The organism is Aurantibacter sp., from assembly GCF_042094015.1.
Classification (GTDB): domain Bacteria; phylum Bacteroidota; class Bacteroidia; order Flavobacteriales; family Flavobacteriaceae; genus Aurantibacter.
Window position 1 is genome coordinate 1 of sequence record NZ_JBELDZ010000006.1, and the last position, 54,560, is coordinate 54,560.

Genomic DNA, 54,560 nt, shown 5'->3' on the forward strand with positions numbered 1-54,560 from the left:
TACCACCAACACGAGATACAGAAATACCTACGTTAATTGCTGGACGTACACCAGAATTAAATAAATCTCCATCTAAGAAAATTTGTCCATCTGTAATAGAAATTACGTTTGTTGGAATATATGCCGAAACATCTCCTGCTTGTGTTTCAATAATTGGTAATGCTGTTAAAGAACCACCACCTTTTACAATTCCTTTAATAGAATCTGGAAGGTCATTCATTTCTTTAGCAATAGCATCATTATTAATGATTTTTGCAGAACGTTCTAATAACCTTGAGTGTAAATAAAATACATCTCCAGGGTAAGCTTCACGTCCTGGTGGACGTCTTAATAATAAAGAAACTTCACGGTAAGCAACTGCTTGTTTAGATAAATCATCAAAAACAATCATAGCTGGTCTACCAGTATCTCTAAAATATTCTCCAATAGATGCTCCTGTAAAAGGTGCATAAACTTGCATTGCTGCTGGATCTGATGCGTTTGCTGCAACAATAGTAGTATAAGCTAAAGCGCCTTTTTCTTCTAATGTTTTAGCAATTAAAGCTACTGTTGAAGCCTTTTGACCTACAGCAACATATATACAATATACTGGCTCACCAGCATCGTAAAATTCTTTTTGATTTAAGATAGCATCAATACAAACCGCAGTTTTACCTGTTTGTCTGTCTCCAATTACTAACTCACGTTGTCCTCTACCAACAGGAATCATAGCATCAATTGCTTTAATCCCTGTTTGCATTGGCTCTGTTACTGGCTCTCTATAAATAACACCTGGCGCTTTACGCTCTAATGGCATTTGGTAAGTTTCTCCTGTAATTGGTCCTTTACCATCAATTGGGTTACCTAAAGTATCTACAACACGACCAACAATTCCTTCACCTACATTAATAGATGCAATACGATTTGTTCTTTTTACTGTAGAACCTTCTTTAACTCCTGAAGCTGTACCTAATAATACAATACCTACGTTATCTTCTTCTAAGTTAAGAACGATACCTTCTAAGCCACCTTCAAATTCTACTAATTCACCATACTGTGCATTAGATAATCCGTAAGCACGTACAATACCATCACCAACAGTTAATACTGTTCCTACTTCATTTAATGAAGCACTAGCTTCAAAACCTGAAAGTTGTTGTTTTAAGATCGCTGATACTTCAGCTGGTTTTACTTCTGCCATTTTATTTAATATTAATTCGCTAAAAGTTAGACGTTAGATACATCTAATTTCTAAGCCTTTAGTTTAATGTAAATTCTCTTTTTAATTTGTTTAATTGGTTAGCAATACTTGCATCGTATTGTAAATCTCCAACTCTTAAAATAAAACCACCTAAAATAGTTTCATCTATAATATTAGTTACTGTAACTGATTTTCCCGTTAATTCTTTAACCTTAGCTAAAACTTTAGTTTCTAAATCTCCAGACAAAGCTATTGCTGTAGTAACTGTTGCAGTTTGATTTCCAATAGCATCATTATATAAACTAACATATTTAGAAGCAACTGCTCCAAACATATTTAATCTATTGTTTGCAATTAATGTATTGATTAAATCTACTGTATTTTTTTTTGTGTTAGGAAACACTGCTAATAAGGCCGATTTTTTTACCTCAGCACTAATTACAGGACTTTGTAAAATATCTTGTAATTCTTTACTTCCATTAACCGTATTAGCAATTAAACTCATATCTGTATTTACAGTTTCTGCTGTATTTTGATCTTGAGCTAAAGCTAAAACTGCTTTGGCATAACGTATGGCTGCTCTTGTTCCTGACATACTTATATTTAATTTAAAGTTGCTTCACCTAACATAGACTCAACTAATTCTAATTGCTTGTCTTTATTAGATAATTCTTGACGTACTACTTTTTCTGCAATCTCTACAGATAAACCAGCAACATGAGATTTTAATTCTGCCATAGCAGCTTTTTTCTCACCTTCAATTGCAGATTGTGCTTGAGCAATCATAGCATTAGCTTGTGTTTGTGCTTCTTCTTTAGCTTCTGAGATCATTTTATCTTTCATCTCACGAGCCTCTTTAAGCATCGTTTCACGTTCTGCTCTTGCATCTTTTAACAACTTATCGTTTGAAGCTGTTAAGTTTTGCATTTCAACTTTAGCATCTTCAGCTGCATCTAATGCATTTTGTATTCCTTCTTCACGCTCAGTTAATGCATCCATAATTGGTTTCCATGCAAACTTTGCTAATAAAAATAATAAAAGAAGTAGGATTACTAATTGCATAGCAAACAACCCTATTGAAAAATCGTTAAATATATCCATAATACTTAAATACTTTTTTTGTTTAATTTGTTAAAAACAATTTCTGTAACCAACCGTTACAGAAATTGTTTTAGGTTTTTCTCGGAATTATTTTCCTAAAAGTAAAGCACCAAATGCTAAACCTTCTAATAATGCTCCGATAATGATCATCGCTGTTTGGATTTTACCAGCAGCCTCAGGTTGTCTAGCAATTCCTTCCATTGCTTTTCCACCGATTTGACCTAGTCCGATTCCTCCTCCGATTACGATTAATCCTGCTCCAATTAAATTGTACATACTAATTTGATTTTTATAATTATTAATTAAACAAATTCTAATTTATTAATGACTATGCGAATCTGCATGGTCATGATCATGTTCTTCTACAGCCATTCCAATAAATAGCGCAGTTAACATTGTGAAAATAAACGCTTGTAAAAACGCTACTAATAATTCTATTATAGTTAAAAACATAGTTAACAAGAATGAAATTCCTGTTGCCCCAACTGTTCCAAATTCAGATTTCAATAACAACATTAGTGCTGCAATTCCCATTACAACTGAATGTCCTGCAGTAATATTTGCAAATAAACGTACTAATAAAGAAAATGGTTTAATTAGTAAAAATCCAGCTAATTCTAAAACTGCTAAAATTGGACGTAATATTTTAGGAACTCCTGGCATCCATAATGTATGTGCCCAAAAATCTTTACTTCCGTTTGTAATATACACAACTAAAGTAACTAAGGCCAAACAAACCGTAACTGCTATCTGTCCAGTTACATTAAATCCTAATGGCGTTAAACCTAATAAGTTTAATATCCAAATAAAGAAAAATACCGTTAATAAATAAGGCATAAACTTTTTATATTTTTTCTCACCAATGTTTGGTCTTGCAATCTCATCACGAACATAAAGCACTAACGGCTCTAAAACTCTTCCAACTCCTTTTGGTATTCCATTACTTTTTTTATAACCTCTTGCTAAAGCTGTGAAACCCAATAACATTAATAACCCGGCCAATAACATTCCAAAAACTGATTTAGTAATAGAAAAATCTAATACTTTATGTGCATTTGTAGCGTGATGATCTTTATCAAAACTAACTGAAGTTGCACCAGCATCTAATTCATATATTTTGCTATGAAGTTTAACCAGTTTAGTGTTTCCTCTTGTAACTATTTCTGTTCCGTCATCATTATGATGAAAAGCTGAAGACATAAATGATTTTAAACCATCTTTAGTCCAAACAATAACAGGTAAAGGAAAACCAACGTGTTTTCTCTCACCATTATCTGCTGTGTAAGAAAACAAAGAGAAATCGTGAGAATCTGCTAAATGATGTTTTATGTAATCCTGAATCTCTTCTTTAGTATCAACATTACCACCATCTTTTTCTCCACCATTAGCAAATGCCACGAATGAAGTAAGTGTTAAAACCAATACCGCTATAAACTTGATAGATTTTGTTGCTACCATCATAATTTTCTAAACTTATAAAATTTATTCTTCGTAAATTTTGTGCAAATGTACGGAATAATTTAAAAAACCAAACGCTTTTTTGTGTTACTTTTATCTGTTGAAAAAAAATAAGGGATTTAAAATAAATATAGCTGTTAACTATTTGCTATTTAACAACTTTGCTACAGCAATTGCCTCTGCTATTAAAAAAATAAATAATGGTGCAACTAACGCTACGCGTTGTGTTTGAGACAGAACTTCTATAGAGAACACAGAAGCTTGAAAAATTAATACAAATGCACCAATTTTAAAACACATTAACATTAAATAAGCATAACCGGCTTGGTTTGGCAACTTATCTGCTACTATTTCTATACACGTATAAATTAAGATTGCACAAATAGCATGAAACACATAAATATTAAATAATGAAAAAACTAATTCTTGATTAAGTAAAGAATAGTGTAACGTATAACTAATAATAAAAAGTAATACAATTGCTATAAGTACTAAGACAATGCGTTTAATCATTTAGAGTTTTTATTATCGTTATTGGTTATTTTAAGGACTTGAAAAATTACTGAACCTATTGCAATAAATACAGCTAACATAGATGCTATTTTATAATATAACTGATCTTGATTGTTAAATTTTACATCTAACCATTCGCCTAGTTTACTACCTAGGTATATGGTTAATCCCATTTGTAGACCTATAGACGTAAATCTTATAAATTTATTAAGCTGTTTTTTGGGTTTTTCCGCCACTTTGCAAGTCTTTTACAGATGATGTCATTTTACAAGACACGTTAAATGTTGCTCCAGGTTCTACTGCTAATTTTTCAGTAATTACATCTCCTTCAATTTTAGCGGCGCTTTTTAAAGTTAATAATCCTGCAATTTTCATATCACCTTGAAAAGAACCTTCAAAATAAGCACAACTACTTTCCAAGGTTCCAATTATTTTTCCTTCTGCTCCTACAACAACTTTTCCTGTTGTTTTTACATTTCCTTCAATAATTCCATCTATCCTAATATCGCCTTCACTTATAAAATCGCCAGTAATTTGTGTTTTTTTAGCAATTATATTTTGAATAGCAGAAGTGTCTTGTTGTCCTCGTTTCATTACAATACTTATTTTAATTCTAAATAGTTATTTAGAATTTTATGGGTTTGAATTATGGTATAGTTTTCTGATGATATTCCAAATGCTGGTCTATCTAACTTTAATGTTGTTTTATTTTTTTTAGTCTTTTTGTTATTTTCGATCGCTTCATTTTCTTTTAACAATAAAGCAAAGCCTTTTGCACCTTGTACACTTGAAATTCCATGTACTACTACAAATTTTGTTTCTGGGTTATATACATCTTCAGAAACTGTCAAATCATAATAACTTATAGTTTTAACAGATTCTGTTAATTGTTTTTTAAAGTCTTCTATTTTATCAAACTCATCTGTTTTAAACGTGTAAATAGCTTTAAAATGCTTTGATTCTTTAGAATCTACAAATGTAGTGTCTTTAACTTTTTCTAAGCTCTTAACTAATTCTTTGGCAAGTTGCCCTTCTGGCGTATTCGCATAATCTAAAGCAATTGCATTTAAACTTGTTGTGTATGTTTTATAACCAAACAAGCGTCCTTGTGCTGTTGCTTTTAGTAGCTCGAATTTTGGCTGAATAGGTTCATCTGAAAAATACGAAGCGTAATTGTTAGATTCTGAAATAACCATTGCATAATTTTGTTCTTCCAACAATTTGTAGGTTTGTGCATATAAATATTCTGGACTTTCAGTGTCTAAAGTTTTTGCAAATTCTGGATTGCTTAAAATTTTAGCATATCTAGATTCTGGATAATTAGATATAATATCTTCTTTATAAAATGTAGCTTGAGAAGTTTCTTTTAACAACTCATTTATCTTAAATAAATTATATTTAGAAGGTAATACTAACTTTTCTTCCGGATTACTTTTTAATAGATTCTGGAACTTATCTTTAGATAATCCGTATTCCTTAAATTTTTCTTTATAAATTAAACCTAATTGGTAATAAGCGTAATTACGATCTGTTTTTAAGCTATCTATAATTTTTTCTTCTGTAGGAATTTGATCTATATAAAATTGAGGATCGAAAGTTTTTAAAGAGTCTTGAGAAATTGTAGTACCTATAGCTGCAATTGCATCATTGTTAAACGAAACATTTCTATTGCTTGACCATCGCCAATTATCTTTGTTTTTACGTTCTCCCCAAACTTTAGAAAACTCATTTTTTCCATATGCAACTGTTGTTGGATTGTAAAAATAGAAAGCAGAACTTAAACCTGAAGGGTTAGATTTATTTTTTACAAAGTTACCAGCATCAAAATCGTTTGTTGCTAATCCTTTTTTCCTAGCTTCAATCTCTAAGCGTTCTTTTTCAGCTTCAGCTTCAGCTTGTAATTTATCTGTGTATGCAGTAAAATAATCTAAACGTTCTGTTTCAGACATTCTAGTTAGCATTAAAATACTATCGTTTACTTCGGCAATACCTTCATAAGTAATTACATCTTCTAGGTTTTCTCTTTTTCGTTTTATAACTCTGTACGGTTTGCTATTTAGTTTTAGATTAACCATTGTACTATCAAAATACGCACCAGCAGTTTGATAATTTGCATTATCAAAATAATAATCTCCTAAAATAAGGTAGTTTTTTGCGTTTAATTTTTTGTCTGATGTTGTTGCTCTTAAAGATTTATTATAATAAGATATTGCAGTAGAGTCTTTATTGGTTTTTAAATTATAATCCGCAATTTGATGATAAATTCTATCTAAATATGGTCTGTTTTCATAATACTCTTCTAATCGCGTTAAGTGTTCTTCAAACTCTAATTTATTTCCGTTTTCATAATCAAAATTCTTAGTTTTTTCTACATAAGCAGACACTAAGTATTTTCTAGGAATTTTTCGATTAAGTTTTATAACCTCATCAAAAGCCATATTGGCGCTGTCAGTTTCTTTTAAGTTATTATAAAGCTGACCTTTTATAAAATTGAAACGTGCTTTTTCAAATGGCTTTTTAGTTTCTAAAGCTGCAATTTTAATTTGTGTTAATGCGCTATCTATAGATTTTATGTTAATATAAGCTTGAGCTAAAACTGATGTTGCATCTGATAATTCTTGTCCTTCTAACTCTTCTTGCTCTAATAATCTTTTTAAGTTTTTTATGGCAATTTCATTGTTTTCTAAACGAATATTTGTTTTTTCTCGCCATACTTTAGCTTGGTTAATCTTATCGCTTAAAGGATACTTATAAAGAATGTAATTAAACGACTCTAAAGCTGGAATAAAACGCTGATCGAAATATCTGGCTTGCCCTAATAATAAATAAGCTTCGTCTATTTGCGGGTTTTTTTCTTTTCCGCCAATATTCATTCCGTGTTTTTGTATGGCTGCAACTGCTTTTTCTTCAGCTTTAGTAAAATCTGCGTTTTTAGATTGCCCAGGAAGTATTATTTCCTCTGTAACCTGCATGCGTTCTACTGGCAAAATTTCCCAATAATCGTCTGTGTAAGCTTTATTTAAAGCGTCTCTACCTTGGTTTAAGGCATTATAACCATTAAATAAAACGTTATATTTTGTGGTTAAAGCATGGTAATTCCGACTTATAAACTTGTCTTTTTTACGAGAACAACTTTGCAAACTTAATGCTATAAATAAAGCAAAAACAGCTATTTTAAATCCTATTTTCAATGTGATAATATATTTATAATAATATAACTTAAAACTAATACAATTAGTATGTGTAGTTCTGAAAGCACGTAAAAATAAGCATCTTTTTTTTAATAGCTTAATAAATTGCTAATTCTAAATTTTAAATGATAAATCAACAGCTTTTAAAATAAAAACTCAACCTATAGAAATTTCTATAAGTTGAGTTTTTTAGGGCTATTTTTTATAAATCTAAACTAAGGTTTCACCAGAAAAATGAGCCTCTAATTCTTTAAGTGTTGCTGCATTAGTTTCTAAATCTTTTACAATTTCTCCTTTTTCTAAAACAACAATACGCTCACAAACATCTGTTACGTGTTGTAAATCGTGACTTGAAACTAAAACCATTACTTCGTTCTTATTAGCTAAATCTTTAATAATCTCTTTTAATCTAATTTGTGTTGTTGGATCCAAATTAGCAAAAGGTTCGTCTAAAATAATAATTTCAGGATTTCCAATTAATGCGGCTATAATACCTGCTTTTTTCTGATTTCCTTTACTTAAATCGCGTAAATATTTTTTCTGATTTAAAATTTCACCGTGAAAAAAATCTTCAAATTGAGCTAAAAGCTTATCAACTTCTTTTTTAGACTGACCTCTTAAATCTCCAATAAAATAAAAATATTCTTCGGCAGTTAAGTAACCAATCAGAAAGGTTTCGTCTATAAAGGCAGATGTAAAAGGCTTCCAGTCTTCACTTTCATTAACTTGAACATTATTACTTATTATATGTCCAGTTGTTGGTTGAATTAAATCTAAAAGCAGACTGAAGTAGGTTGTTTTTCCTGCACCATTATTTCCTACTAAACCAAAGCTCTGACCTTTAGGAATATCTAAAGAATCTATATTTAAAACCGTATTACTGTTATATGTTTTAGATAAATTTGTTGTTATAATCATATCTTTAATTTGTTTGTTTGTAGGCAGCTAAAGTTTTATATTTTTCCGATTTGTAAACACGTTCTATAATTGCAAATACTTTATTTTTTAATAAGAATCCTAGTAATCCAAAAAACACAACTAATATAAAACCAAAAGCTTCACCATATAAAAAATGTCCAGCAGCGTAAATTACCATTGGTAATAATAATTTAGGAATGGTTAATAATAAGGTTTTTACATTAAATGCTTTTTTGTCTCCAAATGCTTTTTTATTAGATGTTAAGTCTATTGGTGTTTTAATATAAGCTCCACCCCAAAGTACAATATGAGAATTTACTCCAATATTATAGATTGCTCCTGCTAAAACAGCTGCATAAGCTTGCCAACCAAAATACAAATAAAATGAAGCTAAAACGGTAGAAGCTATTGTGGCAATCACCATTAAATACCATTTAGACTCTAAATACAGTCTGTATTTAATATTCTGACTCATTAATAACGGATAATAAGCACTATCCCAACTTGGCACAAATTGTCCAAAACTGAATAAAAACCCACCAGAAATAAATATACCTGCAAAAATGCGCCAAAAAGGTCCATCATACATTTCTACTGCTCCAGTAAAAAAGAGTAAGCCATAAAATATAAAAACAACACTCATTATTACTGTAGTTTTTGAACGCTTGTTTCGTTTTATTAATTTTATATCATTTTTTAAAAAGGTTGAAACGCTTCCGAAACGATCTAGCCAAGTCATATTATCTGTCTCGCCAATCTTTACTTTTGTTGCTAATCCAGCATCTAAATAAAAATGCTTTTTAAAATAGTTAAATGCCAATCTGTATAGAAACACAGCAAATACAATTGGAATTAATGCTAGGTATGGTTGATTATAGAAGGCTTCGAATATTTGAGATGTGTAAATAGTAATATCAAAAACATTAAAATACATTAGCGCACCTAAACTAGCGATTACAGATAATACACTGATAAAAACAACATCTTTACTGTTTACAAATATGTTAATAAAGTTGTTGCAATAAATAAGTGCCATTGCGCCTAAGTGCCAACCTATAACATTTAAACCATTGTGTCCTTCTATAATTAATACTACAGAAAACGGAATAAAGAAAAAAGCATGTAGTATGTTGAAAAAAGACACTATTGTTTTTCCTATTCCAAAGTGAATAATAGTATCTTTTTTAAGCGGTAAATATAGAAATGGTTTAATATTTACTACAGGCATTTTTTGCATAAAATAGCGAATTGCTATATCTACAACCACATAAAATATTAGAAATTGATTAACAACAACTAATGGGTCTTTTTTTAGTACTTTCTCTATTAAATAATATGCGCCAACGCCAATTCCTAAAAAACAGAGAATCATAAAAAACGCACCAATAGCCATTAAAATCTTTAGGGCTAGGTTTGTTTTAAAAGATGCAGATCTAATAAAAGATTTCCATTCTAAACTTATAAATTGCTTTATCATTTAAGTTGAAGTTTTTTAGTCTTAAAACATTTGTCTTACAAAGTTACATTTTGTTACATAGAATATTCTGAATAAATCTTTTTTAACAATTTTTATGAGTTTTCATATAAACGATCAACTCTTAAGTCTGTATTTTATGACAAAAATCAGTATGCAATACAATTAGCTTCACTATTTTTGTAAAAAAATTAAAAATGGCACAATTTAATACGCTAAACATAAAATCTATAAATAAGGAAACAAACAAAGCAGTAACTTTAAGTTTTGTTGTTCCTAGTCATTTAGCTTCTCAATATACTTTTATTGCTGGACAATATATTACGCTTAAAACAACTGTTAATGGTGAAGAAATTAGAAGAGATTACTCCTTATGTTCATCTCCAAAAAGTGGCGAATTAAAAGTAGGAATTAAAGCTATAGAAAATGGTTTGTTTTCAAATTATGCCAATTCTAACCTTGAAGCTGGTGATACATTAGAAGTCTCTACTCCACAAGGACGCTTTAAATTTGAACCAAACACTACAAAAACCAGAAGTATTGCTGCTTTTGCCGCAGGTAGCGGAATAACACCAGTTTTAAGTATTGCAAAATCTATATTAGAAGAAGAACCAAATAGTAAATTTGTTTTAGTTTATGGAAATAAAAACATAGCAGAAACTATGTTTTTACAAGAGCTTTTAGATTTACACCATAAATATAAAGAACGTTTTCATATTCAATTTTTATACAGTCAAAGTGAAGAGTCTAATGCTATTTTTGGGAGAATTGAAGAAAGTACTGTAAACCTAATTGTTAAAAATAAGTTTAAACACGTTGCTTTTGATTCCTTTTATCTTTGCGGACCAGAAGGAATGATTTATACTGTAACCGATGTTTTAAAGTCTTATGATATAGCTGAAGATAAAATCTATTTTGAATTATTTAAAGCTGCAAAAAACACAGCTAAAAACGATGTTAGCGCAACTGGAGAAACACAAATAACAGTTATTGTAGACGACGAAGAAGAAACCTTTTCTATGTCTCAAAAAAATACCATTTTAGAAGCTGCTATAGAAAAAGATCTAGACGCACCATATTCTTGCCAAGGCGGAATTTGCAGCAGTTGTATTGCTCGTGTTAAAGAAGGAACTGCTGAAATGCGACAAAATTCTATTTTAACTGATGCCGAAGTTGCAGAAGGTTTAATTATTACCTGCCAAGCACATCCTACTAGTACAACAATAATAGTTGATTATGATGATGTTTAGAGTGTAATAAACTGAATAAAAAAAGCGGTTTTATAGCACTTTTTCTTTTTTATATTGAGATGGCGTTAATCCTGTATACTTTTTAAAAAATGTGTTAAAACCAGATTTAGAATTAAATCCTGATAGTCCTCCAATAGCTTCAATAGTATATTGGTTATAGTCTTTATCTACCAATATTTTTTTTGCAAACTCTATTCGGTGTTCGTTTATAAAGTTAGAGAAGTTTTTATCGTACTTTTTATTAATTAAATACGACATGTATTTTTCATTAGAATCTATCTGTGTGGCTAATAATTTAACCGTAAGCTTGGGGTTTAAAAATACTTTATCTTCCAAAATAGCCTTTTCTAATTTATTGTTTAATTCTTCTAAATCAAACTGAAAATCACTATTTTCATCTATGTTCAATAAATTACTTTTTTTAAACACTTTATAGAGTATCCAATAGGAAAAAACAAAGTAAAAAAGATAGTAACCTTTTAAAAATGATTTAAATAGTGAGTCTGGTAAAATATAATTTTGAAAAACCCATATAACAATATACAAATCGTATAAAAGCACAAAAACAAGTAAAAAATCTTCTGTACTTTTAGGTTTTATAAAGCGGCTAAATTTTATAGGTTTTAATTTTTTAAATGATAAGTAACTAAAATAAACAGTTGTTATGGGAAATATAAATAATATGGTAATATAATTAACATAAGTCATTACATTTTCCACCACTTCATAAGTGAAATTCTCTTCATCTTTTTGAACTCCAAAATAAATAACACAAAATGTATTTACAATAAATAAAGTAGCTGGCAAATAATAACTTCTTTTATCAAAAGGCTTTACTTCTAAAGAACTAAATACAATATGATACAAGACTGGAGGTAATAATGTCAAGATTACAAAAAACATTAAAGAAACCGTATATATTATAGGTTCTATTAAAATTTCATTATAATCTGCAGAAACAATTAAACAAGCAAAAAGCAAAAACCATAAAAAGTAGAAAGCTAATTCCACTCTTGATTTTAACTTTTTTATGCAGTGATATAAAGAAATTAAAAAAACTATAAATGATATACAAATAATTGCGTTTTTCACTCAAAACCACATTTTAGAAGTTCAAATTTAAGGAAAATAGTATTAATTCTGTAATCTTGAACCTACTATATTAAAGATGTGCTAACAATACATTTAAATTTGAGTTTAAAGAATTAATCTTTAAAATTATGAAGACAATTTATTATTACACACTTTTAGTTTTTTTAACAATTACCATGTCAAATGCACAAGTTGGAATAGGAACAACAAATCCTGATGCTACACTGCACATTGTTGGAACAACAGTTCCGGGAAGCGTTGGTGGGCTAGTAGAGTTACTAAACGAAGATTTTACAGGCTACACTGTTGTAGAAAATAATTCTAGTACTGGCTGTACTGTAGATGGTTGGGAGAATACTACTACTGGAGATGCTAACGTAAATTGTACTTCTTGTTCAGGTAATTGGCTATATATAGACTCAGACGAAAGTGGATGTACTCAAAACGCTACAGCTATAATAAATCTTACAACTTCTCCAACCAACACAACAATAGATATAAGTTTTGACTATAGATATAATAACTTTGGAGCATCGGGAGATTCTTTTAGGGTTTATTTATACAACAACACTTTAAGCTCACAGCAAGGTGCAAATTTAATTAATACCACAGCAGATGCTAATACAAGCTATTCTAGCTCTATTACGGTAATTGCAAGTAACTCTTACTCTTTAAGATTTGAGTATAATGGTACTTTTGATTATGGTGCAAGTTTAGATAATGTCTTAGTGACAGAAACTTCAGTAGCTTCTGCAGGAGCCTATACTTTTAGATTAGAAGATGGGCAACAACAAGATGGTTATGTTATGACAAGTGATGCAAATGGTAACGCAACTTGGATGGCTCCATCTGGTGGCGGAGGTTCTGGAACAGATAGTCAAACATTAAGTATATCTGGAAATGATTTAACTATATCTAATGGAAATACTGTTACAATTCCTTCTTCTGGCGGCGGAACTTATTCTTTTGAAAATGGAATTACAGAGTCTGGTGGAACTGTACGATTAGGTGGAGCATTAACACAAGCTACATATATCGATTTAAATTCTCGTGATTTATATTTTGAAGGTACAGGAACTGGTGATATTACTTTTGAAGACAACTCTGGTCAACCACAAATGACAACTAATTTCTCCGAAGGCTATACCAATTTTGGGGCTGGTGGTGCTTTTGTAGACTCTGATGATGGTACTAGTTTTTCAGATACTTTTGGCGGTGGCCCTTTTACTAAAGAATTTGTTTTAGGGGCATATAATGGTTCTTCTGGTGGAACATCAATCGCTCTTGGCTCTATAGAGTATGTTGTTGATGGAACTAACGAATTGTTTTATGAAGGTGGAGGTTTTAGTCCAATGGATGATTTTAGCTCAGATTTAGGAGCAGATCCTTTTTCTGGAACAACTAGACGTTGGGACGATGTTTTTGCAGACGATTTTATTACACCAACAAACACTTACTCTAGAACATCTGGAAAACTCTCAACAACCAAAGACCTAAATAAAGGTTTATCTATATTAATGCAATTAAAACCTATTAGTTATAAAGATCAAATGACTATTAAGGGAAAAGCAATCCCAGAAAACACCAAGGAAGATAAATTAGGTTTTTATGTTGAGGAATTATTAAATGTATTACCAGAAGCTGTTAAAACATCTGATTGGGTAAGCTTAGATGAGTCAGGAAACAAAACGCATATTGTTTACAATAAGCCATCAGGAATTAAGTTTACACAAATTATTCCAGTGACTGTTAAAGCAATTCAAGAACAGCAAGAACAAGTTGAAGATTTAAAATCTGAAGTTGAGGAGTTAAAAAAACAAATACAAGAATTAAGAGATTTAATTAATGCTAAAAAGTAGAGTTTAAATTAAAGATTTGATTTTTTCTAAAACCGTTATTGGACTAATTGTTCCAGCAACGGTTTTATAATTTTCAGGATACTTATTACCATAAATACTTGTTGGTATTAAAGGAAAATTTTCTCTGTTTGGAATTAATTGATGTTCTATTGGTTGATTAAAAGGTGTAAAACCTGAAAATGGATGTGTATTTCCCCAAATAGTAACCACTTTTACACCAAACATAGCTGCTAAATGTCCGTTACCAGAATCCATACTTAGCATTAATTTTAAATTAGATATAATTGCGAGTTCATCTTTAAAAGTAAACTCACCAACCATATTATAGACATTAGCATTGTTTTTTTCAAACAAGCTTAATTGTTCTTTTTCTTTATTTCCACCACCAAATAATAAGACATTGTAATCTTGACTTAAAAACTTAATAACCTCTGCTATTTTATCTAAAGGATACATTTTAGACTCATATTGTGCAAAAGGAGCAATACCAATTAATGGTTTAGTTATATCTATTTTTAATATTGAAAATAAAAGAGGAAAGGCTTCTGGTTTTGGATATTCTAGTTTAGATAAATCTAATTTAAACCCTAATTTTCTAAACACATCTGCGTAGCGCTCATGAGAAGTTTTTAGTTGTTTAAATTGTTTACCGTTAACAAGTGCTTTTTTTTCTTTTCTACCTTTATCTATTTGTTTAAAAGTCTTCCCTAAGAAAAAACACTTCAAGATATTTGTACGTAAAACATTATGTAAATCTGCTACTTCAGTAATTTCTAAAGCTTTTAATTCTTTAGATAATTTATAAACACCTAAAACACCTTTATGTTTTCCTTTTAGATCCACTTTAAAAACAGATACATTTGGCAAACCTTTAAATAAAGGTGCAAAAAATGGTCGTGTTAAAACAGTGAGTTTTACTTTAGAGTTTTGTAACATAAATGCACGTAGCACAGGTACAGAAATAGCAACGTCTCCCATTGCTGAGAGACGTATAACTAAAATATGTTTTTGTTTTGGCATTAAAACCCTGCTTATTTCTGACCTCTTAATACTGGATTAAGTTCATCATCATTATACATTTTCATTTGCTTATATACTTTCATATATTTATCGCCAGATTCAATATCTGAAACTAAATCTTCTATAGCAGTACTTAAATCTACACGTTGCTCTAATAAAATATTTAACTTTGCTTGACAAGCAGAAATATGAGAATCAGAAGCGTCTTTTCGCTCTACTTCTTCATTCATATGGTAAATTTTAAGAGCTAAAATTGATAATCTATCTATTGCCCAAGCTGGACTTTCAGAATTAATTTTAGCTGATTCTTTTGGAGTAACATCTTTATATTTCTCTAAAAAATAACTATCTATAAACTCCACCATATCTGTTCTATCCTGGTTAGAAGCATCAATCTGCCTTTTTAAAGTGATAGCTGCAATAGGATCTATTTGTGGATCTCTAATAATATCTTCGTAATGCCATTGTACCGTATCTATCCAACATTTTCTGTATAATAAATGGGCTATTAAATCGTCGGTTTTATCATATTTATTTGTAAAACTTTGATCTACGGTATTTACAACGTGATATGTTGTAATAACATCTTGAAAAATAGCATTTGCTTTTTGCGTAAAAATCATTTGTTTAATTTTATAGCTGTAAAGATACTTTAAAAATAAGACATCTCACAACTAGAAAAACAGCTTAAAATTTAACAGTTCAAGTTATTAACATCGGCAATCTCAACACTCTTTTAAATTATCTTTACAAACGTATGTATGCTTTAGTTGATTGTAATAATTTTTACGCCTCGTGCGAACGGGTTTTTAATCCAAACCTAATAGGAAAACCTGTCGCTATTCTTAGTAATAACGATGGTTGCGTTATTGCACGAAGTGATGAGGCTAAAGCACTAAATTTACCAATGGGTGCACCTATTTTTAAATGGGAACAATTTTGTAAAATAAATAAAATAGAAATATTATCGTCTAACTATCCTTTGTATGGTGATATGAGTCATCGTGTAATGTCTATTCTAAAACAATTCACTCCAAATCTAGAGGTCTATAGTATAGACGAATCTTTTTTAGAACTTAAAGGCTTTCAAAATTACAACTTAACAAATTATGGAACACAAATAAGAAGCCGTGTGTTAAAATGGACTGGTATTCCAACGTCTGTTGGTATTGCACCAACCAAAGGTTTATCTAAAATTGCTAATAAAATTGCTCGAAAAAGTAAATCTGGTGTTTGTATTATTGATACAAACGATAAACGTATTAAAGCTTTAAAGTGGATTAAAATTGAATCTGTTTGGGGGATTGGAAATAGGTTAAGCAAACGCTTAAAACAAAAAGGTTGTGTTACGGCTTTCGATTTTACACAAATTCCAGAAGTCATTATTAAAAAAGAATTTTCTGTTATAGAAGCAAGATTGCATCGTGATTTAAATGGTGTTGAAACATTAAAGTTGGAAAATAATCATCAGGATAAAAAAATGATTGCCACTACACGAAGTTTTAAAGGTACGTTAAAAAACCCAAGCGATATTAAAGAACGTATGTCTACATTTGCATCACATTGTGCACAAAAACTACGAAAGCAAAAATCCAACTGCCATAGTATAATTGTAATATTACGTAGTAATAGATTCGATAAAAACGGAAGACAACACGGTGAAAGTAGAGTTATAAATTTGGCCACACCAACCAACTCATCTTTGGTTATTAGTAAAGCTGCAGTAACCGTAGTTGCACAAATGATTAAGAAAGATATAGATTACAAAAAAGCAGGTGTTATAGTAACTGGCATTATACCAGCCAACAGTTACCAGTTAAATTTATTCGAAAAAGATAACAGTAAACACATTCCTTTAATGGACTGTATAGATAGTTTGAACAAAAAATATGGTACCTTTAAAATTAAATTAGGTAATCAAGATTTACAACGTACTTGGAAAATGAAACAAGAACGTTTATCGCCTAAATACACCACAAACATTAACGATATAATTGTTGTAAAATGATAGCACATAAATCTGGAAGTTTAACTTTTTTTACGCCCGAAACTATAGATGGCGCATCAGCTCAGTTTTTTGACACTGGAATTTCAGCTGGATTTCCTTCACCTGCAGAAGATTTTACAGAAAATAGATTGTCTTTAGACGATGAGTTGGTAAAAAACAAAGAGGCAACATTTTACGCAAGAGTTAGCGGACAATCTATGATTGGCGCAGGTTTAGATGATAACGATTTATTAGTTATAGATCGTAGCTTAGAACCTATTAACAATAAAATAGCGGTATGTTTTCTAGATGGGGAATTTACAGTAAAGCGTTTACGTGTAGATAAACAAGGGATTTGGTTACAACCAGAAAACCCTGATTATCCTATTATAAAAATTACACAAGATAATAACTTTTTAATTTGGGGCATTGTAACCAACGTAATTAAAAAAGTATAAAACTTATATTCCTAAAACAAAAAACGCAAAGCTAAGCTTTGCGTTTTTTGTAATATATAACAAGTAATTTATTTAATCAGCTAAAACAATTACTTTATTATCTTTCATTTCTATAGTACCTGAGTTAATATCTAACACTGTGTTTTTATTAGCATCAATAGTAAATTTATCCTTTACATCTTCGCTAATTTCAACACTACCGCCAATTTTAACCATTCCAGCTTTTAATACAGAAACTATTGGTGCGTGATTATTTAATAACTGAAAATCGCCATCAATACCTGGTAAAGTAACACTTGTTACTTCCCCGCTAAATAATGTTGCCTCAGGTGATACAATTTCTAAATACATATTCTTTTAGTTTGCAGTTTGCAGTATACAATTAACAACTGTTAAAATCTGAAAATTGAAGACCACTAACTAATTTTAAGCTTCTGCCAACATTTTCTCTCCTGCTTCAATAGCGTCTTCAATAGAGCCTTTAAGGTTAAATGCAGCTTCTGGTAAGTGATCTAATTCACCATCCATAATCATATTAAAACCTTTAATAGTTTCTTTAATATCTACTAAAACTCCTTTAAGACCTGTAAACTGTTCTGCTACGTGGAAAGGTTGAGATAAGAAACGTTGTACACGTCTTGCTCTACCTACAGCCATTTTATCTTCTTCAGATAATTCTTCCATACCAAGAATAGCAATAATATCTTGTAACTCTTTATAACGCTGTAATAATTCTTTTACTCTTTGTGCGCAATCATAGTGCTCATCACCTAAAATATCAGCTGTAAGAATTCTTGAAGTAGAATCTAATGGGTCTACCGCTGGATAAATTCCTAATTCTGCAATTTTACGAGATAATACTGTTGTTGCATCTAAGTGAGCAAACGTTGTTGCTGGTGCTGGATCCGTTAAATCATCTGCAGGTACGTAAACTGCTTGTACAGATGTAATAGAACCTCTTTTAGTTGATGTAATACGCTCTTGCATTGCTCCCATTTCAGTAGCTAATGTAGGTTGGTAACCTACGGCAGAAGGCATACGACCTAATAATGCTGAAACCTCAGAACCTGCTTGTGTAAAACGGAAAATATTATCTACGAAAAATAAAACATCTTTTCCTTGTCCTTCACCTGCACCATCACGGAAATATTCGGCTATAGTTAATCCTGAAAGTGCTACACGTGCACGTGCTCCAGGTGGCTCATTCATTTGTCCAAAAACGAAAGTTGCTTTAGAATCTTTCATAGCAGACTTGTCTACTTTTTGAAGATCCCATCCACCTTCTTCCATAGAATGCATAAAGTCATCACCGTATTTGATAATTCCTGACTCTAACATCTCACGAAGTAAATCGTTTCCTTCACGTGTTCTTTCTCCTACTCCTGCGAATACAGAAAGTCCACCATGTCCTTTTGCAATGTTGTTAATTAATTCCTGAATCAAAACTGTTTTACCAACTCCTGCTCCACCAAATAATCCAATTTTACCACCTTTTGCATAAGGTTCAATTAAATCAATTACCTTAATACCAGTAAATAATACTTCCGTAGAAGTTGATAAATCTTCAAACTTAGGCGCACTTCTGTGAATTGGCAAACCAGCATCTCCAGATTTTGGTAAATCACCTAAACCATCAATAGCATCTCCAATTACGTTAAATAAACGTCCGTAAACATCTCCACCAACTGGCATTTGTATTGGGGCACCAGTTGCAACAACTTCTGTTCCTCTACTTAAACCATCCGATGAATCCATTGCAATAGTACGTACTGAATCTTCACCAATGTGAGATTGTACCTCTAATACTAATTTTGTTCCATCAGCTTTATTAATTTCTAATGAATCGTAAATTTTTGGAAGTTCTGAACCTGCTCCGAATTCTACATCGATAACTGGACCAATAATCTGTGCAACCTTACCTGTAACTTTTGACATTACTTATCTATTTAATATTATGGTATTTAATTGATTTGAAAACACTTCGGTTTTCGGCTGCAAAGATAGAGGTTTTAATTTAATAAAAAAGTTGAATTAGCAGCTTTTTTAAAACTAAAAAAAGCACCTTCAAATTGAAGGTGCTTTTTTTAGTTTTAAGACAATTAAATCTTATTGTAATGTTGGAGAATATGTTACACCAAAATCTTCTGCAGATGAAACATTTCCAGATGCAACAAAGTTAGAGCCATAAGTTAAATCTATAGCTTCTAAGAATTTGTTAGCCATTAAAGCATAACCTCTTGCTGTTAAATGAATTCCATCTAAACTAACTAAACCTCCAGTAACTAAGTCTGTAGTTAAGTTATAATTATCAAAAACAATTCCAGTACTAGAAGACTCAACTAGGATAGCATTTAAGTCTACAAATGCTAAGCCTTTAGAGGCTGCAACATTTGCAATTGTAATATTGTAAGCATCTGTTGCTGTTTTTATATTTTCTTGTTCACTAGGAATTAAAACCCATTTGTCTGCTAAAGGAATTCCAACCCCATTAACCGTTGTTGGATTTCCTGGTACAGCTTCTGTACCAATAAAACTTGCTGCAGGTAATACAATTAAATCTTCTGCTGTAGCTTGTCTCATACTTACTAACTGTGCGTTTATACCTGTAAGGTCTGTTAAGCTTTCATCCATAATAACAACAGCATTTCCTTCTCCTTCTGCAAAAACAATAGTACGTTTTGCAATTTCTAAATCTGCATCTGCCTGACTAATAGCATTATTAGCTACTAAGAAAGCAAAAGCTCCTTGGATACCAGCGTTATAGGCACCATAAGCACTTGCGCTATTTAAAAAGCCTGCAGTAGCAGCATCTAATGGTATTATATTATGAGTAACTGTAGTGAAATGAGGTAAACTTGTAATATATGGTACATTTGTAACTACTCCATTTGGACACACTGCAGTTAATTGATTAACCATATCGTTAAAGACAAAATCAAATGTTGCTTCTGGTGTAATAGGGTCTGTATCATCTCCACCAGTTGTAGCGTAACCTAATACATCATTTCCACCAATTTCAGATAAAGAGAAAAAAGTTGGTGTTTGTGCTATAGCATATTCTAACATAGAAACAGTTGGTGAATTTGCCATTCTACCAAAATATGGATTAGCTGTTGCATATCCATTAAAATCTATATGAGTACTTTTAGCACCAGGGATTCCAACATTTTCAAAAATACTACCATCAGCTGCTAAGCTAACTGTAATATCTGTTGTAGGTACTGCTTGCAAAACCTGCGGTCCACTTCCGTTAAAAAATAATCTTGGATTTGCAAGTACTGTAGCACCAAAAACTAAACCACCAATATTATCATTCATTAATGGTTGAGAAAAATCTCCTCCGCCAACTTTAGAAAACTGTTTAGATAAGGTGTTTGGAAAAGAATTTTCTTGTGCCGCTTTAAACAAAGCACCGTCTGTATAACCCGCTGTAAAAGACGCTCCAATTGATACGTAATTAGAAAAATCTGCAGATCCAGCGCTTAAAGCTGGTAAAGGTTCTGAAACCACAGGTGGCTGATCTAAAAACTTTTCAAAATCTGTTTCATCATTACATGCTGTAAAACTTACTGCAATTGCAATAAGTCCTATATATTTAATGTTTTTTAATGTTTTCATCTTATAAGTTATTAATTGTTATTGATGCATAATACATAGAACCAATATTACCTGTACCAAAAGCAGTGAAATATTCTTGTCCCGTTAAATTGGTAGCTCCTACCTTAATAATAGATTTTAAAGAAGGGATTTTATAATTTACTTGTGCATCTAATACATGAAATTCTGGTACGATACCATTTCCAAATGTTGCTTCCCAGAAATAATCATCACTAAATCTATATGCAATGTTAAACCCTAAGTTTTTTACAACCTCAGTGTGCCCAAATGATGCTTTAAATTTATGTTCTGGTGTATTAAAGTTTGTTTGGAAGTCTGGGTTAGAATCTCTATCAAAATCTTGTTTAGTAAACGTATAACTTCCACCTAGATCAAAACCTTTTAATATTTTTGTAGATAACCCAATAGATGCACCGTAAGAATTAACATCAACATCAGAATTAGTGTACGTGCTATATGCTTGAAAATCGCTATTTGCAATTGCTGCAATACCAGAAGCATCATTAACAGAGCCATAGAAAGGAGCTATTACAACTTCTTGAGAAATAAAATCTTGATATCTGTTATAATATGTACCAAAATCAACAATTATTTTTTTGAATTTACCTCTATAACCAACCTCTAAAGATGTTACTTTCTCTGGATTAACAGTGTTAGGATTAGCAACTTCTAAAACAGCTGGGTTACCTGTTTCTGCAAATTCAGTTACAGAACTTGCCGAGTATGAGTTGTTATAAGCTGCGGCTCCTGTTTGTGTGTATACTGTTCCATCATTGGCAGTAAAATCTCTAGAATATCTATCTAAATTACTTTCTGCAGAACCTACTAAAATTGCTCTTCCTGCATCTAAACCAATAAATAAATCTTGTGTTGTTGGGTTTCTAAATCCTGTTTGTGCAGAGGCTCTAATATTATGATTTCTATTAACTGTTAAGCCAGCAGAAATTCTTGGAGAAAAGAACCCATCAAATAACTCTGATTTATCATAACGTCCAGAAGCTGTAATTTTTAAATCCATATCTTCTGCAACTTCAAATTCTTTTTGAACTTGAGAGTATATACCAAATTCTGAATATTGTATTGGACTAAATTTATCTGTATAAATAGTTCCTCCTGAATTTAAATTGTATCGTCTAAAAGATCCTCCAACTTGAATGTCTGCAATGTCTGTTAAGTGACTAAAATTGTAATTGGCATCTCCGTGGAAATATTTTGAAGCATCTTGAAATTTAGAACCTGTTGCTAAGTCTGGGTCATTAACACTTTTACTTAATGCTCCTTTAAATTGAGCTGATCCTGGTAAAAATCGACCTGTATCTGCTTGTGCTCTTGCTGCATCATGTTTTTGCTGATCTGTAAGCCCAAGCGGATTACCAGCTAACTCTATTCCTGCATAAGTGCCAATGTATTCCCCAAACCAATCTTCATCACTTTTCCAAGCTCTATTTATATTAATCCCGGTAAATACCATATCATAAGAATCTCCGGCTTTATCAGAAACCTCATAAGCTCTTACGAAAAAATTGTCATTTTTTACTTCAAATTTGTGTTGTTGCTGAAAGAACCCATTAATATTATATCTATTTGTTCCTTGGTAAATAGTACTACCTGTACCAACTTTACCTACATAAGATAATTCTAAACTCTTTCCTTCTATTGGTCTGAAATATAACCCCCAATCTGCTTTAATACTTTCTGCGTTATAATTAGTAAGATCTCTTTCATTATAACCTGTTCTACTAACAACTACATCTGGAACAATACCTGTTCCACCAGATAAATCATTTATATTTGCAGCTACCTCATCACCATAAACATTAATTCCATCATAATCTGTATTTGCTCTTGTTCTAGTTGGATCTATTTTATCCACTTCGCTTGTTGCTTGCCAATCAGTTCCTTTTAAATACCCAAAATTAATTTTGGCAGCAAATTTATCACTGAATTTATGAGCTATTCTTACACTTAAATCTGTGTAAGGATTATCACCTGCTGCTTCTTGAGACGTAATTCCTTGCTTAAATGAAGCACTTATACCTTCATAGTCAAACGGGTTTTTACTTCTCATAAATAATATTCCATTAAAAGCGTTTGCACCATAAAGCGCAGAAGAAGCACCAGGAAGTAATTCAACACTCAAAACATCAGTTTCCGTCATTCCTACTAAATTACCTATTGGAAAGTTTAGTGCTGGAGTAGAATTATCCATTCCGTCAACCAATTGCATAAATCTAGTGTTGGCAAAAGTTGCAAAACCTCTAGTATTAATAGATTTAAAAGTTAAACTGTTTGTGTTAACATCGACTCCTTTTAGGTTTTCTAACCCGTCATAAAAATCAGCTGATGCTGTATTTTTAATTTCTTTCAAACCAAAACGTTCAACAGTTACAGGAGACTCGAAAATACGTTCAGGAGTTCTTGACGCCGATATTACGACTTCATCTAAAGATGTTCCTTCTTGTAAAACAATATCAATTTTTTGATTATTTGATGTCACCTCAATATCAGTTGCTGTAAAGCCAACACTACTAACTTGAATAGTAAATGGAGGAGTCTGATCAGTTGTTAGGTTGAAATTTCCATCAAAATCAGTTGATGTACCTGTTGCAGTACCAACAATAATTACATTTGCTGATGGAATTGGCTGACTGCTATCATCTAGAACAGTACCAGAAATTGTTGTTTGTGCAACGGTAATCCCAAAGCAAAACAACAATAAAATAGAAAAGATTGATTTCATATTATTAATTTAGTTAGATTATTTAAGCGACAATATACGTTTTTTGTTAAATTAACATAATGTTTTAGAGATAAAATTATGCGTGCATAGTAAGATTTAACAAAAAAAGCATATTCATAAACTGAATATGCTTTAATTTATAGTTAATGTTTTGTAAACTACAATCTTCTACTCAACAGTAACAGATTTTGCTAAGTTACGTGGCTGATCTACATTTTTATTTAATAAGACCGCTATGTGGTAAGATAATAATTGTAGTGGTATTGTTGTTAATAAAGGTGATAATGCTTCAAGCGTTTCTGGAACCTCTATAACGTGGTCTGCTATTGATTTTACATCTTTATCGCCCTCGGTAACTATTCCGATTATTTTTCCCTTTCTTGCTTTAATCTCTTGAACATTACTAACTACTTTTTCGTAGTGTCCTTTTTTTGTAGCAATTACAAAAACTGGCATTTGTTCATCTATTAAAGCAATTGGTCCGTGTTTCATTTCTGCAGCTGGATAACCTTCAGCATGTATGTAAGAAATTTCTTTAAGTTTTAGTGCCCCTTCTAAAGCTACTGGGAAATTATAACCTCTACCTAAATATAAACAATTCTTAGAGTCTTTGTATTTTTTTGCAACCTCTAAGATGTGTTTGTCTGATTTTAAAGCTTTTTCTACTTTTCCAGGAATTAACTCTAGTTCTTGTAAATAATACTGAAAATCACTTTTAGACATTATACCACTTTCTTTTGCCAACTTCAAAGCAATAAGAGTTAACACTGTTATTTGGGTTGTAAATGCTTTTGTGGATGCTACTCCAATTTCTGGACCCGCATGAGTATAAGCTCCAGCATGAGTTTCTCTTGCTATTGTTGAACCAACAACATTGCAAACACCAAAAACAAAAGCGCCATTTTGCTTTGCTAATTTAATTGCTGCCAAAGTATCTGCTGTCTCTCCTGATTGTGATATAGCAATAACAACGTCTTTATTCGTAATTACAGGATTTCTATATCTAAATTCTGAAGCATATTCTACTTCTACGGGAATTCTAGCTAGGTTTTCAAAAATATATTCAGCAACTAAACCCGCATGCCAAGATGTACCACAGGCAACAATAATAACACGATTTGCATTTAAAAACTTTTCTAAATGATCGTCTATTCCAGCCATTCGAATAATACCTTCTTTTGCTAAAAGTCTGCCTCGATAAGTGTCTTTAATTGCATTTGGTTGTTCGTAAATTTCTTTCAACATAAAATGCTCATAACCACCTTTAACAATTTGCTCTAAATTAATTTGAAGTTCTTGAATGTAAGTTTCTGCTAATTCGTCGTTTTTTATTTTACGAATTTTAATCTCTTTATTTAGTCTTACAACAGCCATTTCTTCATCTTCAAGATAAATAGCTTTTTTAGTATATTCTAAAAAAGGGGATGCGTCACTTGCAATAAAAAATTCATCTTCACCAACGCCAATAGCTAATGGGCTTCCAAGTTTAGCAACTACTATTTCATTTGGTTTGTTTTTATCAAAGACAGCTATGGCATATGCTCCAATAACCTGATTTAATGCAATTTGGACAGCTTTACCAAGTTTTACCTTTTCACTAATTTTAACATACTCTATTAAGTTAATTAAAACCTCAGTATCTGTGTCTGACTTAAAAGTATAGCCACGCTTAATTAATTCTTGTTTTATAGATTCATAATTTTCAATAATTCCATTATGAATAATAACAAGATCACCTGAATTAGAATAATGCGGGTGAGAATTTACATCGTTAGGAACGCCATGTGTAGCCCAACGTGTATGTCCAATTGCTAAAGATCCTTTTAATGATATTTCAGAGTTTGCCTTTGTTTCTAAATCCGATACCTTACCCTTAGTTTTTGTTAGTTTTATATCTGATCCATCATATAATGCTATTCCAGCACTATCATAACCTCTATATTCTAATCGTTTCAAGCCTTCCAACACTATTGGAAAGGCTTCCCTTTTACCTATATAACCTACAATTCCACACATAATTTTTAATTTTCTTCTGTGTAATATATTTCAAATTTCACTCTTTTTTCTTCTGGAACATTTTGTGTTGCTCCATACAAAACAGTTCCTTTATTATTTAAAACTGAATTTTGAGGAATTGACTCTAAATCAACTTCATTTACTGTTGATGTACCTAAGGTTATTGGTGTTTTTAAGTCTGAAAACCCTATATTGTTAATGTTATTTGTAACAAAAAGCCCCAGTTTTGTATTGGTAGAGTCTCTAATTAATATATTATTTATATGCTCCGTTAATCGCAATTTGTATCGTCCTTGTCCTTGACTATCTTGATATAAAGGTACTGAATAGTTGGTAATTGATTGGCTGGGGTCAATAACACTCAATGATTGATCAAAAAAATAATCGATAATAGGAAGGTTGTTTTTTAAGTCATATAAAACAACTCTTTTTGGCTCTTCTCCATTAACCTTGTCTTGATCTACATAAAAACTTAAATTAGCCTCATTAATTAACCATTTGTCCTTGTTCGTTTTAAACAGCTCTAATTGGTCTGATACATTATTATTATCTAAGTCTTCATTTCCAAATAAATCTATTACAGCATAAGAACCTTCAAAACCTCTTAGATATAAATTATCATCACCATTAACATCATCTTCTACAATATTCATTAAAGCTGTTTCGTTTTCAAAAGTATTTAATGTAACACCACTAAAATTAAACTGATATATGGATGGGTCTCTAACGTCTTCTATAAAATCATCTTCAGTTTCTTCAAAATTAGTATAGTCAACAATAATATTTGCAGATAAGCTACTAAGATTTAATGCTACAAAACTACCGTCGTTAGTAATTGGTTCAACTTTAAAAATAAGTCCTCTAAAAAATTCTTTAAAATTATTAGCGTTCGTTAAGTATTCTGGAATAGTTTCTTCATCTAAGGCCAATAAATCTTTCCAAAATGTTTGTTTAGTAGGTGTATCGAACAAATCTAAACGCATGCTTGGTGAAATACGAGAAATAGTATCATTTTCCATTGTCTCATCATTATATTCTAAAACATAATGCTCAAGTTCACTTGGTGTGAAATAAGAGGTGTATGATAAAAGTAAATCTTCTTGAGATCCGAGGTTTAAGTCTGTATAGGAATCTGAATAATAATTTTGAGACTCTTCAAAATTAGTTGAAGGATCTAAAGTTCTTAATAAATAATTACTTTTATAAACAGATAATTTAAACGGAACCGTTGAGTTACCAAAAATAGAGTCTAATTGATATGTTGAGTTTCCATCAGAATCTGTTGCTAATAATGTAGAAAAATATGGGATGTTTAGCGTAACGCTTTCAATCTCTGGATCTGTCCCAAAATCTTTACTAAACACTGTTGGTACTATTTCTGTAATTATATTAGCTGTTGTTGCTGTATTATAAGTATTATCCCTTAAGATACCTAAATAAGATTGAGGTAAACCATTAACCTGAACTGGCCCTGTTTTTTTAGAATAAGCTAAAACAGGAAATTCCGCAACATTTCCACTGAAATTCTGCGCACCACTTAAGTCGCTTTCAACATTTACAAAATCCTCTTCACAAGACACTACAAATGTAAAAAGACAAATGGTTATTATTTTTGAAAATTTCTTAATCATAATAAAAAACGTTTACTCTAAAACGCTTGTGTTGTAAAAATTAGTATAAGCTTCTGCAAACTCGTCTTTTTCCTTAAAGTCTAAAACAGGTTTGTCAGATGCATCTATATATTCATTAATTTCTTTAGGTAACTCATACGAACCCTTAATTAAAGCGTCTGAATTGTCTATAGCAACTTTCATAAGGTTAGCGTAAGTTGGATCCTTTAATAAGGCTATCTTTTTTTCTTCAACTTTATCAAACTTAACCTTATTTATTAAATCTTTATTTAAAGAACCTTCAAAGCCAGACTCATAAACAGAAGTTACTATTTTGCTTTCATTAAAAAGTGGCTCATCTTTATAGAATTGTTTTAAGTAAACTGGTAATAGTGAAGCCAACCAGCCATGAACATGAATAATATCTGGTGACCAATTTAATTTCTTAACCGTTTCTATAACACCTTTAGCAAAGAAAATAGCGCGTTCGTCATTATCACTAAACAACTTACCTTCTTCATCTGTTAAAGTTGCTTTTCTCTTAAAGTAATCATCGTTATCTATAAAATATACCTGAATACGTTCTTTTGGTATAGATGCTACCTTAATTATTAAAGGCATATCTAAATCGTTTATCACTAAGTTAATTCCAGATAAACGGATAACTTCGTGTAATTGATGTCTTCTTTCATTAATATTACCAAATCTTGGCATAAAAATTCTAATTTGTCCACCCTGTTGATTAATCATACGCGGGTTTTCAAAAGACATAGAAGAAATTTCTGTCTCTGGTAAATAAGGCACTACTTCAGATGATACATATAATATCCTCTTATCTTTCATAAGCTTCATACGTGTAGTTTTAACTTTATTATTTAGCTTTAAACAAGCTTAAATTATTTTAATTTCTTGAAAAACAAGATAAAAACAAGCAAAAATACAAAAATTAATGCAGTTATCGTCTTAAAATCTTAGTTTTGCACACGTTAAACTTATATTAAAACTATGATAGTTTTTGATTCAAAAGAACAATTACGAGCTGAAATTAAAGCCTTAAAAGTTAAAAACAAACGTATTGGATTTGTTCCAACAATGGGAGCTTTACACAACGGACATTTATCTTTAGTAGAGGCTGGATTTAAAAAAACGGATGTAATTGTGGTTAGTGTTTTTGTAAACCCCACACAATTTGACAATACTGAAGACTTAAAAAAATACCCAAGAACTTTAGAGCAAGACATTATTCTTTTAGAAACGGTTTCTAAAAACATTATAGTTTACGCACCAACTGTAGAAGATATTTATAGTAATAATGTGGTTTCAGAGTCTTTTTCTTTTGATGGTTTGGAGTATGAAATGGAAGGAAAGTTTAGGGATGGACACTTTAATGGTGTTGGAACTATTGTAAAAAGTCTTTTAGAAATTGTTACTCCAGAATATGCTTTTTTTGGCGAAAAAGATTTTCAGCAACTTCAAATTATTAAAAAATTAGTAGAAAAACATAAAATTCCTGTAAAAATAATAGGTTGTAAAATACATAGAGAAACCAATGGTTTAGCCATGAGTTCTAGAAATATCCGTTTAACCAAAGAGCACAAAATTGAGGCTCCTTTTATTTACAAAATTTTAAAAGAAGCTAAACTTAAATTTGGCACAAAAAGTGCTAATAAAGTTACGGAGTGGGTAACTAAAGAATTTGAAAAAAACAACTTATTAAATTTAGAGTACTTCATAATTGCAGATACAAAAACACTTAAAACCGTTAAAAGAAAACATAACAAAAACACTTATAGAGCATTTATTGCTGTCTATGCAGGAAAAATTAGACTAATAGACAATATTGCTTTAAATTAATTATCTTTGAACCATGCAAGTAACAGTAGTAAAATCTAAAATTCACAGGGTAAAAGTAACAGGTGCAGATCTAAATTACATTGGTAGTATAACTATTGATGAAGATTTAATGGATGCAGCTAACATTGTTCGTGGTGAAAAAGTCCAAATTGTAAACAATAACAACGGAGAACGCCTAGAAACCTATGCAATTCCTGGCCCAAGAAAAAGTGGTGAAATTACATTAAATGGAGCGGCTTCTAGAAAAGTTGCAAAAGGAGATATATTAATTCTTATTACTTATGGGGTTATGGATATGGAGTCTGCAAAAGTATTTCAGCCAAGTTTAGTGTTTCCAGATGAAGCAACTAACCTTTTAAAATAAACATTGAAAACTTCACTTATAAAATTACTAAAAATCACACTCCCAATTTTATTGGGAGTTTTTTTAATATGGTATTCTTTACAAAGCGTACCACTTTCTACAATTATAGATTATTGGAATAAAGCAGATAAATCTTGGATACTTTTAGGTGTTTTTTTAGGACTATTGAGCCATTTATCTCGAGCATATCGCTGGTTGTTTATGTTAGAACCTTTAGGGTATAAAGTAAAATTTAGCAATAGTCTTATGGCTGTTTTTGCTACATATTTAATTAATTATACTATTCCTAGAGCGGGAGAAGTTGCTAGAGCTTCCATTTTAACAAATTATGAAGGTGTTACTTTTGAAAAAGGCTTTGGAACTATTGTAGCAGAAAGAGTAGCAGATTTAATTATAATGTTAATAATAATAACAATTACATTATTTTTAGAATTCGATTTTATTTTTCAGTTTTTCTCAGAAAGATTCAATCCTTTTAAAATTATTATAAGCCTTTTAATTACTTTGTTTTTGGTCGTGTTTTTAATTTATTATATTAAAAAAAGCACCTCAAAAATCGCATTAAAAATCAAAAAATTTACAATCGGATTAATAGAAGGTGTTTTAAGTATTTTTAAAATGAAGAAAAAATGGGCCTTTATTTTTCATACTTTTTTTATTTGGGGAATGTATGTTGCTATGTTTTATGCCACAAGTCAAGCAATTCCAGAATTACAAAACATACCTTTTGGTGCTATTTTAATAGGTTTTATTTCTGCAAGTTTTAGTATTGCAGCCACTAATGGTGGCATAGGATCTTATCCTGTAGCTGTTTTTGCAGCTTTCTCAATTTTTAGTATTACTAAAGATCCTAGTTTTGCTTTTGGATGGATTATGTGGGCTTCACAAACAGCAATGATTATTGTTTTTGGTGGTTTATCTTTAATTTTATTACCTATTTTAAACAAAAAAAAATAATTTGTACATTGCTGTACACTAAAAAAAATAATATGAAATCAATTTCAACACTTGTTATATTGCTTTTAAGCATAACTTTTAGTTTTGCTCAAACACTCCACAAAAACATAGAATCTGAAATTTTAGGTGAAACTAGGGAATTAAAAATTCAAGTTCCTAGAGGTCATGATGCTTATGAAAATGATGGGAAAAAATACCCGCTTATAGTTGTTTTAGATGGCGATTATCTTTTTGAGGTTGTTGCTGGGAACGTAGATTATTATTCTTTCTGGGATGATATGCCCAACTCTATTGTTGTTGGTATTAACCAAAGTGAAAATAGAAACACAGATTTAATGTACGACGAAGTAAATTCTTTACCAGTAGAAGGTGGAAATAAATTTATGAATTTTGTTATGGAAGAAGTTTTACCTTATATGGACGAGAATTTCAACTTAGAAAAATTTAAAATGGTCGTTGGTCATGGTAAATCTGCAAATTTTGCTAACTATTTTATGCTTAAAAAAGAAAGTCAACCGACCTTTCAATCTTTTGTTGTTATTGCGCCAGATTTTGCTCCAGAAATGCCAAGTTGGATAGGCGAAGTTATTCCAAAAACCGAAACTAAATTGTTTTACTATTTAGCTACCTCTACAAACGATATTCCTAAATTTAAAGAGCAAACAGAAGCATTAGCAACAACTTTAGAAGCTGTAGATAATAACAATGTTTTTTTTAATTCTGATACCTTTGATGGTCCATCTCATTATTCTTTACCAGCGCACTCTATTGCAAAGGCACTAGAAAGTACCTTTTTAGTGTATCAGCCTATTTCTAAAAAAGAATACAAAGAGGTTATTACAAAGTTGAGTGGTTCTCCTGTTGAGTATTTAGTTGAAAAATATCAAACTATTAAAGATTTATTTGGTATTGATAAACAAATTCTAATTAACGATTTTAGAGCTATTTATTCAGCAATTAGAAAATCTGAAAAATGGGAACCTTTAGAGGAATTAGCTAAAATTGCAAAAAAACAATATCCTGATACTAACTTGAGCTTATATTTTAAAGCGCGATTTTACGAAGAAACTTTCGAACCAAAAAAAGCTTTAAAAGCTTACCAAGCGGCTTACGTTATGGAAGAAAGTCCATTTATGAATAAAGACGAAGTTTTAGAAAAAATTGATGAAATAAAAGCAGAATTCGGACTGTAAATGGCAAAACTTAAATCGGCATTTTTTTGTCAAAATTGTGGATCTCAATTTGCAAAATGGCAAGGTCAATGTACGTCTTGTAAAGAATGGAATACTATAGTTGAAGAATTAATTTCTAAGCCCGAAAAAAGCGATTGGAAATCTACAACAACTGTTAAAACCAAAAACGCCAAACCGCTTTTAATTCACGAAATAGATTCCGCAAAAGAAGCTCGTTTAGATACGTTTGATGGCGAATTTAATCGTGTGCTTGGTGGCGGATTAGTTCCTGGGTCTTTAACACTTCTTGGTGGAGAACCTGGAATTGGAAAAAGTACACTTTGCCTACAAATTGCATTAAAATTACCTTATAAAACACTTTATGTTTCTGGTGAAGAAAGTCAGAAGCAAATAAAAATGCGCGCAGAACGTATTAATCCAATTAACGATACCTGTTTTATTCTAACCGAAACTAAAACGCAACATATATTTAAGCAAATTGAGGCTTTGCAGCCAGATATAGTTGTTATAGATTCTATACAAACCTTACAAAGCGATTATATAGAGTCTTCTGCAGGAAGTATTTCTCAAGTTAAAGAATGCACTACAGAGCTTATAAAGTTTGCTAAAGAAACTAATACACCAGTTATTTTAATTGGACATATTACCAAAGACGGAAATATTGCTGGTCCAAAAATTTTGGAACATATGGTAGATACAGTACTTCATTTTGAAGGCGATAGAAACCACGTATTTAGAATTCTAAGAGCCAACAAAAATCGTTTTGGTTCTACTAACGAGCTTGGTATATACGAAATGCAAGGTTCTGGTTTAAGAGAAGTGTCTAATCCAAGTGAAATTCTAATTTCAAAAAAAGACGAAGAACTTTCTGGAAATGCTATTGCAGCAACTCTAGAAGGCGCAAGACCTTTAATGATAGAAGTTCAAGCCTTAGTTAGCACAGCTGTTTACGGAACACCTCAACGTAGTGCAACAGGTTTTAATGCCAAGCGTTTAAATATGTTATTAGCCGTTTTAGAAAAACGTGCTGGTTTCCGATTAGGTGCAAAAGATGTCTTTTTAAATATTACTGGCGGCATAACTGTAGACGATCCAGCTATAGATTTAGCAGTTGTTGCAGCTATTTTATCTAGTAACGAAGATGAAGCTTTACAAAGCGATTTTTGTTTTGCTGCCGAAGTTGGTTTGTCCGGAGAAATTAGACCTGTACAACGTGTAGAGCAACGTATTATTGAAGCTGAAAAATTAGGGTTTTCAACCATTTTTGTGTCTAAATACAACAAGATTACTATTAAGCCAAAAGCCATTAAAATTCAATTAATTTCTAAAATTGAAGATGTGGTTAATTATTTGGTTTAGATTTTATAATCGAATTATTAGAGGGTAATGATGTATTAGAAATACCATATCTATGATCTCAAAATTTAAAAAAAAGTTTGTATACACAACACTGGTATACGTTCAATTTGCAATTCAATTATTAATCGGAATTTACGTAAGTGTAGGGTATAAAGATTTATTTTCTTCTGAAATACTTTCAATGTTCTTACCTCATTATTTAATTGTATACAACATATATAATATGCCTTATTCTATATTGAGCTTGTTATTAGTTCCTACATTTTTATATTTCATAAAAAAGAAAATTAATTCAAATTATGTAAAAAGCCCAATTGTTTTTATTTTAATAATAATATCTCTATATGCTTTATTAACTTTATTAAGCTACATAGTACATTTATTTTATGATGGTTATATATTTAAAGATTTGTATACTTGGCCTATAGATAATTCTAAAAATGAATTTAAAAGATTCTTTGCTTCGTATTTACTTGGTAATATAATATTTGGAGTATTATTTACATTTGTATTCAAACGTTTTATAACAACTAAAGTTATTCTGGATTGATTTTTTTATAAACAAGAAGAACTCAAAACAAAACCCACTTTAAATTAAAGTGGGTTTTTTATTTTATTAATTAGAACCGTTTTCCATTATTATAGATTCTGCCTCGTGGCGCAGAATGACAAAAATAACGTCTAACCACTACTAACTAATGATTAATTACTCTGGTTTTCCAACTAAAGTAAAATCTAAATGTTTTTTAACTAAGTCAGCTTTTTTAACTTTTACAATAACCTCATCTCCTAATTGGTATTTGATTTTTGTTTTCTGTCCAATAATAGAATAGGTATCTGCATCAAACTGGTAATAATCTCCTTTAATATCTCCGGTTCTTACCATTCCTTCGCATTTATTTGAGATAATTTCTACATAAATTCCCCATTCTGTAGCTCCAGAAATAACCCCAAGAAATTCTTCGTCTTGATGATCTTGCATAAACTTAACTTGCATATATTTTATGCTATCTCGTTCTGCTTTTGTTGCTAAACCTTCCATATTAGAAGAATGTTTACATTTTTCTTGGTACGCATCTGCACTAGCACTTTTTTCGCCATCTAAATAACGTTGTAATAGTCTATGTGCCATAACATCTGGATAACGTCTAATTGGCGATGTAAAATGGCTGTAATGATCGAAAGCTAATCCGTAGTGACCAATATTCTTAGTGGTATACTCTGCTTTACTCATAGTACGTATGGTTAAGGTATCAACTAAGTTCTGCTCTTTTCTACCATTTACATCTTTTAAAAGGTTGTTTAGAGAATCTGTAGTGGACTTTCTATTTTTAAAGTCTAATTTATACCCAAATTTTGAAACTACGTTTTTAAGCGACTCTAATTTAGAATCATTTGGTTCGTCATGAACTCTGTAAACAAATGTTTTTTCTGGTTTTTGCTTTCCTATAAATTCTGAAACCTTACGGTTTGCCAATAACATAAATTCTTCAATTAATTTATTAGCATCTCTACTGGTTTTAAAGAATACACCAACTGGGTTTGCTTCTTGATCTAAATTGAATTTTACTTCAACTTTATCGAAAGAAATTGCACCATCATTCATACGTTTACCACGCATAATTTTAGCCAATTCGTCTAATTTTAAAGTGGCTTGCGCAACTTCTGTAGAAGTTTGGTATTCTTTTCCTGTTAAAGATACTTCTACAGGAATGGTAGTGTCTATTTTATTTGGATTATTAATAACATCGGCTTTGTTTAAGTCGGCATTATTTTCTATAATAGCTTGAGCTTCTTCATATGCAAAACGTGCATCAGAATACGTTACTGTTCTACCAAACCAAGAGTTTAAAATTTCGGTTTTGTTATTCATTTCAAATACAGCAGAAAATGTGTATTTTTCTTCGTGTGGTCGCAAACTACAAGCACCATTACTTAATACTTCTGGTAACATTGGAACTACTCGATCTACTAAATAAACAGATGTTGCACGTTCGTAAGCTTCATCGTCTAAAATAGTGCCTTCTTTTAAGTAATGTGATACATCTGCAATATGAATTCCTATTTCGTAATTTCCGTTTTCTAAGACTTTAAACGATAAGGCATCATCAAAATCTTTTGCATCTTTTGGATCTATAGTAAAAGTTAAAGTCTCGCGCATATCTCTACGCTTGGCAATTTCTTCTGGTTTTATTTCTAAATCTATTTGATTGGCATAGTCTTCTACTTCTTTAGGAAATTCTGCAGGCAAGCCATATTCTGCTAAAATAGAATGAATTTCTGTGCTATGTAATCCTGGTTTACCAAGTACTTTTATAATCTTTCCGTTTGGCGATGATGATTTTGCTGGCCATTCTTCCAATTTAACTAATACTTTATCGCCATCTTCGGCTTTGAGTGTTTTATTAATTGGCACAAAAATATCTGTTGGCATTTTATGATCGTCTGGAACAACAAATGCAAAGTTTTTCTTTTCGTGAATTTGAACAACACCAACAAACTCGGTTTTATTTCGGGTAATAATATTTGTGATTTCACCTTCCATACGTCCGTTTTTTTTACGTTTGTATATGTAAAGTTCTACCTCATCTCCATTTAATCCTTTATTTACGTTATTAGATGCTATAAAAATATCATCTTCAAATTCGTCGCAAATCACATATCCAGAGCCTTTACTAGTAAGGTCTAATATTCCTGTGTAATACTCTGTATTGTTTATAGCTTTAAATTTTCCTCGATCTACTTCTTCTATCTCTTCTTTAGCCTTAAGTTGAGCTAGTTTTTTTATGATTTGATTTCGTCCGCTTGCATCTGTTATTTTTAATTTAGCTGCAATTTGTTTGTAATTATAAGGTGTGTTTCTGTCCTTTTTTAAAATACTTAATATAGTATCTGAAAGGTTTGATATTTTATTGTGAGAAGGTTTTCTCGTTTTCTTTTTACTCATGTAATTTTTAATGTAATGAATTCCTAAGTTATTGGAATTTTTGTGATTTATATCAATAAAATAATTGATTTTTAATAGCAATTAGAAGAAGATGTTTTGCTATTTGTTTATGCAAAGCTACGTTTTTAATATTAAATCAACGTTTCCTTAATATTAAGTTACTAAAAAAAGCCAACTCAATTAGGTTGGCTTTTAAGATATAATTAAATGTTTTACTTCATTAAAATAACTTTGCCCAAGGAATTTTAGCACAAACTAGCAATAAAGCAATACTATAAAAAATGGCTATTTTCTTTAATTTCCCAGCTGAAGTTAACTGTTTTTTATGCTTAGAATAACCCATTGTAATGAATACAACAGCCAAAACCATTGCAATTGGATGTTCAACAACGTTAGAACGCATTACTGAGTTCTTCATAATTTCTCCCATAGACATTTCAGAGAAATAATCTGCAACAACCCACAATACAATTCCCATTAATAATTGAATATGGGAAACAATTAATGTAAATAATGAAACTCTAAAATCTCTTGGTTCGTATTCCTTTTTTCCAATCGTTTTAAAAATAGCGTTAAACGCTGCTAAAACTAAAACTAATAAGGTTAAATAAGCCCAATATTGATGTAATACTTTTACTGTTTCCATAGTGTTGCGTTAGTTTTTGGTTATCTAAATTGTTTAAAATGTTTAATTAATTGTTGTGTAGAGGCGTCATGATCCTCTAAATTTTCATTTTCTAAATCTTTTAAAATAGTACTCGCTAATTCTTTTCCTAATTCCACTCCAAATTGATCGTAACTAAAAATATTCCAGATTACACCTTGTACAAATATTTTGTGCTCGTACATAGCAATTAGTTTACCAAGACTTTCTGGTGTTAATTTATTGATGAAAATTGAATTTGTTGGTTTATTACCTTCAAAAAACTTAAAAAATTTCAGCTTTTCTTTTACCTCTTGAGGTCTATTTAATGTTTCTAATTCTGTTAAAACTTTTTCTTTAGTTTTTCCTTTATATAAAGCTTCAGTTTGCGCAATAAAATTAGAAATTAATTTATCCTGATGTTCTTGATTTCCATGTAAAGACTTAGCAAAACCTATAAAGTCTACAGGTACTAGTTTTGTTCCTTGATGTATTAATTGAAAAAAAGCATGTTGTGAGTTAGTTCCTGGTTCTCCTAAAATTAATGTTCCTGTTTGGTAACCAATTTTGTCTCCGTTTCTATCTACGCTTTTTCCATTACTCTCCATAACGCCTTGTTGCAAGTAAGTTGCAAACTGGTTTAAATATTGTGAGTAAGGAATTACGGCTTCGCTTTCTGCATTAAAAAAATTATTATACCAAACACTTAATAAGGCTAAAACTACAGGGATATTTTGATCTAAATCTGTGCTTTTAAAATGATTATCCATTTTATTAGCGCCTTTTAAAAGCAAATCAAAATTTTTATAACCAATAGCTAAACTAATTATTAATCCAACAGAACTCCATAAAGAAAATCGTCCACCAACCCAGTTCCACATTGGAAATATACTGTTAGTGTCTATTCCAAATTCTTCAGCTTTTTCTTTGTTAGTAGAAACTGCAACAAAATGTTTAGAAACCTCTTTTTGTGTTGCGTGGGTTAAAAACCAATCTCTTAATGTATTTGCATTAGTTAAGGTTTCCTGTGAAGTAAACGTTTTAGATACAATTATAAAAAGTGTTGTTTCTGGATTAAGTTTTTTTATCACTTCGTTTACGTGATCACCATCAACATTACTTACAAAGTGTGTGTTTAAATGATTTTTATAATATTGTAGCGATTCTACAACCATTGCAGGTCCTAAGTCTGATCCGCCAATACCAATATTTACTATATCTGTAAAAGATTTGTTGGTGTAACCTTTTCGCTCACCAGAAACAATTTGATTAGTAAATGTTTCTATTTTAGATTTTACGTCGTGAATTTCGGGAACTATATTTTTTCCGTCTACAAAAATTTTATCTGATATAGGTGTTCTTAAAGCTGTATGTAAAACAGATCGTTCTTCTGTTTCATTAATAATATCTCCTTGAAATTGAGCTTTAATAGCTTCTTTTAAATTGACTTCTTTTGCTAAGTTTTGAAGTAATTCTAAGGTTTCTTGTGTAATTCTATTTTTAGAGTAATCTACTAAAAAATCATCCCACTTAATGGTTAGGTTTTCTGCTCTTAAAGGTTCTTTTTCAAATAAAGATGTCATTTTAAGATTTTTTACACTAATGTAGTGCTTAAGTAAATCTTTCCAGGCTTTGGTTTTTGTTGGATTTATTTTTGATAGACCCATTTTAGTTAATCGTTGTGATTTGATTGCTTTCATCTAAATCAATATCTATAACTTCATCATCAAAAGGTACATCATCTAATTGTGTCTTTATTGGCTTAATAAAGTCTAGGTATTCTGCTTTTAATTTTTCCGATATTGGTTCTGCTTCTGGTAATTTTTGTTTAAACGGATCTACTTGTACTCCATTTTTCCAAAAACGATAGCAGACATGAGGTCCAGAGGTGTTTCCTGTCATTCCAACCCAACCAATAATATCTCCTTGCTTGACAAACTCACCAACTTTTACTTTACGCTTTTTCATGTGTAAATATTGAGTGGAATAAGTGCTGTTATGCTTTATTTTAACATAATTCCCATTACCTCTTGTGTAACTAGACTTAGAAACGGTTCCATTTGCAGTTGCCACAATTGGTGTGCCAATAGCAGCAGTAAAATCGGTCCCTTTATGTGGTCTAATTTTGTTACCATAAATAGCAATTCTTCTTCTTAAATTGTATCGAGATGAAATACGCTTAAATGCAACTGGCGCTTTTAAAAATGCACGACGAAGGTTTTTAGCTTCTTCATTGAAATAATCTTTTAACCCTAAAATAGAATCTGTTTTAAACTCAAAAGCATAAAAAGGTTCATTATTATGCTCAAAATACGCTGCTTTAATATTATGTATTCCGGCGTAAATACTATCGTCTATATACTTTTCTGTGTAAATAACTTTAAACTTATCGTTCTTTTGAAGTCTTGTAAAATCTATAGTCCACGCATAAATATCGGACATTTTATAAGCTAAATTAAAGCTAATACCTTTATCGTCTAAAGCTTCGGATATTGTAGATGTAATGCTGGCGGATACTTCTCGTTCCACATACTTAATGGGTTTTGTACTTTTATAAGCATAAACAGAATCCTTAAGGTTAATTACTACATAATCTTCTTTGTTTGGTTGATAAATAAAGCTAGTTGGTTTCTGTAAAGAATCTTTACTACATAATAATGTAAACGGTTTACCAACTTGTAAGCGCCTAATATCGTAAGTGTCCTTAATCTTCTCAACAATATTATAAACCTCTGTGAAAGAAACGTGGTTTTTATCTAATATAGCTCCAAAAGTATCACCCGTTTTTATGGTATCTTTTTTAACAATAAAATCATCTAACTTAAAACCAAATTCGTATAAAGAAGCTGCTTTAACCGTTGCAATTTCATTTGTTTTGATTCCATCTTGATTTACATCATCTTTACAACTAAATAGGGCAAAAAATAACACGGTTAGTGTTATAAATTTTTTCCCCAATCTTCTCTTTCTTGTTCGCTCCATAGTTCTGGGAAAAATATTCTTCTTTGGTATTTTGGGTGCATGTATTTTGTCCAATCACTTCCGCCAGTGGCTTCGGTAATTTCTCCTCCATTTGTTAAGTAATGTTTTGCAGCATTATAGTGTGCCATTACCCAAGTAACGTTAACTGTGTAATCGTAATGCCTCATAGCATCAACCAAACCTTTGTCTTCTTTAATTTTAGATGGTAATGCTTTAAAAATTGACCATAAGTTTCTAGTGCGATAAGTTTTTCCAAACCTTAACAGTTCGTTTTTATATCTATCTTCAAAAGAAGTTAGCATATAGTTTTTCTTACCAGTTTTAAAATCTTTTCCAGCTGCTTGCCAATACAAATCTTCAAAAGCGTCTTCTAGCTTAACATCTTTAGGTGTCTTGTTTCTAAAACGATTATCTACGAGGTTTATTATTTCTGTTGATGCAAATTCTATTTTACGGTATTGTTCACTTTGATAACCACTTGCAGGAGTTAGTGTGTCTCTAAACTTCATATATTGTTTTAAATCCATACCATCTTGCATAACAGTAAAAGAAGATGCCAACATATCAAAATAACGACTAACACGAGATAAGCGTTCTTTAAAAAACTCTGCACTAATGTTTTTTTCTGAAGCTAATTGTTCTAATTCCCAAAGCATCATTTTAAACAACAACTCGTTAACTTGATGGTACATTAAAAAAACCATTTCATCAGGTAAGCCAGTTCTTTGTGTTTGTAAACTTAGTAACGCATCTGTATTAATATAATCCCAATAAGTAATAGGTTTACTATGTAACAAACCGTCTAGATGTGTATCTAAATCTTGATCTATTTTGTTATATTTCTTATCTAATTGAGATAAAACGTCTTGATGATTGCTCATAATTAATCTACAATAATTTTAAATGGATATTTTAAACCTTTAAAAGCCTCTAAATCAGCCCTTAAAGAACCTACTGCTAAATCTGCTTTGATACGCAAAGGTATCTTATTTTTATCATTTGAAACCCATAAAGTTAAGCTTTCTTCTTCTTTAAAAACACGACCTGCCATTACATAAGGCCTAAATTTTAGAGATTCTACTTTTCCAAAAGGTGTTTCAATGGTTTCTAACCCTAAATACTTAAGTTTAAAACCATAACTTTCTTCATCAAAAAACATATCTAAACCTACTTGGTCGTTAACCTTTAAGTTCTTAATATCTAACTTATTTCGTAAATAATAAAACGTAGAAACCATATCTTGAACATTTGGTTTTGTTTTTAGTGTTTTAGACTTTTTTGTTTCATTATTTTTAATAAACACTTTTTGATTTTTTTGATCAAAATCTAATTCTAAATCCTTTGTATGTCCACCTTCATCTATTTTTCTAATGAATTTATATGGAAGGTTTGTGTTTTTATCAAAATAGCTTTCGTACCTGTCTTCAACTTTAAAAAACCATTTAATTGCACCTGTTGTCCAGCCTTTACCAACAACATGGAATACAGGTTTCTCGTTTAGTGTTGTTTCGTTTACTTGTAAAGTTGCGTTTCCCGCCTTGAAAAAACCACTATAACTCATTTTAAATTTAAACCATTCTCCAGCTTTAAATGAGTCTATTTTTTCTTGTGAATATCCTACTGATACAAAACTAATTGCAAGACATAGTATTAATATTAATTTTTTCATAATTATTAGGTATTAAATCAAACAACATATAAATATGGCTTGAAGGTTCTAATAGTTTAATTTGCAATTACTATTCCAAAAATATGAAACAAAAAAGCATCATTAGTAAATTAATGATGCTTTTTTAATAATTTAATTTAAAATTTATAGTGTTCCTCTTTTTTCTTGTTCTCTTTCGATAGATTCGAAAAGGGCTTTAAAATTTCCTGCTCCAAAACCTTGTGCTCCCATTCTTTGTATTATTTCAAAGAAAAGTGTCGGTCTATCTTCTACTGGTTTAGTGAAAATTTGAAGTAAATAACCTTCTTCGTCTGCATCTATCATAATAGATAATTTTTGAAGTTCATTAATATCCTCTTTCATCATATCCATATGAACGCCTAAACGGTTTGGAATATCATCATAATATGTTTGTGGTGGTGGTGGTAAAAACTCTATTCCTCTTGCTTTTAACTGAGAGACTGTTTTAATAATATCATCTGTTGCAACCGCAATGTGTTGTACGCCAGAACCTTCATAAAAATCTAAATATTCTTCTATTTGAGATCGCTTTGCTGCTTTTGCTGGCTCATTAATTGGAAACTTTATTCGTCCGTTTCCATTACTCATTACCTTACTCATTAAAGCAGAATACTCAGTATGGATTTGTTTGTCATCAAAAGATAAAAAGTTAACAAACCCCATAACGTCTTCGTACCACTTAACCCAAACATCCATTTGATTCCAACCTACATTACCAACCATGTGATCTATATATTTTAAACCTGTTGGTTCTGGATTGTAATCGGATTTCCATTCTACAAATCCTGGCATAAATGTACCGCTATAATTTTTACGCTCTACAAACATATGTACAGTTTCACCATAAGTATAAATTCCAGCTCTAACCACTTCACCAAATTCATCTTTTTCAACTACAGGTTCTAAATAAGATTTTGCACCTCTTTTTATAGTTTCTTCGTAAGACTTACGAGCGTCATCAACCCAAAGAGCAACAATCTTTACTCCGTCACCGTGCTTTACAATATGGTCGTTTATTGGTGATTTACTATTTAATGGTGTTGTTAATACTAACCGTATTTTATCTTGTTTTAGCACATAACTTACAGATTCTTTAGATCCTGTTTCTAATCCTTTATAAGCATAAGATTGAAATCCAAATGCTGTTTTGTAAAAATGTGCTGCTTGTTTTGCATTTCCAACATAAAACTCTACATAATCTGTTCCTAATAAAGGTAAAAAATCTTGTGCTCCTTCAAATATTTTTTCTAAACCGTAGTTTACTGATTTTACTTCTTTTGCCATCTTTTTTAATTTGATGATTTAATTTTTTTAATTTGAAAGTATTTCAAATTAGTTTATCTTATTGTGTTTATTTTAATGCTCTAACCAAGACTTATAATAGTCTTCATCTGCTATTTTCATAGCTTCATTTGTAACCATAAGTGGCTTAAAAGTATCTACCATTACAGCCAACTCTTCTGTTTCAGTTTTCCCAATGCTTCGTTCTGCTGCTCCTGGATGAGGTCCGTGAGCTATTCCTGCGGGATGTAATGAAATATGTCCTGCTTCTACATCATTTCTACTCATAAAGTCACCATCTACATAATATAAAACTTCATCTGCATCAATATTACTATGGTTATATGGTGCCGGAATTGATAAAGGGTGATAATCATAAAGTCTAGGTACAAATGAACAAATTACAAATGCTGATGTCTCAAAAGTTTGATGGATTGGTGGCGGTAGATGAATTCTTCCTGTTATAGGTTCAAAATCATGAATTGATAAAGCATATGGGTAATTAAAACCATCGTATCCAACTACATCAAAAGGATGAGAATCATAAACCAAGTTAAAAATTTCATCTTTTTTCTTTACTTTAATTAAAAAGTCTCCTTTTTCGTTATTCGTTTCTAACTCGTAAGGACGACGAATATCTCTTTCACAATATGGTGAATGTTCTAATAATTGCCCAAACCAATTTCTGTATTGTTTTGGTGTATAAATTGGCGCGTGAGACTCTACTATAAATAACCTATTGTCCTCTGTGTCAAAATCTATTTTATAAATAATTCCACGTGGAATTATTAAATAGTCTCCGTATTTAAAATCTAGGTTTCCGTAAATTGTTCTTAATTTACCTGTTCCTTTATGGATGAAAATCATTTCATCAGAATCTGTGTTTTTATAAAAGTACTCTGTTGTCGATTTTTTTGGAGCAGCTAAAGCAATATGACAATCGGAATTTGTTAAAACAATCTTTCTGCTTTCTAAATAATCGTTTTCTGGTTTAACTTGAAAACCCCTTAACCTATAAGATTGTATATTGTTTTCTTTAGCTATTGTTGGTTTAACACTATATTGCTTTTCTATGGCTTTTACCTGTGTTGGTCTTTGCTCATGATAGCTATTTGTTGACATACCATCAAAACCAACAGTTCCAAATAACTGCTCGTAATATAAAGAACCATCTTCTTTACGAAATTGTGTGTGTCTTTTTGGTGGAATTTTCCCTAATTTATGATAAAAAGGCATGTGTTTTTATTTTGAATGATTAATACTTGTTGCGAATAATTCAAGGTCGAAAACACACGTGAATCACTCTGGATTTCTTTTGATAAGAAATTTAAGGTAAGTTAAGAGATTTTCCCAAAAATGTTTCATAGTCTTACAAATATCGTGATTTTTTTGCGATTATTAAAACCAATAACCTAAATTAAAAAACCAATAATTTCTATGTGTATCTGGAGAGTAAGTGTATTTAATTTCTACTGGTCCTAAAAAAGAATCGTACCCATAACCAAAGGCATAGCCTGTATAGCTAGGAATACTTAACCAATTAGATGTTTTAAATAAATCATTTTCTACATTAGCATAATTTGCAGATAGTATTATGTGGTTTTTTTTAAAAACCTGATAATCTAAATCAACATTTCCCATAATATAACTGTCTGCGCTTATGTTTAAATAGTCATGTCCATAAAAAGATTTAAAATTATTTATAAAATTATTTCCATAACCACCAAGTGCAAAATTTAGTGAGTTGTTATTTTCTGCGTTTATTGTTAGTCCAGCCGAACTACTTAACCTAAAAGATAATTTCTTTATTGGCGATATAGCATAACTTAATGCTGCGTTATAAATAGAAAATGGTGTGAAATTGTTATTATAGTCTGAAGAAAAAGCATAATAATTTGCATTTGCATTAAACAAAACACCTTTACTTGGAAAGAAACGATTATCGAAAGTATCGAAGCTTATTTGTCCAAATGCGCTAAAAAGACTACTGTTTTCAAATGTTGTTTTAAGTTGCGAAGTACTTGAGACTATTGTTTCTGAATTAATTTCTAATTTTTTATGTTCCAAACCTAACCTAAGCGGAAAGTTTTTTCGAAACTGAGTTTGAACAAAAAACTGATTAGTTATATCGCTATATTTTATATTTAATTTATTAACGTTAGTGTTTGCTAGATTAGCTTCGCTTAAAAAATTTTGTGCGCTTATATTTTGCTCAAACTCACTATACCTAGAATTAACACCTAAACTCCAATAAACTCCTTTATCAATAAAATAGTTAAAATTATATCGAATATTATCACCAAAAATAAGATCTAATGAGGCTATATCATTTTTAAATAATAATTTTTTCTTGGTTAAATTTAAAAGCAATCCTGTTTCATATAAACCGTCGTAATGCAGTGCTATTCTTAACAGGGTTTTCTTGTTTGACTCTACTGTATTTACATACAAATCATAACCGTCTTTATTGTTTTTAAATTCATAAAAAAAACTTTCAAAATTATTGGTTGCAATTAAATTGTTTGTGCCTTTGTTAAATTTATCGAAACTTATTTTTGAATTCTGTTCTAATTTTAATTTACTTCTTATATAAGATGTTGTATAATTTTCTTTTCCTGAAATAATAATATTTTTTATGTTTAAACTATCCGGTGTTTTTTTTATTTCAAATTTATTTGTCTGGTGTTTTGGTTTTAGTATTAATAGTTTTTTTACTTGTTTTAAGGCTGCTTTTTCTCCTTCTAAAATAATTTTTTCTCCATCACTAAAACTTACTAAGTTAAAACTTGTAATGTCTGGTTTAATATAAACATCTGTCTTTTTAGACTTGATTTTCATATTATTAATTGTTCTAAAATTATTAATTTGAAATAATATTTCTGGTGCAGAAGATAAATCTGTTCTATTTGCTAAACCATCTTGAACATCTACGCCAATAATTACATCCATTCCTTTTGCTTTAAGCTCGTCTAGAGGGTAATTATTTACCACACCACCATCTATAAGTAACTCGTTATTTATAAGTACTGGTTGAAATAAAGAAGGTAAAGCACTACTAGCTTTTACCGCTAAAGGCAAGTTGCCAGAATCTAAAACAACTTGTGTGCCATTTTCTACATTGGTAGCGATACAAAAAAATGGAATTGGTAATTTAGAAAAATCTGTTATGTTACTGTTTGGCAACATCAACCTTGTTAATATATTAAATATGTTTTGGCCTCTAGATAAAGCTGTTGGCAGCTTAACTTTAAAATTATCAAATGGTAAAGTTATAGCATACCTTTCCGAGTTTTCTCTTTCATAAGTTGTTTTAGCTTCTCTTGGAATATTATCCTGAATTAAATCGTCAAAATTTATTCTTTTGAAAATAGAGTCTAACTGCTTACCAGAATATCCGGAAGCGTACAAAGAACCAATAACCGCACCCATACTAGTACCAGCAACATAATCTATTTTAACACCTAAACTATCTATAACTTTTAACGCACCAATATGAGCAAATCCTTTTGCGCCGCCACCACTAAGTACTAATCCAATTTTTTGATCTTCAGTTTCAGAGGTTTGAGCCCTACTTAATGTAAAACTTAATGTTAGTATTAATATTAATAAAACCTGCTTCATTTAATTTTTATGAAAATACTTATATATTTTTTGTGCTCTTGCTAACCCCACTACCGCTTCTAATTCATCTAATTTTGCTTTAGAAATACGCTTATTCGATTTAAAAACTTTTATTAAATCTACAATTGTTTTTTCTCCTATACCGGAAATAGATTCCATTTCTGATATTAGAGCTCCTTTACTTCTTCTATTACGATGGTGTTCTATTCCAAACCTATGTGCTTCGTTTCTTAACTGCTGTATTATTTTAAGTGTTTCACTTTTTTTGTCTAAATATAATGGAATTGGATCATCTGGGTAAAATAACTCTTCTAAACGCTTTGCAATTCCGATAATCGCAATTTTTCCTCTTAAATTTAAAACATCTAAGCTTTTTAGAGCAGAAGATAGCTGTCCTTTTCCTCCATCAATAATTATTAATTGTGGTAAAGGTTTTTTTTCTTCTAACAAACGTTTATATCGTCTAAAAACAACTTCTTCCATACTGGCGAAATCGTCTGGTCCAACTACTGTTTTTATATTAAAATTTCTATATTCTTTTTTACTTGGTTTCCCGTTTTTAAAAACCACACAAGCTGCAACAGGATTTGTTCCTTGAATATTTGAATTATCAAAACACTCTATATGCCTTGGCTCTTCTGTTAAACGTAAATCTGTTTTCATTTGTGCCATAACTCTATTAGCATGTCTATCTGGATCTGTTATTTTAACCTGCTTAAAACGCTCTAACCTAAAATATTTTGCATTACGAATTGACAAATCTAAAATTCGTTTTTTATCACCTAATTGTGGTAAACTTACTTTTATGTTTTCGCCAACCGCTACTTTAAAAGGCACGTAAATTTCTCGAGAATTACTATTAAAACGTTCTCTAAGTTCTATTATGGCTAATTCTAATAATTCTAAATCAGTCTCTTCAAGTTTTTTCTTGATTTCTAAAGTGTGAGAACGAATAATTGAGCCATAAGAAATTTGTAAGAAATTAACATAACCAAAACTATCATCGCTTACAATACTAAAAACATCTACATTACTAATTTTTGAATTTATAATAGTGGATTTAGATTGATAATTTTCTAAAATAGAAATCTTTTCTTTTATACGTTGCGCAGCTTCAAACTCCATTTGTTCAGCTAAAAGTTTCATCTGATTTTTGAAATTTCCTAAAGAACTTTTGAAATTTCCTTTTAAAATTTCTCGTATAGCGTTTATATTTTCTTGATAGTTTTGTTCTGTTTCAAGGCTTTCGCAAGCGCCTTTACAATTCCCTAAGTGATATTCTAAACACACTTTATATTTACCTGAATTTATTTTATCAATAGCCAAGTCATACTTACAGGTTCTTAATTGATATAGTCCTTTAATTAAATCTAAAAGCGTACTTACGGTTTTTGTGCTGGTGTAGGGCCCAAAATATTCACTTCCATCTTTAATTAATCTTCTGGTAGAAAAAACACGAGGAAAACGCTCTTTTTTAATGCAAATCCAAGGATAAGTTTTATCGTCCTTAAGTAATACATTATAACGTGGTTGAAACTTTTTAATAAGGTTATTCTCTAATAAAAGTGCATCGGTTTCTGTTTCTACTACAATGTGTTTTAAATAGGCTATTTTAGATACTAGAACCCTTGTTTTTCCACTATCATGTGTTTTTGTAAAATAAGAGCTTACACGTTTTTTAAGGCTCTTAGCTTTACCAACATAAATAATAGTATCGTTTTTATCAAAGTATTGGTAAACTCCAGGTAAGTTTGGTAACGTTTTTAGTTGAAGTTCTAATTCTGGAGTCATCTTAAATAATTAAGCCAAGTAATAAGGTTTCTCAAATATAAATATTTAATTTATGCCTAACTTCAAATTTTGCAAATCAAATCGTTAAAATTAGTATAAATTTGTTTGTCTTTAATTATTGAGTAATAGTTAGCTTTAGTTTAGAAATAGTTTTATGAGCAAAAAAACGATTGGAAGAGAAGATTGTATAGATTTTCCAGAATTAAATTTAAAAGGTGTGACTTGTAAAATAGATACTGGAGCATATACAAGCTCTATACATTGCTCTAAAATTATTGAAGACGGTAATTCACTTTACTGTACGTTTTATAGTAAAGGACATCCAAATTTTAATGGAAAAGAAGTTGTTTTTAAAAATTTTACCTTCACAGATGTAAAAAGCAGTAATGGTCATATAGAAAATCGTTATAAAATTAAAACAACTACTATTTTCTTTGGAAAAACATATAAAATAAATTTAACCTTAAGCACAAGAGATGATATGAAGTTTCCCGTGTTAATTGGAAGACAATTTCTTAAGAAAAAATTCTTAGTAGATGTTGATCTTGAAAACGAATCATTTAAACAAAAAAAATAATGAACATTGTAATTTTATCACGTAATGCCAACTTGTATTCAACAAACCGTATTATTGAAGAGGCAGAAAAAGCAGGTCACAGAGTAGAAGTTATAGATCCTTTACAATGCGATATTATAATTGAAAAAGAAAAACCAACAATTTTTTACAAAGACAGACATTTAGACTACGTGGATGCTGTTATTCCTAGAATTGGTGCTTCTGTTACTTTTTATGGTTGTGCTGTTGTTAGGCAATTTGAAATGATGAATGTTTTTACAACAGTTACTAGCGATGCTATATTAAACTCAAGAGATAAGCTAAAAAGTTTACAGCGCCTAAGTAAAAAGGGAATAGGAATGCCAAAAACCGTTTTCACCAACTATTCTAGAGATGCTCGAGAGGTTATTGAACATGTTGGTGGCGCACCAGTTATTATTAAATTATTAGAAGGAACTCAAGGATTAGGAGTTGTTTTAGCAGAAACAAAAAGTGCTGCTGAATCTGTTTTAGAAGCCTTTAATGGCCTACAAGCAAGAGTGATTGTACAAGAGTTTATTAAAGAAGCAAAAGGTGCAGATTTACGTGCTTTGGTTGTAGACGGACAGGTTGTTGGTGCTATGAAACGTCAAGGAAAAGAAGGTGAATTTAGGTCTAACTTACATAGAGGTGGATCTGCAAACATTGTTAAGTTAGATGAAAGCGAACTAAAACTTGCAATGAAAGCAGCAGAAGCACTAAAACTACCGGTTTGTGGAGTAGATATGCTTCAATCTGAACGTGGTCCTTTATTATTAGAGGTAAATTCTACACCAGGCTTAGAAGGTATAGAAAAAGCCACAGGAAGAAATATTGCAAAGAGCTTAATTAAATTTATAGAGCGTAACACTAAGTCTTAAGTTATGATATATCCAAATGGTATTTTAAATATCCTTGGTAAGGCTATTAAAAAAGGAGAATCTGCAGAAGCTAAGTTTAGTGTCGCTAAATTACACACAAACACAACTGTAGATGTTCCGGTAATCATCCATAGATCGAAAAAACCTGGTCCTACAGTTCTATTTACCGCAGGAATTCATGGTGATGAGGTTAATGGCATTGAAATAGTAAGGCAGCTCATTTCAAAAAGTGTTAATAAACCTAAAATTGGAACTATTATTTGTATGCCAGTTATAAATATTTTTGGTTTTATAAATTTACAGCGCGAATTTCCTGATGGTCGTGATTTAAACCGAATGTTTCCTGGTAGTAAAACTGGATCTTTAGCAGGTAGAGTTGCACATCATTTAATGAATGAAGTTATTCCGAAAGTAGATTATATTGTAGACTTCCATACTGGTGGCGCAAACCGTTTTAATGCAGCACAAATTAGAATTCAAGCAGGAAATTCTCAACACGATGCTTTTGCCTCAATATTTGCAGCTCCTTTTGTTTTATATTCTAAAAACATTAGAAAAACCTTCAGGAACGCATGTAATAAACTTGAAATACCTGTTATTCTTTTTGAAGGAGGAAAGTCTTTGTCTTTAGATAAAGAAATTACTAAAATTGGAGTAGAAGGTTCTACACGTTTTTTAAGTCATTTAGGAATGTTAGAAGATACACATGAAGTTCCTTTAGCACAAAAGCCTGTTTTTGTAGAAGAAAGTAAATGGCTTAGAGCTAAATACTCTGGTATGTTTAAAACTGTTTTTAATGTTAATACTTATGTAGAAAAAGGTCAAATATTGGGGTTTATAACAGATCCTTTTGGGAAACTTAATCACGCAGTAAAAGCAACATATTCTGGTTATTTAATTAATGTAAACGAAACACCAATTGTTTATCAAGGTGATGCTTTATTTCACATTACCTCTAAACTAAAAGAGACTAATGACTAAAGCCGAATTACGTAAATCTTACAAATCTAAACGCGTAGCTTTAACTCATAATCAAATTGAAGATCTTAGTGTTGCAATTGCAAATCAGATTTTACAATTGCAGATTTGGGATAAAGAATATTATCACGTTTTTTTACCTATAGTAAATCAAAAGGAGATTAATACTGAATATCTTTTACACGTATTACAAGGAAAAGACAAACATTGTATTATTTCTAAAAGTGATTTTAAAGCGTTTAAAATGACTAATTTTTTACTTCAAGATAATACTAAAATAGTTGTTAATAGTTATGGAATTCCAGAACCTGTTAATGGCATAGAAATAGATAATTCTAAAATTGAAGTGGTTTTTATTCCGCTTTTAGCTTACGATATTAAAGGAAATCGTGTTGGTTACGGAAAAGGTTTTTACGATCGTTTTTTATCTGAATGTAATCCTAATTGCATAAAAATTGGTCTATCTTTTTATAAACCTGAAGAAGATATTAAAGGCGTTTTAAAAACTGATATTAAACTCGATTATTGTGTTACGCCAAATGCCATTTTTGAGTTTTAGTTTGTCTTTTTTTAATACGAAAATTAAAACCCGCTATCTAGTCATTTCGACGAATGAGAAATCGCATAGGAGTAATTACGTGAACTTAGTGTGTGATATCTCCTTCGTCGATATGACTAATGTGTTTTACTCACTAGGAAACGCCTTTCTGTTCCAGAAAATTAAAATACAAAACCCAATACTGATAGCAACATCTGCTATATTAAAAACAGGTTCGAAAAATGTAAAATATTGCCCGCCAATACTTGGAATCCATTGTGGTAAATAACCTTTCCACAACGGGAAATATAACATATCTACTACATTACCATGTAAAAGTGTATCATATCCGCCTTCTGTAGCTAAAAATGATGCAGTTTGTGTTGTGCTGTCGTTAAATAAAACACCATAAAACACAGAATCTATAATGTTTCCTAATGCACCAGCAAAAACAAAAATAAGTGCAATTACTAATATTTTTGGACCTTCTTTTTTTATTGTTTGTTGCAACCAATAGCCAATACCAACAATTGCAAACAGTCTAAAAACAGTTAAACATGTTTTTGCTGTTCTATCTTCTATAAATGGAAAAATGTCACTTAACTTAGTTCCCCAAGCCATTCCTTTATTTTCTACAAAATAAATTTTAAACCAATTAAAAACTTGAACATCTTCGCCTAAAATAAAATGTGTTTTCACATAAATTTTAGAAATCTGGTCTAAAAGTAATATGAGAATAATAAAAAATGTCGCTTTTTTTAAAGACATAAATTCATTGTTTGAAATAAGAACAGGTTATCTAAAGTTTTTAAAATCATTAAAATTCCTTTTAAGATTTAAAATTAATAATCTAAAAGAGGTTTCGACTGCGCTCAACCTGACATTAGAAAATTAATACTTTTAGATAACCTGTTTATTCGTTTTAGCAAGTATTAAAATACTTATTGCATATTTTTTGCTTCAATACTTAATGTAGCGTGAGGCACTATTTTTAAACGTTCTGTATTTATTAATTTTCCTGTAACACGACAAATACCGTATGTTTTATTTTCAATACGAATTAGCGCATTCTTTAAATCACGAATAAACTTCTCTTGTCTAATTGCCAATTGGCTATTTCGTTCTTTACTCATTACAGCACTACCATCATCAAACGACTTAAACGTTGGAGATGTATCTTCTGTACCGTTATTGTGATCGTTCATATAAGCACTCTTAATCAATTCTAAATCACGGTTTGCGTGCTCTATTTTGTCTAAGACAATTACTTTAAATTCTGCTAAATGCTCGTCTGAATATCTTTCTGTTGTTTCTGAGGCCATATTTTTAAATTTTACTGATACCTAAGGTTGTTTCTACTTCATCAAATACAACTTCTGTACCGTTATTAACATTTTCTACTAAATCAATATTGTTAGTTAATGTTTCAGCTTTAATGTATTCTAAATTAGCTTTTACAGCTTTATCTATTTGCTGTTCTTTTTTAATTTCTACATTAATTCTATCTGTTACTTCAAAACCAGAATCTTTACGTAAATTTTGAATACGGTTTACCAATTCTCTAGCAATTCCTTCTTCACGTAATTCAGCGTTTATAGTAACGTCTAGTGCCACAGTAATTGCTCCTTCATTTGCAACCAACCAACCTTCAATATCTTGAGATGTAATCTCTACATCTGTACGTTCTAAAGTAACCATTTTTCCATTACAATCAACATCTAACATGCCTTTTTGTTCAATAGTTTTAATATCGTCTGCAGTTAAACTGTTTATCTTATTGGCAATCAGTTTCATATCTTTTCCAAAACGCGGACCTAATGTTTTAAAATTAGGTTTAATTTGTTTCACTAATATGTCTGATGCATCTGTTAATATTTCAATTTCTTTAATATTAACCTCATGTTTAATTAAATCTGAAACAGCCAAAATCTCTTCTTTTTGCTGTTCAGAATCAACAGGAATCATTATTTTTTGTAATGGCTGACGTACTTTTATTTTCTCTTTTGCTCTTAATGATAACACTAAAGATGAAATAGTTTGAGCATTTTCCATTTTACGTTCTAAACTTTTATCTACAAAAGCAGGATCGAATACTGGGAAATCTGCTAAATGTACACTTTCAAACGTTTCTTTTTTAGTGGCTTTGTTTAAATCTAAATATAATCTATCCATAAAGAAAGGTGCAATTGGAGCTCCTAACTTAGCAATAGTTAACATACATGTATAAAGCGTTTGGTATGCCGAAATTTTATCAGTTTGATAATCGCCTTTCCAGAAACGTCTTCTACTTAAACGTACAAACCAGTTACTAACAAAATCTTGTGTAAAGTTAGAAATAGCTCTTGCTGCTTTTGTAGGTTCGTATTCTGCGTAAAAAGCATCTACTTTTTGAATTAATGTATGTAATTCACTTAAAATCCAACGGTCTAATTCTGGTCTTTCGTTTAAAGGAATATCTGCTTCAGAATAAGAAAAACCATCAATATTTGTATACAATTGAAAGAAAGAATACGTGTTATAAAGTGTTCCAAAGAACTTACGTTTTACTTCTTCTATACCATCTAAATCGAACTTTAAATTATCCCAAGGGTTAGCATTTGAAATCATATACCAACGTGTAGCATCTGCGCCATACGTTTCTAGCGTTGTAAATGGATCTGCTGCGTTACCCAAACGTTTAGACATTTTCTGTCCATTTTTATCTAACACTAATCCGTTAGACACTACATTTTTATAGGCTACAGAATCAAAAACCATTGTAGAAATCGCGTGAAGTGTATAAAACCAACCTCTTGTTTGATCTACGCCTTCAGCAATAAAATCTGCTGGATATGATTTATTATCGTCAATTAACTCCTTATTTTCAAATGGATAATGCCATTGAGCATAAGGCATAGAACCAGAATCGAACCAAACATCTATTAAATCGCTTTCACGTTTCATAGGTTGACCAGATGCTGAAACTAAAGTAATTTCATCAACAATATTTTTATGTAAATCTAATTTCGCATAGTTTTCTTCCGAGTTATCACCTACAACAAAATCTTCGAATATATCTTTTGCTAAAACACCAGCAGAAACTGCTTTTGCCATTTCAGCTTTTAATTCTTCTACAGAACCAATACAAACTTCTTCTTTTCCATCTTCTGTTCTCCAAATTGGTAAAGGAATTCCCCAATAACGCGAACGTGATAAGTTCCAATCGTTTGCATTTGCTAACCAGTTACCAAAACGACCTGTTCCTGTAGATTCTGGTTTCCAATTAATGGTTTTATTAAGACCATGCATTCTATCTTTAACATCGGTAATTTTAATAAACCAAGAATCTAACGGATAGTATAAAATTGGTTTATCTGTACGCCAACAGTTTGGATAACTGTGCTTGTATTTTTCAACCTTAAAGGCTTTGTTTTCTGTTTTTA

47 protein-coding genes are annotated in these 54,560 nt (G+C 30.8%); 13 read left to right on the top strand and 34 right to left on the bottom strand.

Annotated elements, in window-relative coordinates:
- The 11 genes from atpA to ACFDSN_RS01800 all read right to left on the bottom strand — a co-directional run.
- The coding region (gene atpA / locus ACFDSN_RS01750) for a F0F1 ATP synthase subunit alpha (RefSeq protein WP_375238102.1) at positions 1-1,180 on the bottom strand (1,180 nt) is incomplete at its 3' end.
- Between the two features lie 58 nt (positions 1,181-1,238).
- Positions 1,239-1,775: an ATP synthase F1 subunit delta gene (atpH, locus tag ACFDSN_RS01755; RefSeq protein ID WP_375238103.1), complete on the bottom strand. Its 537-nt coding sequence runs from the start codon at positions 1,773-1,775 to the stop codon at positions 1,239-1,241.
- 8 nt (positions 1,776-1,783) lie between these two features.
- On the bottom strand, positions 1,784-2,281 hold the full coding sequence (locus ACFDSN_RS01760) for a F0F1 ATP synthase subunit B (RefSeq protein ID WP_375238104.1): 498 nt from the start codon (positions 2,279-2,281) through the stop codon (positions 1,784-1,786).
- A gap of 87 nt (positions 2,282-2,368) precedes the next feature.
- Positions 2,369-2,557 carry an ATP synthase F0 subunit C gene (gene atpE, locus ACFDSN_RS01765; RefSeq protein ID WP_053973883.1) on the bottom strand — a complete coding sequence of 63 codons (189 nt, stop codon included), beginning with the start codon at positions 2,555-2,557 and terminating at the stop codon, positions 2,369-2,371.
- Positions 2,558-2,602: 45 nt separating this feature from the next.
- A complete protein-coding gene (atpB, locus tag ACFDSN_RS01770; RefSeq protein ID WP_375238105.1) occupies positions 2,603-3,742 on the bottom strand; it encodes a F0F1 ATP synthase subunit A in 1,140 nt (379 codons plus the stop codon).
- Between the two features lie 138 nt (positions 3,743-3,880).
- Positions 3,881-4,252, bottom strand: coding sequence for a DUF6168 family protein (locus ACFDSN_RS01775; RefSeq protein WP_375238106.1), 372 nt, complete (start codon positions 4,250-4,252; stop codon positions 3,881-3,883).
- The gene (locus ACFDSN_RS01780) at positions 4,249-4,488 is read right to left on the bottom strand and encodes an AtpZ/AtpI family protein (RefSeq protein ID WP_375238107.1); all 240 of its coding nucleotides are present in this window, start codon (positions 4,486-4,488) and stop codon (positions 4,249-4,251) included. Before ACFDSN_RS01780 ends, ACFDSN_RS01775 begins: the two co-directional genes overlap by 4 nt.
- Complete coding sequence (locus tag ACFDSN_RS01785) at positions 4,460-4,846, bottom strand: polymer-forming cytoskeletal protein (protein ID WP_375238108.1); 387 nt, start codon at positions 4,844-4,846, stop codon at positions 4,460-4,462. The genes ACFDSN_RS01780 and ACFDSN_RS01785 overlap by 29 nt, the downstream gene beginning before the upstream one ends.
- A gap of 8 nt (positions 4,847-4,854) precedes the next feature.
- Positions 4,855-7,443 carry a hypothetical protein gene (locus tag ACFDSN_RS01790; RefSeq protein WP_375238109.1) on the bottom strand — a complete coding sequence of 863 codons (2,589 nt, stop codon included), beginning with the start codon at positions 7,441-7,443 and terminating at the stop codon, positions 4,855-4,857.
- Positions 7,444-7,653: 210 nt separating this feature from the next.
- Positions 7,654-8,361, bottom strand: a complete 708-nt coding sequence (locus ACFDSN_RS01795) for an ABC transporter ATP-binding protein (protein ID WP_375238110.1) — start codon at positions 8,359-8,361, stop codon at positions 7,654-7,656.
- A 4-nt stretch (positions 8,362-8,365) separates the two neighbouring features.
- Positions 8,366-9,838, bottom strand: a complete 1,473-nt coding sequence (locus ACFDSN_RS01800) for a DUF5687 family protein (RefSeq protein WP_375238111.1) — start codon at positions 9,836-9,838, stop codon at positions 8,366-8,368.
- A gap of 194 nt (positions 9,839-10,032) precedes the next feature.
- Between ACFDSN_RS01800 and ACFDSN_RS01805 the strand changes: the two genes are divergently transcribed.
- Positions 10,033-11,085, top strand: a complete 1,053-nt coding sequence (locus ACFDSN_RS01805; RefSeq protein ID WP_375238112.1) for a 2Fe-2S iron-sulfur cluster-binding protein — start codon at positions 10,033-10,035, stop codon at positions 11,083-11,085.
- 30 nt (positions 11,086-11,115) lie between these two features.
- Here ACFDSN_RS01805 and ACFDSN_RS01810 read toward each other — a convergent pair whose 3' ends face one another.
- Positions 11,116-12,096 (bottom strand): helix-turn-helix domain-containing protein, encoded by a 981-nt coding sequence (locus ACFDSN_RS01810; protein WP_375238113.1) that lies wholly within the window; start codon positions 12,094-12,096, stop codon positions 11,116-11,118.
- A 209-nt stretch (positions 12,097-12,305) separates the two neighbouring features.
- Between ACFDSN_RS01810 and ACFDSN_RS01815 the strand changes: the two genes are divergently transcribed.
- Entirely contained in the window at positions 12,306-14,036 is a 1,731-nt protein-coding gene (locus tag ACFDSN_RS01815) for a hypothetical protein (protein ID WP_375238114.1), read from the top strand.
- Positions 14,037-14,039: 3 nt separating this feature from the next.
- Here the strand turns inward: ACFDSN_RS01815 and ACFDSN_RS01820 are convergent, their stop codons facing one another.
- The gene (locus ACFDSN_RS01820) at positions 14,040-15,056 is read right to left on the bottom strand and encodes a glycosyltransferase family 9 protein (RefSeq protein WP_375238115.1); all 1,017 of its coding nucleotides are present in this window, start codon (positions 15,054-15,056) and stop codon (positions 14,040-14,042) included.
- 11 nt (positions 15,057-15,067) lie between these two features.
- Positions 15,068-15,676 carry a DUF4254 domain-containing protein gene (locus ACFDSN_RS01825; RefSeq protein WP_375238145.1) on the bottom strand — a complete coding sequence of 203 codons (609 nt, stop codon included), beginning with the start codon at positions 15,674-15,676 and terminating at the stop codon, positions 15,068-15,070.
- Positions 15,677-15,813: 137 nt separating this feature from the next.
- On the opposite strand from ACFDSN_RS01825, the gene ACFDSN_RS01830 reads away from it, so the two are divergent.
- Positions 15,814-17,064, top strand: coding sequence for a Y-family DNA polymerase (locus tag ACFDSN_RS01830; protein ID WP_375238116.1), 1,251 nt, complete (start codon positions 15,814-15,816; stop codon positions 17,062-17,064).
- Positions 17,061-17,501: a LexA family protein gene (locus ACFDSN_RS01835; RefSeq protein WP_375238117.1), complete on the top strand. Its 441-nt coding sequence runs from the start codon at positions 17,061-17,063 to the stop codon at positions 17,499-17,501. The genes ACFDSN_RS01830 and ACFDSN_RS01835 overlap by 4 nt, the downstream gene beginning before the upstream one ends.
- Positions 17,502-17,573: 72 nt before the next feature.
- On the opposite strand, the gene ACFDSN_RS01840 is transcribed toward ACFDSN_RS01835, so the two are convergent.
- The 7 genes from ACFDSN_RS01840 to ACFDSN_RS01870 form a co-directional block, all read right to left on the bottom strand.
- On the bottom strand, positions 17,574-17,852 hold the full coding sequence (locus ACFDSN_RS01840) for a F0F1 ATP synthase subunit epsilon (RefSeq protein ID WP_375238118.1): 279 nt from the start codon (positions 17,850-17,852) through the stop codon (positions 17,574-17,576).
- A 75-nt stretch (positions 17,853-17,927) separates the two neighbouring features.
- A complete protein-coding gene (gene atpD / locus ACFDSN_RS01845; RefSeq protein ID WP_375238119.1) occupies positions 17,928-19,436 on the bottom strand; it encodes a F0F1 ATP synthase subunit beta in 1,509 nt (502 codons plus the stop codon).
- Between the two features lie 171 nt (positions 19,437-19,607).
- A complete protein-coding gene (locus tag ACFDSN_RS01850; RefSeq protein ID WP_375238120.1) occupies positions 19,608-21,119 on the bottom strand; it encodes an SGNH/GDSL hydrolase family protein in 1,512 nt (503 codons plus the stop codon).
- A gap of 1 nt (position 21,120) precedes the next feature.
- Positions 21,121-23,859: a TonB-dependent receptor gene (locus tag ACFDSN_RS01855; RefSeq protein WP_375238121.1), complete on the bottom strand. Its 2,739-nt coding sequence runs from the start codon at positions 23,857-23,859 to the stop codon at positions 21,121-21,123.
- A 168-nt stretch (positions 23,860-24,027) separates the two neighbouring features.
- On the bottom strand, positions 24,028-25,875 hold the full coding sequence (gene glmS / locus ACFDSN_RS01860) for a glutamine--fructose-6-phosphate transaminase (isomerizing) (protein ID WP_375238122.1): 1,848 nt from the start codon (positions 25,873-25,875) through the stop codon (positions 24,028-24,030).
- 5 nt (positions 25,876-25,880) lie between these two features.
- Positions 25,881-27,506 carry a DUF4270 domain-containing protein gene (locus ACFDSN_RS01865; protein WP_375238123.1) on the bottom strand — a complete coding sequence of 542 codons (1,626 nt, stop codon included), beginning with the start codon at positions 27,504-27,506 and terminating at the stop codon, positions 25,881-25,883.
- A gap of 12 nt (positions 27,507-27,518) precedes the next feature.
- On the bottom strand, positions 27,519-28,328 hold the full coding sequence (locus ACFDSN_RS01870) for a glycogen/starch synthase (protein ID WP_375238146.1): 810 nt from the start codon (positions 28,326-28,328) through the stop codon (positions 27,519-27,521).
- A 162-nt stretch (positions 28,329-28,490) separates the two neighbouring features.
- Here ACFDSN_RS01870 and panC point away from each other — a divergent pair, with 162 nt between their 5' ends.
- The 5 genes from panC to radA are packed head-to-tail and all read left to right on the top strand — an operon-like array spanning position 28,491 to position 33,212.
- Positions 28,491-29,339 (top strand): pantoate--beta-alanine ligase, encoded by an 849-nt coding sequence (gene panC, locus ACFDSN_RS01875; RefSeq protein ID WP_375238124.1) that lies wholly within the window; start codon positions 28,491-28,493, stop codon positions 29,337-29,339.
- A 13-nt stretch (positions 29,340-29,352) separates the two neighbouring features.
- Complete coding sequence (gene panD / locus ACFDSN_RS01880) at positions 29,353-29,703, top strand: aspartate 1-decarboxylase (protein ID WP_375238125.1); 351 nt, start codon at positions 29,353-29,355, stop codon at positions 29,701-29,703.
- A 51-nt stretch (positions 29,704-29,754) separates the two neighbouring features.
- A complete protein-coding gene (locus ACFDSN_RS01885) occupies positions 29,755-30,660 on the top strand; it encodes a YbhN family protein (RefSeq protein WP_375238126.1) in 906 nt (301 codons plus the stop codon).
- A 32-nt stretch (positions 30,661-30,692) separates the two neighbouring features.
- Positions 30,693-31,853: an alpha/beta hydrolase gene (locus ACFDSN_RS01890; protein WP_375238127.1), complete on the top strand. Its 1,161-nt coding sequence runs from the start codon at positions 30,693-30,695 to the stop codon at positions 31,851-31,853.
- Positions 31,854-33,212: a DNA repair protein RadA gene (gene radA, locus ACFDSN_RS01895; RefSeq protein ID WP_375238128.1), complete on the top strand. Its 1,359-nt coding sequence runs from the start codon at positions 31,854-31,856 to the stop codon at positions 33,210-33,212.
- Between the two features lie 706 nt (positions 33,213-33,918).
- Here radA and ACFDSN_RS01900 read toward each other — a convergent pair.
- From ACFDSN_RS01900 to uvrC, 10 genes are all read right to left on the bottom strand, one after another.
- Positions 33,919-36,159 carry a ribonuclease R family protein gene (locus tag ACFDSN_RS01900; protein ID WP_375238129.1) on the bottom strand — a complete coding sequence of 747 codons (2,241 nt, stop codon included), beginning with the start codon at positions 36,157-36,159 and terminating at the stop codon, positions 33,919-33,921.
- A 220-nt stretch (positions 36,160-36,379) separates the two neighbouring features.
- Complete coding sequence (locus ACFDSN_RS01905; RefSeq protein WP_375238130.1) at positions 36,380-36,805, bottom strand: hypothetical protein; 426 nt, start codon at positions 36,803-36,805, stop codon at positions 36,380-36,382.
- Between the two features lie 20 nt (positions 36,806-36,825).
- On the bottom strand, positions 36,826-38,469 hold the full coding sequence (pgi, locus tag ACFDSN_RS01910; RefSeq protein WP_375238147.1) for a glucose-6-phosphate isomerase: 1,644 nt from the start codon (positions 38,467-38,469) through the stop codon (positions 36,826-36,828).
- A 1-nt stretch (position 38,470) separates the two neighbouring features.
- On the bottom strand, positions 38,471-39,784 hold the full coding sequence (locus ACFDSN_RS01915; protein ID WP_375238131.1) for a peptidoglycan DD-metalloendopeptidase family protein: 1,314 nt from the start codon (positions 39,782-39,784) through the stop codon (positions 38,471-38,473).
- Complete coding sequence (locus tag ACFDSN_RS01920; RefSeq protein ID WP_375238132.1) at positions 39,742-40,665, bottom strand: tryptophan 2,3-dioxygenase family protein; 924 nt, start codon at positions 40,663-40,665, stop codon at positions 39,742-39,744. The genes ACFDSN_RS01915 and ACFDSN_RS01920 overlap by 43 nt, the downstream gene beginning before the upstream one ends.
- 2 nt (positions 40,666-40,667) lie before the next feature.
- Entirely contained in the window at positions 40,668-41,453 is a 786-nt protein-coding gene (locus tag ACFDSN_RS01925) for a DUF3108 domain-containing protein (protein ID WP_375238133.1), read from the bottom strand.
- 144 nt (positions 41,454-41,597) lie between these two features.
- Positions 41,598-42,758, bottom strand: a complete 1,161-nt coding sequence (gene hppD, locus ACFDSN_RS01930) for a 4-hydroxyphenylpyruvate dioxygenase (RefSeq protein ID WP_375238134.1) — start codon at positions 42,756-42,758, stop codon at positions 41,598-41,600.
- A gap of 72 nt (positions 42,759-42,830) precedes the next feature.
- Positions 42,831-43,991 carry a homogentisate 1,2-dioxygenase gene (locus ACFDSN_RS01935; RefSeq protein WP_375238135.1) on the bottom strand — a complete coding sequence of 387 codons (1,161 nt, stop codon included), beginning with the start codon at positions 43,989-43,991 and terminating at the stop codon, positions 42,831-42,833.
- Positions 43,992-44,153: 162 nt separating this feature from the next.
- On the bottom strand, positions 44,154-46,376 hold the full coding sequence (locus ACFDSN_RS01940) for a patatin-like phospholipase family protein (RefSeq protein ID WP_375238136.1): 2,223 nt from the start codon (positions 46,374-46,376) through the stop codon (positions 44,154-44,156).
- Positions 46,377-48,167 carry an excinuclease ABC subunit UvrC gene (gene uvrC, locus ACFDSN_RS01945; RefSeq protein WP_375238137.1) on the bottom strand — a complete coding sequence of 597 codons (1,791 nt, stop codon included), beginning with the start codon at positions 48,165-48,167 and terminating at the stop codon, positions 46,377-46,379.
- Between the two features lie 154 nt (positions 48,168-48,321).
- On the opposite strand from uvrC, the gene ACFDSN_RS01950 reads away from it, so the two are divergent.
- From ACFDSN_RS01950 to ACFDSN_RS01965, 4 genes are read left to right on the top strand one after another with little or no spacing between them, the layout of a single operon-like run.
- Positions 48,322-48,744 (top strand): ATP-dependent zinc protease, encoded by a 423-nt coding sequence (locus tag ACFDSN_RS01950; protein WP_375238138.1) that lies wholly within the window; start codon positions 48,322-48,324, stop codon positions 48,742-48,744.
- Complete coding sequence (rimK, locus tag ACFDSN_RS01955) at positions 48,744-49,622, top strand: 30S ribosomal protein S6--L-glutamate ligase (protein WP_375238139.1); 879 nt, start codon at positions 48,744-48,746, stop codon at positions 49,620-49,622. Before ACFDSN_RS01950 ends, rimK begins: the two co-directional genes overlap by 1 nt.
- 3 nt (positions 49,623-49,625) lie before the next feature.
- Positions 49,626-50,603, top strand: coding sequence for a succinylglutamate desuccinylase/aspartoacylase family protein (locus ACFDSN_RS01960; RefSeq protein WP_375238140.1), 978 nt, complete (start codon positions 49,626-49,628; stop codon positions 50,601-50,603).
- Positions 50,596-51,159: a 5-formyltetrahydrofolate cyclo-ligase gene (locus ACFDSN_RS01965; protein WP_375238141.1), complete on the top strand. Its 564-nt coding sequence runs from the start codon at positions 50,596-50,598 to the stop codon at positions 51,157-51,159. The genes ACFDSN_RS01960 and ACFDSN_RS01965 overlap by 8 nt, the downstream gene beginning before the upstream one ends.
- Positions 51,160-51,285: 126 nt before the next feature.
- Here the strand turns inward: ACFDSN_RS01965 and ACFDSN_RS01970 are convergent, their stop codons facing one another.
- The 3 genes from ACFDSN_RS01970 to ACFDSN_RS01980 all read right to left on the bottom strand — a co-directional run.
- On the bottom strand, positions 51,286-51,906 hold the full coding sequence (locus tag ACFDSN_RS01970; protein ID WP_375238142.1) for a lipoprotein signal peptidase: 621 nt from the start codon (positions 51,904-51,906) through the stop codon (positions 51,286-51,288).
- Between the two features lie 173 nt (positions 51,907-52,079).
- Positions 52,080-52,460: a TraR/DksA family transcriptional regulator gene (locus tag ACFDSN_RS01975; protein ID WP_375238143.1), complete on the bottom strand. Its 381-nt coding sequence runs from the start codon at positions 52,458-52,460 to the stop codon at positions 52,080-52,082.
- Positions 52,461-52,464: 4 nt separating this feature from the next.
- A partial coding sequence (locus ACFDSN_RS01980; protein WP_375238144.1) for a class I tRNA ligase family protein occupies positions 52,465-54,560 on the bottom strand: 2,096 nt, incomplete at its 5' end.

Coding starts and splice junctions, on each gene's coding strand:
- atpH (WP_375238103.1), bottom strand. CDS start 1,775: ATGTCAGGAACAAGAGCAGCCATACGTTATGCCAAAGCAGTTTTAGCT.
- ACFDSN_RS01760 (WP_375238104.1), bottom strand. CDS start 2,281: ATGGATATATTTAACGATTTTTCAATAGGGTTGTTTGCTATGCAATTA.
- atpE (WP_053973883.1), bottom strand. CDS start 2,557: ATGTACAATTTAATTGGAGCAGGATTAATCGTAATCGGAGGAGGAATC.
- atpB (WP_375238105.1), bottom strand. CDS start 3,742: ATGATGGTAGCAACAAAATCTATCAAGTTTATAGCGGTATTGGTTTTA.
- ACFDSN_RS01775 (WP_375238106.1), bottom strand. CDS start 4,252: ATGATTAAACGCATTGTCTTAGTACTTATAGCAATTGTATTACTTTTT.
- ACFDSN_RS01785 (WP_375238108.1), bottom strand. CDS start 4,846: ATGAAACGAGGACAACAAGACACTTCTGCTATTCAAAATATAATTGCT.
- ACFDSN_RS01795 (WP_375238110.1), bottom strand. CDS start 8,361: ATGATTATAACAACAAATTTATCTAAAACATATAACAGTAATACGGTT.
- ACFDSN_RS01800 (WP_375238111.1), bottom strand. CDS start 9,838: ATGATAAAGCAATTTATAAGTTTAGAATGGAAATCTTTTATTAGATCT.
- ACFDSN_RS01805 (WP_375238112.1), top strand. CDS start 10,033: ATGGCACAATTTAATACGCTAAACATAAAATCTATAAATAAGGAAACA.
- ACFDSN_RS01815 (WP_375238114.1), top strand. CDS start 12,306: ATGAAGACAATTTATTATTACACACTTTTAGTTTTTTTAACAATTACC.
- ACFDSN_RS01820 (WP_375238115.1), bottom strand. CDS start 15,056: ATGCCAAAACAAAAACATATTTTAGTTATACGTCTCTCAGCAATGGGA.
- ACFDSN_RS01830 (WP_375238116.1), top strand. CDS start 15,814: ATGTATGCTTTAGTTGATTGTAATAATTTTTACGCCTCGTGCGAACGG.
- ACFDSN_RS01835 (WP_375238117.1), top strand. CDS start 17,061: ATGATAGCACATAAATCTGGAAGTTTAACTTTTTTTACGCCCGAAACT.
- ACFDSN_RS01840 (WP_375238118.1), bottom strand. CDS start 17,852: ATGTATTTAGAAATTGTATCACCTGAGGCAACATTATTTAGCGGGGAA.
- atpD (WP_375238119.1), bottom strand. CDS start 19,436: ATGTCAAAAGTTACAGGTAAGGTTGCACAGATTATTGGTCCAGTTATC.
- ACFDSN_RS01850 (WP_375238120.1), bottom strand. CDS start 21,119: ATGAAAACATTAAAAAACATTAAATATATAGGACTTATTGCAATTGCA.
- ACFDSN_RS01855 (WP_375238121.1), bottom strand. CDS start 23,859: ATGAAATCAATCTTTTCTATTTTATTGTTGTTTTGCTTTGGGATTACC.
- glmS (WP_375238122.1), bottom strand. CDS start 25,875: ATGTGTGGAATTGTAGGTTATATAGGTAAAAGGGAAGCCTTTCCAATA.
- ACFDSN_RS01865 (WP_375238123.1), bottom strand. CDS start 27,506: ATGATTAAGAAATTTTCAAAAATAATAACCATTTGTCTTTTTACATTT.
- ACFDSN_RS01870 (WP_375238146.1), bottom strand. CDS start 28,328: ATGAAAGATAAGAGGATATTATATGTATCATCTGAAGTAGTGCCTTAT.
- panC (WP_375238124.1), top strand. CDS start 28,491: ATGATAGTTTTTGATTCAAAAGAACAATTACGAGCTGAAATTAAAGCC.
- panD (WP_375238125.1), top strand. CDS start 29,353: ATGCAAGTAACAGTAGTAAAATCTAAAATTCACAGGGTAAAAGTAACA.
- ACFDSN_RS01890 (WP_375238127.1), top strand. CDS start 30,693: ATGAAATCAATTTCAACACTTGTTATATTGCTTTTAAGCATAACTTTT.
- radA (WP_375238128.1), top strand. CDS start 31,854: ATGGCAAAACTTAAATCGGCATTTTTTTGTCAAAATTGTGGATCTCAA.
- ACFDSN_RS01900 (WP_375238129.1), bottom strand. CDS start 36,159: ATGAGTAAAAAGAAAACGAGAAAACCTTCTCACAATAAAATATCAAAC.
- ACFDSN_RS01905 (WP_375238130.1), bottom strand. CDS start 36,805: ATGGAAACAGTAAAAGTATTACATCAATATTGGGCTTATTTAACCTTA.
- pgi (WP_375238147.1), bottom strand. CDS start 38,469: ATGGGTCTATCAAAAATAAATCCAACAAAAACCAAAGCCTGGAAAGAT.
- ACFDSN_RS01915 (WP_375238131.1), bottom strand. CDS start 39,784: ATGGAGCGAACAAGAAAGAGAAGATTGGGGAAAAAATTTATAACACTA.
- ACFDSN_RS01920 (WP_375238132.1), bottom strand. CDS start 40,665: ATGAGCAATCATCAAGACGTTTTATCTCAATTAGATAAGAAATATAAC.
- ACFDSN_RS01925 (WP_375238133.1), bottom strand. CDS start 41,453: ATGAAAAAATTAATATTAATACTATGTCTTGCAATTAGTTTTGTATCA.
- hppD (WP_375238134.1), bottom strand. CDS start 42,758: ATGGCAAAAGAAGTAAAATCAGTAAACTACGGTTTAGAAAAAATATTT.
- ACFDSN_RS01935 (WP_375238135.1), bottom strand. CDS start 43,991: ATGCCTTTTTATCATAAATTAGGGAAAATTCCACCAAAAAGACACACA.
- ACFDSN_RS01940 (WP_375238136.1), bottom strand. CDS start 46,376: ATGAAGCAGGTTTTATTAATATTAATACTAACATTAAGTTTTACATTA.
- uvrC (WP_375238137.1), bottom strand. CDS start 48,167: ATGACTCCAGAATTAGAACTTCAACTAAAAACGTTACCAAACTTACCT.
- ACFDSN_RS01950 (WP_375238138.1), top strand. CDS start 48,322: ATGAGCAAAAAAACGATTGGAAGAGAAGATTGTATAGATTTTCCAGAA.
- rimK (WP_375238139.1), top strand. CDS start 48,744: ATGAACATTGTAATTTTATCACGTAATGCCAACTTGTATTCAACAAAC.
- ACFDSN_RS01960 (WP_375238140.1), top strand. CDS start 49,626: ATGATATATCCAAATGGTATTTTAAATATCCTTGGTAAGGCTATTAAA.
- ACFDSN_RS01965 (WP_375238141.1), top strand. CDS start 50,596: ATGACTAAAGCCGAATTACGTAAATCTTACAAATCTAAACGCGTAGCT.
- ACFDSN_RS01970 (WP_375238142.1), bottom strand. CDS start 51,906: ATGTCTTTAAAAAAAGCGACATTTTTTATTATTCTCATATTACTTTTA.
- ACFDSN_RS01975 (WP_375238143.1), bottom strand. CDS start 52,460: ATGGCCTCAGAAACAACAGAAAGATATTCAGACGAGCATTTAGCAGAA.